At 72.1% G+C, this 57,671-nt stretch carries 46 protein-coding genes, 2 tRNA genes and 1 pseudogene (2 of these 49 running past the window's edge); 22 read left to right on the forward strand and 27 right to left on the reverse strand.

Annotation, left to right across the window (positions count from 1 at the left end; translation table 11 throughout):
• The 3 genes from sigR to AB0N16_RS29195 all read right to left on the reverse strand — a co-directional run.
• A protein-coding gene (gene sigR, locus AB0N16_RS29185) for an RNA polymerase sigma factor SigR (protein WP_362313136.1) crosses the window boundary here: on the reverse strand, positions 1-491 show its 5' portion. 193 nt of this gene lie to the left of the window's left edge; only the first 491 of its 684 coding nucleotides appear in the window; the start codon lies at positions 489-491; its stop codon lies off the left edge, out of view.
• Between the two features lie 256 nt (positions 492-747).
• Complete coding sequence (locus AB0N16_RS29190) at positions 748-1,380, reverse strand: alpha/beta family hydrolase (RefSeq protein ID WP_365801753.1); 633 nt, start codon at positions 1,378-1,380, stop codon at positions 748-750.
• A gap of 9 nt (positions 1,381-1,389) precedes the next feature.
• Positions 1,390-2,205: an SOS response-associated peptidase gene (locus AB0N16_RS29195; RefSeq protein WP_365801755.1), complete on the reverse strand. Its 816-nt coding sequence runs from the start codon at positions 2,203-2,205 to the stop codon at positions 1,390-1,392.
• A gap of 355 nt (positions 2,206-2,560) precedes the next feature.
• Here AB0N16_RS29195 and AB0N16_RS29200 point away from each other — a divergent pair, with 355 nt between their 5' ends.
• The 9 genes from AB0N16_RS29200 to AB0N16_RS29240 all read left to right on the forward strand — a co-directional run bounded on the left by AB0N16_RS29200 (position 2,561) and on the right by AB0N16_RS29240 (position 16,118).
• Entirely contained in the window at positions 2,561-3,118 is a 558-nt protein-coding gene (locus tag AB0N16_RS29200) for a hypothetical protein (protein WP_365801757.1), read from the forward strand.
• 101 nt (positions 3,119-3,219) lie between these two features.
• Positions 3,220-4,719, forward strand: a complete 1,500-nt coding sequence (locus AB0N16_RS29205) for an AarF/UbiB family protein (protein ID WP_365801759.1) — start codon at positions 3,220-3,222, stop codon at positions 4,717-4,719.
• An 80-nt stretch (positions 4,720-4,799) separates the two neighbouring features.
• Positions 4,800-5,558, forward strand: coding sequence for an alpha/beta fold hydrolase (locus AB0N16_RS29210; protein WP_365801761.1), 759 nt, complete (start codon positions 4,800-4,802; stop codon positions 5,556-5,558).
• Positions 5,552-6,322 (forward strand): class I SAM-dependent methyltransferase, encoded by a 771-nt coding sequence (locus tag AB0N16_RS29215; protein WP_365801763.1) that lies wholly within the window; start codon positions 5,552-5,554, stop codon positions 6,320-6,322. Before AB0N16_RS29210 ends, AB0N16_RS29215 begins: the two co-directional genes overlap by 7 nt.
• Positions 6,319-12,288 (forward strand): amino acid adenylation domain-containing protein, encoded by a 5,970-nt coding sequence (locus AB0N16_RS29220; protein ID WP_365801765.1) that lies wholly within the window; start codon positions 6,319-6,321, stop codon positions 12,286-12,288. Before AB0N16_RS29215 ends, AB0N16_RS29220 begins: the two co-directional genes overlap by 4 nt.
• Positions 12,289-12,489: 201 nt before the next feature.
• The gene (locus tag AB0N16_RS29225; RefSeq protein WP_365801767.1) at positions 12,490-13,203 is read left to right on the forward strand and encodes a M50 family metallopeptidase; all 714 of its coding nucleotides are present in this window, start codon (positions 12,490-12,492) and stop codon (positions 13,201-13,203) included.
• A 128-nt stretch (positions 13,204-13,331) separates the two neighbouring features.
• Positions 13,332-14,660, forward strand: coding sequence for a 3-phosphoshikimate 1-carboxyvinyltransferase (gene aroA, locus AB0N16_RS29230; RefSeq protein WP_365801769.1), 1,329 nt, complete (start codon positions 13,332-13,334; stop codon positions 14,658-14,660).
• A gap of 12 nt (positions 14,661-14,672) precedes the next feature.
• Positions 14,673-15,719: a ribosome small subunit-dependent GTPase A gene (gene rsgA, locus AB0N16_RS29235; protein WP_365801771.1), complete on the forward strand. Its 1,047-nt coding sequence runs from the start codon at positions 14,673-14,675 to the stop codon at positions 15,717-15,719.
• 75 nt (positions 15,720-15,794) lie between these two features.
• On the forward strand, positions 15,795-16,118 hold the full coding sequence (locus AB0N16_RS29240; RefSeq protein WP_360476918.1) for a multidrug efflux SMR transporter: 324 nt from the start codon (positions 15,795-15,797) through the stop codon (positions 16,116-16,118).
• 150 nt (positions 16,119-16,268) lie between these two features.
• Here the strand turns inward: AB0N16_RS29240 and AB0N16_RS29245 are convergent, their stop codons facing one another.
• The gene (locus tag AB0N16_RS29245) at positions 16,269-16,871 is read right to left on the reverse strand and encodes a helix-turn-helix domain-containing protein (protein ID WP_365801774.1); all 603 of its coding nucleotides are present in this window, start codon (positions 16,869-16,871) and stop codon (positions 16,269-16,271) included.
• 256 nt (positions 16,872-17,127) lie between these two features.
• Between AB0N16_RS29245 and hisN the strand changes: the two genes are divergently transcribed.
• The 6 genes and pseudogenes from hisN (at position 17,128) to AB0N16_RS29275 (ending at position 22,101) form a co-directional block, all read left to right on the forward strand.
• Positions 17,128-17,928, forward strand: a complete 801-nt coding sequence (gene hisN, locus AB0N16_RS29250) for a histidinol-phosphatase (RefSeq protein WP_365801776.1) — start codon at positions 17,128-17,130, stop codon at positions 17,926-17,928.
• Positions 17,929-18,110: 182 nt separating this feature from the next.
• Complete coding sequence (locus tag AB0N16_RS29255) at positions 18,111-18,503, forward strand: CBS domain-containing protein (RefSeq protein WP_365801778.1); 393 nt, start codon at positions 18,111-18,113, stop codon at positions 18,501-18,503.
• Between the two features lie 257 nt (positions 18,504-18,760).
• Positions 18,761-19,180 carry a Fur family transcriptional regulator gene (locus AB0N16_RS29260; protein ID WP_351745423.1) on the forward strand — a complete coding sequence of 140 codons (420 nt, stop codon included), beginning with the start codon at positions 18,761-18,763 and terminating at the stop codon, positions 19,178-19,180.
• 113 nt (positions 19,181-19,293) lie between these two features.
• Positions 19,294-20,114: pseudogene (locus tag AB0N16_RS29265) on the forward strand (ABC transporter ATP-binding protein).
• Positions 20,111-20,974 carry an ABC transporter permease gene (locus tag AB0N16_RS29270; protein ID WP_365801780.1) on the forward strand — a complete coding sequence of 288 codons (864 nt, stop codon included), beginning with the start codon at positions 20,111-20,113 and terminating at the stop codon, positions 20,972-20,974. Before AB0N16_RS29265 ends, AB0N16_RS29270 begins: the two are co-directional and overlap by 4 nt.
• Positions 20,971-22,101, forward strand: a complete 1,131-nt coding sequence (locus tag AB0N16_RS29275; protein ID WP_365801782.1) for an ABC transporter substrate-binding protein — start codon at positions 20,971-20,973, stop codon at positions 22,099-22,101. Before AB0N16_RS29270 ends, AB0N16_RS29275 begins: the two co-directional genes overlap by 4 nt.
• A gap of 98 nt (positions 22,102-22,199) precedes the next feature.
• Here AB0N16_RS29275 and AB0N16_RS29280 read toward each other — a convergent pair.
• The 4 genes from AB0N16_RS29280 to AB0N16_RS29295 form a co-directional block, all read right to left on the reverse strand.
• Positions 22,200-22,273: transfer RNA gene (locus AB0N16_RS29280), tRNA-Met, on the reverse strand.
• Between the two features lie 85 nt (positions 22,274-22,358).
• Positions 22,359-24,200: a tetratricopeptide repeat protein gene (locus AB0N16_RS29285; RefSeq protein ID WP_365801784.1), complete on the reverse strand. Its 1,842-nt coding sequence runs from the start codon at positions 24,198-24,200 to the stop codon at positions 22,359-22,361.
• A gap of 258 nt (positions 24,201-24,458) precedes the next feature.
• Positions 24,459-24,532, reverse strand: a tRNA-Met gene (locus AB0N16_RS29290).
• A gap of 41 nt (positions 24,533-24,573) precedes the next feature.
• Positions 24,574-27,570, reverse strand: a complete 2,997-nt coding sequence (locus AB0N16_RS29295) for a UPF0182 family protein (RefSeq protein WP_365802002.1) — start codon at positions 27,568-27,570, stop codon at positions 24,574-24,576.
• A gap of 188 nt (positions 27,571-27,758) precedes the next feature.
• Between AB0N16_RS29295 and AB0N16_RS29300 the strand changes: the two genes are divergently transcribed.
• Positions 27,759-28,301, forward strand: a complete 543-nt coding sequence (locus AB0N16_RS29300) for a PPA1309 family protein (RefSeq protein ID WP_365801786.1) — start codon at positions 27,759-27,761, stop codon at positions 28,299-28,301.
• A 108-nt stretch (positions 28,302-28,409) separates the two neighbouring features.
• Here the strand turns inward: AB0N16_RS29300 and AB0N16_RS29305 are convergent, their stop codons facing one another.
• The 4 genes from AB0N16_RS29305 to AB0N16_RS29320 all read right to left on the reverse strand — a co-directional run bounded on the left by AB0N16_RS29305 (position 28,410) and on the right by AB0N16_RS29320 (position 31,676).
• On the reverse strand, positions 28,410-29,507 hold the full coding sequence (locus tag AB0N16_RS29305) for a PDZ domain-containing protein (RefSeq protein WP_365801788.1): 1,098 nt from the start codon (positions 29,505-29,507) through the stop codon (positions 28,410-28,412).
• Positions 29,508-29,567: 60 nt separating this feature from the next.
• Positions 29,568-29,732 (reverse strand): hypothetical protein, encoded by a 165-nt coding sequence (locus AB0N16_RS29310; protein ID WP_351745444.1) that lies wholly within the window; start codon positions 29,730-29,732, stop codon positions 29,568-29,570.
• 117 nt (positions 29,733-29,849) lie between these two features.
• Positions 29,850-30,311 (reverse strand): molybdenum cofactor biosynthesis protein MoaE, encoded by a 462-nt coding sequence (locus AB0N16_RS29315; RefSeq protein WP_365801790.1) that lies wholly within the window; start codon positions 30,309-30,311, stop codon positions 29,850-29,852.
• Between the two features lie 252 nt (positions 30,312-30,563).
• Entirely contained in the window at positions 30,564-31,676 is a 1,113-nt protein-coding gene (locus tag AB0N16_RS29320; RefSeq protein WP_365801792.1) for an SDR family oxidoreductase, read from the reverse strand.
• Positions 31,677-31,868: 192 nt separating this feature from the next.
• Between AB0N16_RS29320 and AB0N16_RS29325 the strand changes: the two genes are divergently transcribed.
• Both AB0N16_RS29325 and AB0N16_RS29330 read left to right on the forward strand, forming a co-directional pair.
• Positions 31,869-33,314, forward strand: coding sequence for a zinc-dependent metalloprotease (locus tag AB0N16_RS29325; RefSeq protein WP_365801794.1), 1,446 nt, complete (start codon positions 31,869-31,871; stop codon positions 33,312-33,314).
• Positions 33,311-33,832 carry an NUDIX hydrolase gene (locus AB0N16_RS29330; protein WP_365801796.1) on the forward strand — a complete coding sequence of 174 codons (522 nt, stop codon included), beginning with the start codon at positions 33,311-33,313 and terminating at the stop codon, positions 33,830-33,832. The genes AB0N16_RS29325 and AB0N16_RS29330 overlap by 4 nt, the downstream gene beginning before the upstream one ends.
• Positions 33,833-33,910: 78 nt before the next feature.
• On the opposite strand, the gene AB0N16_RS29335 is transcribed toward AB0N16_RS29330, so the two are convergent.
• The 4 genes from AB0N16_RS29335 to AB0N16_RS29350 all read right to left on the reverse strand — a co-directional run bounded on the left by AB0N16_RS29335 (position 33,911) and on the right by AB0N16_RS29350 (position 37,792).
• Positions 33,911-34,666 (reverse strand): AIM24 family protein, encoded by a 756-nt coding sequence (locus AB0N16_RS29335; protein ID WP_365801798.1) that lies wholly within the window; start codon positions 34,664-34,666, stop codon positions 33,911-33,913.
• Between the two features lie 17 nt (positions 34,667-34,683).
• Entirely contained in the window at positions 34,684-35,364 is a 681-nt protein-coding gene (locus AB0N16_RS29340; RefSeq protein WP_351704845.1) for an AIM24 family protein, read from the reverse strand.
• A gap of 11 nt (positions 35,365-35,375) precedes the next feature.
• Positions 35,376-37,058: a TerD family protein gene (locus AB0N16_RS29345; RefSeq protein WP_365801801.1), complete on the reverse strand. Its 1,683-nt coding sequence runs from the start codon at positions 37,056-37,058 to the stop codon at positions 35,376-35,378.
• A 137-nt stretch (positions 37,059-37,195) separates the two neighbouring features.
• Complete coding sequence (locus tag AB0N16_RS29350; RefSeq protein ID WP_365801803.1) at positions 37,196-37,792, reverse strand: M48 family metallopeptidase; 597 nt, start codon at positions 37,790-37,792, stop codon at positions 37,196-37,198.
• 226 nt (positions 37,793-38,018) lie between these two features.
• Between AB0N16_RS29350 and AB0N16_RS29355 the strand changes: the two genes are divergently transcribed.
• Entirely contained in the window at positions 38,019-39,224 is a 1,206-nt protein-coding gene (locus AB0N16_RS29355) for a TOMM precursor leader peptide-binding protein (protein ID WP_365801805.1), read from the forward strand.
• A complete protein-coding gene (locus AB0N16_RS29360) occupies positions 39,217-40,632 on the forward strand; it encodes an AarF/ABC1/UbiB kinase family protein (protein ID WP_365801806.1) in 1,416 nt (471 codons plus the stop codon). The genes AB0N16_RS29355 and AB0N16_RS29360 overlap by 8 nt, the downstream gene beginning before the upstream one ends.
• A 20-nt stretch (positions 40,633-40,652) precedes the next feature.
• On the opposite strand, the gene AB0N16_RS29365 is transcribed toward AB0N16_RS29360, so the two are convergent.
• The 5 genes from AB0N16_RS29365 to AB0N16_RS29385 all read right to left on the reverse strand — a co-directional run bounded on the left by AB0N16_RS29365 (position 40,653) and on the right by AB0N16_RS29385 (position 44,544).
• Entirely contained in the window at positions 40,653-40,865 is a 213-nt protein-coding gene (locus AB0N16_RS29365; protein ID WP_365801808.1) for a hypothetical protein, read from the reverse strand.
• Between the two features lie 136 nt (positions 40,866-41,001).
• The gene (locus AB0N16_RS29370) at positions 41,002-41,328 is read right to left on the reverse strand and encodes a hypothetical protein (RefSeq protein ID WP_365801810.1); all 327 of its coding nucleotides are present in this window, start codon (positions 41,326-41,328) and stop codon (positions 41,002-41,004) included.
• A complete protein-coding gene (locus AB0N16_RS29375; RefSeq protein ID WP_365801812.1) occupies positions 41,325-41,693 on the reverse strand; it encodes a WhiB family transcriptional regulator in 369 nt (122 codons plus the stop codon). Before AB0N16_RS29375 ends, AB0N16_RS29370 begins: the two co-directional genes overlap by 4 nt.
• Positions 41,694-41,867: 174 nt before the next feature.
• The gene (locus AB0N16_RS29380) at positions 41,868-42,185 is read right to left on the reverse strand and encodes a hypothetical protein (protein ID WP_365801815.1); all 318 of its coding nucleotides are present in this window, start codon (positions 42,183-42,185) and stop codon (positions 41,868-41,870) included.
• Positions 42,186-42,348: 163 nt separating this feature from the next.
• Entirely contained in the window at positions 42,349-44,544 is a 2,196-nt protein-coding gene (locus AB0N16_RS29385; protein WP_365801817.1) for an ATP-dependent DNA helicase UvrD2, read from the reverse strand.
• A 179-nt stretch (positions 44,545-44,723) separates the two neighbouring features.
• Here AB0N16_RS29385 and AB0N16_RS29390 point away from each other — a divergent pair, with 179 nt between their 5' ends.
• A complete protein-coding gene (locus tag AB0N16_RS29390; protein WP_351704819.1) occupies positions 44,724-44,966 on the forward strand; it encodes a mycoredoxin in 243 nt (80 codons plus the stop codon).
• A 78-nt stretch (positions 44,967-45,044) separates the two neighbouring features.
• Here the strand turns inward: AB0N16_RS29390 and AB0N16_RS29395 are convergent, their stop codons facing one another.
• The 6 genes from AB0N16_RS29395 to AB0N16_RS29420 form a co-directional block, all read right to left on the reverse strand.
• Positions 45,045-45,674: a class I SAM-dependent methyltransferase gene (locus AB0N16_RS29395; protein WP_365801819.1), complete on the reverse strand. Its 630-nt coding sequence runs from the start codon at positions 45,672-45,674 to the stop codon at positions 45,045-45,047.
• A 16-nt stretch (positions 45,675-45,690) separates the two neighbouring features.
• The gene (gene nudC / locus AB0N16_RS29400; RefSeq protein ID WP_365801821.1) at positions 45,691-46,635 is read right to left on the reverse strand and encodes an NAD(+) diphosphatase; all 945 of its coding nucleotides are present in this window, start codon (positions 46,633-46,635) and stop codon (positions 45,691-45,693) included.
• 155 nt (positions 46,636-46,790) lie between these two features.
• Positions 46,791-48,194: a dipeptidase gene (locus AB0N16_RS29405; RefSeq protein ID WP_365801823.1), complete on the reverse strand. Its 1,404-nt coding sequence runs from the start codon at positions 48,192-48,194 to the stop codon at positions 46,791-46,793.
• A gap of 10 nt (positions 48,195-48,204) precedes the next feature.
• A complete protein-coding gene (locus AB0N16_RS29410) occupies positions 48,205-51,894 on the reverse strand; it encodes a UvrD-helicase domain-containing protein (RefSeq protein WP_365801825.1) in 3,690 nt (1,229 codons plus the stop codon).
• A gap of 51 nt (positions 51,895-51,945) precedes the next feature.
• Positions 51,946-55,260: an ATP-dependent DNA helicase gene (locus tag AB0N16_RS29415; protein ID WP_365801827.1), complete on the reverse strand. Its 3,315-nt coding sequence runs from the start codon at positions 55,258-55,260 to the stop codon at positions 51,946-51,948.
• Between the two features lie 266 nt (positions 55,261-55,526).
• Positions 55,527-55,913, reverse strand: coding sequence for an MGMT family protein (locus AB0N16_RS29420; RefSeq protein ID WP_365801829.1), 387 nt, complete (start codon positions 55,911-55,913; stop codon positions 55,527-55,529).
• A gap of 161 nt (positions 55,914-56,074) precedes the next feature.
• On the opposite strand from AB0N16_RS29420, the gene AB0N16_RS29425 reads away from it, so the two are divergent.
• A protein-coding gene (locus AB0N16_RS29425; RefSeq protein ID WP_365801831.1) for a lysylphosphatidylglycerol synthase domain-containing protein crosses the window boundary here: on the forward strand, positions 56,075-57,671 show its 5' portion. Its footprint extends 1,187 nt past the window's final position; only the first 1,597 of its 2,784 coding nucleotides appear in the window; its start codon is at positions 56,075-56,077; its stop codon lies beyond the right edge, outside the window.

Genomic DNA, 57,671 nt, shown 5'->3' on the forward strand with positions numbered 1-57,671 from the left:
TAGACGGCGATGCGGAATTCCTCGGGGATCGCCTGCAGCGCTTCCTTCACATCCGAGTCGGGCAGGTGGTCGAGCGCCTGCGACTCCGCGGAGCGCAGACCCGTCGACATGTGCGACTCGGCGCGGGCGAGCTGCCAGTCCTCGATCTCCTCGGCCGCGGAGCGCTGGGGTTCGCGCTGCTTCTTGCGGTACGAGTTGATGAAGGTGTTGGTGAGAATGCGGTAGAGCCAGGCCTTGAGGTTGGTGCCCTCGCGGAACTGGTGGAAGGACGCGTACGCCTTGGCGTACGTCTCCTGCACCAGGTCCTCGGCGTCGGCCGGGTTGCGCGTCATGCGCAGCGCGGCCGAGTACATCTGGTCGAGGAATTCCAGCGCGTCCCGCTCGAAGCGCGCGGTGCGCTCCGAGGTCGACTCCGCGCTCGCGCCCTGGCCCTCGGGCAGCTCCGCCTGGCCGTTGTCGGTCCCTGCGTCGGTCCCAGTGACCGGACCCACCTCCTCAAGATCCAGGGTGGGACCGAAACCGATCCCACTCGACTCGGAGGATAGAACACGACCCGTGCCTGCCGCCGCTCGAATAGGAGCGGTCTTGGCCGCGTGCAGCACTGTCCAGTCCAGGTCAGCGCTGCTGGTACGGCTCGGGCAGATGGTCGAACCCATGCGGCGGACTTCCTCTCCTTCGGCGTCGGCACTGGTGCCCCAGCGCTTCTGTCCGCTTAAACATGGGTCCACCGCGCAACATTCCCGGGCGTCATCCGAGGTGCGCGAGCCACGCGGTGACGGCGTCCGTGATGATGGTCACTGCCCGTTCCGGCTCGATGCCTGCCCTTTTGGGCACCGCGAACCCGTGATCGCCGTACGGCACCTCGACCAGTCGGTAGTCGCCCGCCGGGAACTCGGCCGGTTTTCCGAACGGGTCGTTCCCGCCCTGGACGACGAGGGTGGGCACTCCGGCCCCGAGCAGCTCCTCGGCCCGCGACTTCTCCGGGCGCCCCGGCGGGTGCAGCGGGAAGCCGAGCGCGAGGACGGCGGCGGCGCCCAGCTCCGTGGCCGTACGGCAGGCGACCCGGGCTCCGGCGCTGCGGCCGCCGGACACCACCGGCAGCCCCGGTGCGGCGAGCGCGGGCCACACGCCCCGCCAGCCCACGTCGAGCGTCCTGGGCGCCGGGGCGAGCTTCTTGCCGGCGACCCGCCAGGGCTGCTCCACGAGTGCGACGGTCACGCCGTGGTCCGGCAGCACCGCGGCGAGAGCCTGGAGGTCCCGGGCCTCGATGCCGCCGCCCGCCCCATGGCTCACGCCGAGCACCAGCCGCGCCTTCTCCGCCTCGTACCAGGTGATGCGGGCGTCCCCCGCCTCCGTACCGACGATCTTCGAAGTGGTCACGCCAGAAGGCTAGAAGAGGGTGCTCTCTTCCGGCGCCTCCAGCTCCGTCAGCAGCTCCGGGCCGTTGTTGCGGACGTTGCTGACGGCCGTGGAGACGGGATAGGCCCGCATCAGGCCCTCCGGCGGCGGGGCGAGCAGCGAGCGCAGGTCCTCGACGTCCGTGCGGGCCGGGTCGAGCCAGGCGTCCCAGCGGTCCGGGGTCAGCATCAGCGGCATCCGGGGGTGGATGTCGGACAGCGACCGCGGGCCTTCGGCGGGGGCCACGGCCAGCGGCGAGGTTTCCGCCTCCGTGGTGATCACCGAGCAGGTCACCCACCAGGCCAGCGGATGCTCGTCGGGCAGCGTGCCGTCCCGCCAGAACTCGTACAGCCCGGCCATGGCGAACACCGAGCCGTCGGCGGGCAGCACGAAGTACGGCTGCTTCCGCGGCCGCTTCTTCCTGCCCTCGACCTCCAGCTCCCGCTCCTCCGCGGCGGTGACCCACTCGTAGTAGCCGTCGGCGGGCAGGATGCAGCGGCGGGCGGCGAAGGCCCGGCGGTACGACGGCTTCTCGTGCACGGTCTCGGCGCGCGCGTTGATCATCCGGGCGCCGCCCTCGGGCGACTTGGCCCAGGAGGGCACCAGGCCCCACTTGAGCCTGCGCAGCTGACGGACCGGCCGCTTGTCGTCCGCGTCCTTCAGGGGCCGGTCGAGAACCGCGTAGACCTCCTTGGTGGGGGCCACGTTGTAGTCGGGCGCCAGAGTCTCCTCGGGCTCCCACTTCTCGACCTCGAAGATTCCGGCCAGGTCCTCGGGTTTACGACTCGACGCGTACCGTCCGCACATCTTCACAACCCTACATTTCACTCCCAGGGCTGAAGCCGGGACGGCGGAATCGGCACCGGGCCGCACGGGGCAGGGCACGCACCCCTGGCATATGTGCTGGTCAATAGCTCAAGCCGATAGGCAGATCAGGCAAACATCCGCAAGTAGTGCAAACTTCTATTACTTCCCTCATTCCACGCATCTTGCTAAGTTTTTCAATGCTTCGGATGCCTTGTCCGGACATTCAGCGGTGATACCTCTCCCGCACCCCCCTCCTCCCCACCCCGCGGCCGGCGCGGCAGGCCGTGGGCTGCCGCGGCACGGCTCACAGCGCTCAGCACTCAGCACTCAGCACTCAGCACCAGGAAGGACTCCTGTGGGAACCATCGACACCCTCAAGGACTTCTACGGCGATGTCGCCGACGACTGGAAGAAGGCCTGGGACGACCTGCTCGACCGGGACGACGATGACGATCTGCCCTTCGGACTGCCCGCGCACGCCTTAGCGGCCATGCCCGGGGACACGCTGCGCACACTCACGGCCATGTCCCTGCTCCAGGACGACGACGACAAGAAGAAGAGCAGGAACAAGAACCGCAATCTCGCGGCCCTCGCCCTGCTGTCCGGCGGAGCGGGCGGGATCGGTGGGTTGGGTGGGTTGGCCGGGCCGGGCGGGGTCGGCGGTGCCGCCGCTGCCGTCCAGCAGCCCGTCGCCGCCCTCACCGGGGCCGTCGGAGCCCCGCTGGCGGCGGCCGGGGAGCTGACCCAGCAGCTGGGCGCACTCCCCCAGCAACTCGCGGCACTGCCCCAGCAGCTCCAGCAACTGACCGATGTGATCGGTCTGTTGATGGACGCGCTGAAGACGGTGGAGCCGCTGCTCGGCGCGGCCGGTGCCATCGGGGCGGTCACCAGGAGCGCGCCCAAGAAGGCGTAGAGCCGCCCCGGCTCACGCCCCTCGCACGCCCCGCCCGCCGGCGTGCCGCGACGGACCCGCACTCCGTCGCGGTACGCGCGCCACCGGAAGGAACCCCGTTCATGGCCCCGCGCACCGGCAGCCGGATGCGGACGGTAGCCGCCGTACTGAGACAGGTCGTCGGCGAGACCAGAGCGGCCGCGCCCTCCGACGCCCCGGACGAGCGGGAGCGGCGGCGGGCCCGGGCCGTGCGCGGCGCCCTGGAGAGCCTGGGGCCCTTCTACGTGAAGATCGGTCAGATGCTGTCCACCCGGCCCGACATGGTCTCCCCGATCATGATCGAGGAGCTGCAGAACCTGCACGACGAGGTGGACGTCCAGCCGTTCTCCGAACTCGAACCCGTGCTGGAGCAGAACCTCGGGCCGGACTGGAAGCGGTACTTCGACGACATCGATGTCGAGCGCCCGCTCGGCGCCGCCTCCCTGGCCCAGGTGCACCGGGTCACCCTGGCCGACGGCCGGCCGGGGGTGATCAAGGTGCAGCGGCCCGGCATCCGGGAGACCGTGCTGACGGACATGGCGCTGCTGCGCCAGGCGGCCCGGCTGACCGCCCGGGTGGCCCCGCGGTTCAGCACGGTCGTGGATGTCGAGTCCATGCTCGGCGGGGTCTTCGACGCCATGGAGCCGGAACTCGACTTCACCAAGGAGGCGGCGAACATGGACCGGGCGCGGGAGGCACTGCGCGGCTTCCCGCGGCTGTCCGTGCCCGGCGTCCTGGCCGCCACCCCGGGGGTCCTGGTGCAGTCCATGGCCCCGGGGGCCTCCGTGCGGAAGGCGGACCCGGCCTCGCTGCGCGACCGCGACCGGCTCGCCGTCAGCCGCGAACTGATCGCGTTCATGTACCGCAGCTACTTCATCGAGCGCATCTACCACGCCGATCCGCACGCCGGGAACGTCTTCGTGACCGACGACGGGGAGGCGACGCTGATCGACTGGGGCATGATCGGCCGGATCGACCAGCGCACCAGCATGCGGCTGCTGCTGGTGCTCATGGCCGTCGCCCAGAACGACGGGCACGGCCTGGCCAAGGCCTGGGTGGAGATGGGCCGCACCACACCGTGGTCGGACATCCCCGGGTTCTCCCAGGACATGGCGGCGCTGGTACCGAAGATCGCGACGGCCTCCCTGGACGAGCTGAACTTCGGCATCACGCTCACCAGCGTCCTCGAGAAGTCGACCCGCCGGGGCATCGCGTCCTGCCCGGCGGTCTCGCTGCTCGGCAAGTCCTTCGCCAACCTGGAGGGCTCGGTGCGCTGTCTGGCACCCGAGCTGGCGCTGGTCGACGTCTTCCAGCGCGAGGTCCCCCGCATCGTCCTGCACATGGTGCGCGAGACCGCCTCCCCGCAGCAGTCGGCACGGCGTCTCCTGGAGGCCACCCTCACCCAGGCCGGGGCCGCCGAACAGCTCCGCGCGCTGAACGACGACATCGCCGACCGCAGCCTGAGGGTGCAGTTCAGCGAGGTCGTGCCGACCCGGTCCCAGGGCGGCAGATCCGGCCCGAACGTGGCGCTCGCCCTCGGTGCCCTCGCCCTCTACCTGGACCACCGGCGGCGCCGGGCGTGAGTGCCCCGCGCCGTCTCTCCCACCCGTCCGCTTCGGGTGGCGTGACCCGTCACCCGTGAACCGAAGGTCTCTGTCTGCCCGTGTGTGTCACAACAGCAGCCTCATGGTTCCCGCACGCCCTGCCGGGCGCGTCCCGGCCGTCCCCTGCCCGCATCCGGTTCTTCTGCATCCCCCACGGCGGCGCCGGCGGCTCGGTGTTCCGCCCCTGGCAGCACCTGCTCGGCCCCGGTACCGAGGTCGTCCCCGTCCAGTTGCCGGGGCGTGAGATCCGTATGACGGAACCCGCCGAGACATCGGTCGTGCGGCTCGCGGAGAAGCTCGCGGTCCCGCTCGCCCGCCGGGCCGAAGGTCTGCCGTACGTCCTGTTCGGCCACAGCATGGGCGCCCTGCTCGCCTATGAACTCGCCCTCACCCTCCAGGACTCCGGCCGTCCGCCGGCCGCGCTGGTCGTCTCCGGCAGCGTGCCACCCCATCTCCCGCGCTCCACCCCCGCCATGCACCCGCTCCCGGACCCCGAGTTCGTGGCCGGGCTGCGGCGACTCGGCGGCATCCCACCGGAGTTGCTGGCCGACGAGGAGTGGCTCGCGCTCGTCCTGCCCCAGCTGCGTGCGGATTTCCAGGCCGCCGAGACCTACCGGGCGCACGGAGTGCTGCGGCCCGGGATCCCGCTGATCGCCCTCGGCGGGTCCGACGACCCCGCCGCCGCACCCGCCGAGGTCGAGCGCTGGCGCGACCTCGGCACCGACGTCAGGGTCCAGGTCTTCGCCGGCGACCACTTCTTCGTCTTCGCCGCCGCCCCGCAGGTCCTGGCCTTCGTGGCCGGGGAGCTGGCGTGGTAGGCGCGGCCGGCAAGGGCCGGTACGGCGTCGACGCGCCCGGCTGGCTGGTCGCACTGGGCGGCTCGGTCGTGCTGCCGCTGGTGGCGGTCGCCGCGGGGGCGCCCCGCTGGCTGCTGCGGATCCCGGCGGTGACGGCCGCGCCGGCCGGGCTGTTCCTGCACGCCAGCGTGCGCGGCAAGTTCCTGGTGTGGGAGGAGCTCCTCGACGGGCTCCGGCTGCGCGGCGACGAACAGGTCCTGGACCTGGGCTGCGGGCGCGGCGCGGTGCTGACCGCGGTGGCCCGCCGGGTGCCGCGGGGCCGCGTCACCGGCGTCGACCTGTGGCGCTCCGTCGACCAGTCCGGCAACCGCGCGGGGACCACGCTGGAGAACGCCGACCGGGAGCGGGTCGCCGACCGGATCGACCTGGTCACCGCCGACATGCGGCAACTCCCCTTCGAGGAGGGCCGGTTCGACCTCGTGGTGTCCAGCATGGCCCTGCACAACATCACCGACGCGCGGGGCCGCGGGGAGGCGGTGCGTGAGGCGTACCGGGTGCTGCGGCCGGGCGGACGGCTGCTCGTCGTCGACATCCTCCACACCGGCCAGTACCGCGACCTGCTGCTCGCCGCCGGCGCCCGGGACGTCACCTGCGCCGACGTCGGCCACCGGATGTGGTGGAGCGGACCGTGGGTGCCCACCCGGTGGGTCCGGGCGGAGAAGCCCGGGCACCCCGATCCCTCGGAGCGTCCCGAACCCTCAACGGAAACCGGAGGACCAGCATGAACGCCCCCCTCACGACCGTCCCGCGCAGTCTCGTCGCCCTGTTGCGGACCCGCGCCGCGGAGCAGCCCGGCCGGCCGGCGTACACCTTCCTCGACAGCCACGGCACGGAGGAATCCACCCTCAGCTACGCCGAGTTGGACCGCCGGGCCCGGCAGGTGGCGGCGGCCTTACAGGCGAGCTGCTCCCCCGGTGACCGGGTGCTGATCCTGCATCCGCCGGGCACCGCCTACCTGACCGCGTTCTTCGGCAGCCTCTACGCCGGGCTGGTCGCCGTACCGTCGTATCCGCCGCATGCCCGCAACGCGGCGCGGCTGCGGGCGATCGCCGCGGACGCGGCACCCGCCGCCGTGCTCGCCGGTGACCGGGGCACGGCCACCGCACGGCAGCACCTGAGCGAACCGGGTCCCGTCGTCTGGCTGTCCGGCGCCGCCCCGAGCGCCGACCCCGACGCCTGGACGGACCCGGGCGCCGGCCGGGAGGATCTCGCCTTCCTGCAGTACACCTCGGGCAGCACGGCCGTGCCGAAGGGCGTGATGGTCTCGCACGGCAATCTGCTGCACAACTCCGCCCAGATCCAGTGGCGGCTGCGGACCACGGAGGACTCCTGCCTGGTCAGCTGGCTGCCGCCGTTCCACGACATGGGGCTCATCGGTGGCATCCTCCAGCCGCTGTTCGGCGGCTTCCCCGGGGTGCTGATGGCCCCGGGCACCTTCGTCCTGGACCCCGTGCAGTGGCTGCGCGCGATCTCCGTGTACGGCGGCACGGCGTCCGCCGTGCCGCCGTTCGCCCTGGACCTGTGTGTCGAGCGCGTCGACCCCGCCGCCGGGGCGCCGCTCGACCTGGCCGGTCTGGAGACCGTGGTGGTCGGCGCGGAGCCGGTGCCGGCCGCGACCCTCGACCGGTTCGCCGCGCACTTCGCCCCCTGGGGGATGCGCAGGGAGGCGCTGCGGCCCAGTTTCGGGCTGGCGGAGGCCACGCTGATGGTGTCCTGCGGGGAGCGCCTCACCGACGCGGCCGCCGTCACCCTGGACGCCACCGCGCTGGAGGCGCACCGGGTGGTGCCCGGCAGCGCGGGGCAGCGCCGGACCGTCGTGGGGTGCGGCGGTGCCGTCGACGGACAGCGGCTGCTCGTCGTCGATCCGGCCGAGGGCGCGCCGTGCCGGCCCGGGCAGGTCGGGGAGATCTGGGTCGGCGGTCCGAACGTGGCACAGGGGTACTGGAACCGGCCGGAGGAGAGCGCGGCCGTCTTCGGCGCCCGTACGGCGAGCGGCGAGGGCCCCTTCCTGCGCACCGGCGACCTCGGTTTCCTGCGGGACGGTGAGCTGTTCGTGACCGGGCGCAGCAAGGACCTGATCATCGTGCGCGGCCGCAATCTCTATCCGCAGGACCTCGAGCGCTGCGCGGAGGGCGCCCATCCGGCGCTGCGGCCCCACGCCACGGCCGCCGTCGGCATCGACGACGGCGACGGTGTGGAGCGGCTGGTCGTGGTCGCGGAGGTGCGGCGGGGAGTGGCCGCGCCGCCCGTGGCGGAGGTGGCGGACGCGGTCGGGCGGGCGATCACCGCGGAGTTCGACGTACGGCTGCACCGGCTCGTCCTGGTCCGCGCCGGGACCGTGCCCAAGACGTCCAGTGGGAAGATCCAGCGCCGGGCCACTCGGGCGGCGCTCGTCGCCGGGTCGCTCAGTGTGGTGGGCGAGTGGGCCGACGGTGAGTCCGCGGAGGAGTGCGACGGGGCGTCCGTGGAGGAGTGCGACGGGGCGTCCACGGAGGAGTGCGACGGGGCGTCCACGGAGGAGTGCGACGGGGCGTCCACGGAGGGGGACTGCGACGGGGCGTCCGTGGAGGACTGCGACGGGGCGTCCGTGGAGGACTACCTGTCCGACCTCGTCGCCTCGCTCGCCCCCGCCTCCGGGCGGCGGCCCGGGCCCGCGGACTCGCTGCCGGGGCTGGGCCTGGACTCACTGGCCATGGTGCGGCTCGCGGGACGGATCGAGCAGGACCTCGGGATCTCCCTCTCCGAGGACGCGCTCTACGACGCCCCGACGATCGCCGCACTCGCGGCGGCCGTCGGGGAAGGGCCGAGGGCCGCCTCCGGCTCCGCGCCGGACCCGGCTCCGGTCCCGCCGGACGACCCGCACGCCCCCTTCCCGCAGACCGACACCCAGCAGGCCTACTGCCTGGGCCGCACCGGCACCTTCGAGCTGGGCAACGTCTCCACCCACGTGTACGTGGAGTTCGACGCCCCCGATCTCGACCTGCCCCGTTTCGAGCATGCCTGGCGGCGGGTGATCGACCGGCACGAGATGCTGCGCGCGGTCATGCTGCCCGACCGCAACGAGCAGCGGATCCTGCCCGAGGTGCCGCCGTACGAGATCCGGGTGACCGATCTGCGCGGGCAGGAGAAGGACGCGGCCGAGGCCGCACTGGCGGCCGTGCGGGAGCGGCTGTCGCACGAGGTGCGGCCCGCCGACCGGTGGCCGCTGTTCGAGGTGGCCGCCACCCGGCTGGACGACGGCCTGCGGATCCATCTCAGCGTGGACTCGTTGATCGCCGACTTCTCCTCCGGCCGGCTGCTCTTCGACGACCTGTCCCGCTTCTACTGCGAGCCCGACGCACAACCGCCCGCCCCCGCCCGCTCGTTCTGCGACCACGTACACGCCGAGGCCCGGCGCAGGGACACCCCCGAGTACCGGCGCGCCTACGACTACTGGTGGCGCCGACTGCCGGAGCTGCCCCCGGCGCCACAACTGCCGGCCCGGGCCGCGGCCGTGGACGTACCGCACTTCGCGCGCCGGGACACCGTGCTGTCCGCCGGGACCTGGCAGGGCCTCAAGGAGCGCGCGGGACGGGCCGGTCTGACCCCGAGCGCCCTGCTGCTCGCGGTGTACGCGGAGGTGCTGGCCGTCTGGAGCAACAGCCGCCACTTCACAGTCAACGTGCCGCGCCTGACCCGCCCGGTGCGCGACACGTCGTACGACGAGGTGCTCGGCCAGTTCGCCTCCTTCACGCTCCTCGAGATCGACCACCGGGGTGCCGAGACCTTCCTGGAACGGGCCCGGCAGGTGCAGCGGCGGCTCCGGGACGACCTGCGGCACGCGGCCGTCAGCGGCGTGGAGGTGTTGCGCGAGTTGATGCGCCTGCAGGGCGGCTACGACCGGGCATTGATGCCGGTGGTGATGACGAGCAACCTCGCCTTCGCCGCCGCGGAACGCACCCCGCTGGAACGGCTGCTGACCCCGGTGTTCACCATCTCGCAGACCCCGCAGGTCACCCTGGACTGCCAGGCCCATGAGCAGGAGGGTGCGCTGCTGCTGAACTGGGACTCGGTCGACGCGCTCTTCCCGGACGGGCTGGTCGACGCCATGTTCGACGCCCAGACGGCCCTGCTGCACCGGCTCGCCACCGACGAGGACGCCTGGACACGGCCGGCGCCGCTCGCCCTGCCGGAACACACCCACGCCGGCCCCGAACGCCCCGTCCCCGACCTCCAGGTGCAGCAGCTGTTCGAACGGCAGGCCGCGCTCCGCCCCGACGCCCCCGCCGTGATCGCCCCGGACCGGACCCTGTCGTACGCCCAACTCGCCGACGCGTCCCGGCAGGTGGCCCGCTGGCTGCACGCGCACGGCGCCCGGCCCGGACAGCTCGTCGCCATCGTCATGGAGAAGGGCTGGGAACAGGTCGTCGCGGCCTACGGGGTGCTGTTCTCGGGGGCCGCCTATCTGCCCGTCGACCCGGACCAGCCCGCCCTGCGCGTGCGGCAGCTGCTCGACCGGGGCGAGGTGGCGCTCGTCCTCACCCAGTCGCACCTCGACGTGGACCTGGAAGGGCGCCCGCGGCTCTGCGTCGACCAGCCGCTGCCCTCCGTCGCGGACACCCCGCTGCCGGCGCCCGGCAGCCCGGACGACCTCGTCTACACGATGTTCACCTCGGGATCGACGGGCGAGCCGAAGGGCGTGATGGTCCCGCACCGGGCGCTGGTCAACTGCCTGGTGCAGACGATCGAGACCTACCGGGTCACCGAGGCCGACCGCTGCCTCGCCGTGACGGCGCTCCACCACGACCTGTCGGCCTTCGACCTCTTCGGGTTGCTGGGCGCCGGCGGCAGCGTGGTCGTCCCGGCCGCCGCCGACCGCCGCGACCCGGCGCACTGGGCGGAGCTGATCGCCCGTCACCGGGTCACGGTGTGGAACTCGGTCCCGGCGATGATGGAGATGCTCCTGGAGAGCGGGGCCCGCCCGGCCTCGCTGCGGCTGGTGATTCTCGGCGGCGACTGGATCCCGCTCCCCGTACCGGGCCGGCTGCGCGAGCTGGTGCCGGGGGTCGAGGTCGTCTCCATCGGGGGTCCGACCGAGACCACGGTGTGGAGCATCTGGTTCCCGGTCGGCGAGACCGACCCCGAGTGGCGGAGCATCCCGTACGGCACCGCGATCGCCAACGTCCGCTACCGCGTGCTCGACGAGCGGCTGCGGGACTGCCCGGACTGGGTGACCGGCGAGATGTACGTCTCCGGGGTGTGCCTCGCCGACGGCTACTGGCGCGACCCGGAGCGCACCGACGCGGCCTTCGTGGCGCACCCGGGGACCGGGGAGCGGATGTACCGCACCGGTGACCTGGGCCGGTGGCGTCCGGACGGCACCATCGAGTTCATGGGCCGGGCCGACTTCCAGGTCCAGATCCGCGGCCAGCGCATCGAACCCGGCGAGATCGAGTCGGCGCTGCTCGCCCATCCCGAGGTCGGCTCGGTGGTCGTCGCCGCCACGTCCGGCGCGGACCGGCCCGGCCATGACGGTCTGGTCGCCTATGTCGTCCCCGGCCGGCCGGACGGTACTGCGGACTTCGAGGCCGGGCGGCGGGCCGGCATCACGCTGCTCGACCCGCTGGCCCGGGCGGAGTTCAAGCTGGCCCGGCACGGACTGCGCCGGGAGCCCGGCCGGCACCGGGTCCCGCTGCCCAGGGTCCCCGCCGAGCCGTCACGGCGGCGCAGCGACCGGGCGTTCCTCGGCGCACCCGTCGCCCTCGCCGAACTGGCCGCCGGCCTGGGCCTGCTGGGGCAGGACGAGGTGGACGGGCTGGCCAAGTGCCGCTATCCGTCGGCCGGGGGCCTGTATCCCGTCCAGACGTATCTGCACGTGAAGGCCGGTGCGGTGGCGGGCCTGGCGCCCGGCGCGTACTACGTGGACCCGCGGCAGAACGCCGTGGTGCTGCTCGGCGAGGACGCGGCGGTCGGCGCCGAGGTGCACGCCGGGCACAACCGCGCCCTCGTCGACGCGGCCGGGTTCACCCTGTTCCTGGTCGCGGACCTGGCGGCGATCGAGCCGCTGTACGGTTCGCTCGCCCGCGACCTGTGCCTGCTGGAGGCCGGTTACATGGGGCAGTTGCTCATGGACTGGGCGGCGGGCACCGACGTCGGGCTGTGCCCCATCGGCGAACTCGACTTCGAGCCGCTCAAGCCGCTGTTCGCCCTGGGCGACCGCCATCTGCTGGTGCACGCCCTGGTCGGCGGCCGGGTGGACCGTACGGCCGCTCCCGTGCCGCCGTGGGAGGCGCCCCTCCCGGACCGGCTGCGTGACTGGCTCCGCGAGCGGCTGCCCGCCCACATGGTCCCGGAGCACGTGCTGACCCTGGACAGCCTGCCGCTCACCGGCAACGGCAAGGTGGACCGACGCCGGCTGCCGGCCCCGCGGCAGGCCGCCGGTACGGCCAGGGGCTATGTCGCCCCGCGCACCCCCACCGAGCACCAGCTGGCCACCCTGTGGAGCGAGCTGCTGAACGTGCCCAGGGTGGGCGTTCAGGACAACTTCTTCGACCTCGGCGGGCACTCGCTGGCCGCGACCCGGCTGATCGCCAGGATCCGCGACCGCTTCCAGATCTCGATCAGCCTGCGCGAGGTCTTCACCAGCCGGACGGTCGCCGACCTGGCGACGGCGGTGGACCGGCGCCGCGGGGAGGTGAGCGGCGCGGTCTGATCCGGGACCGCGGGCAGTGCTCCGGGACCGCGGACGATGCTCCCGGCCCAGGGACAGTGCTCCCGGCCCGGGGACAGTGCTCCCGGCCCGGGGACGGTGATCCGGGGACGTTCCCTCTCTCCTGGCCGATGACACGCCGACCACACATACATACGTGTCAGACTGCCCACTCCGTACGACGAGAGGGAACGACCGGAGACCATGGACACCAGCACAGCGACCTCTCTCTGGGACGAGCTGACCGGCACCCAGCCCGACCCGGACCTGTGGGTGGTGATCGCGACACTCGCCGCCGCGGCCGCCGTGGTCGTCCCGCACACCGTGTGGCGGATATCCCGCAACGCCATCACGATCGCCCACGAGGGCGGCCACGGCCTGGTCGCCCTGCTCACCGGCCGCCAGCTCACCGGCATCCGCCTGCACTCCGACACCAGCGGCCTCACGGTCAGCCGGGGCAAGCCGCACGGCCTGGGCATGATCCTCACGGCGGCGGCCGGCTACACCGCGCCCCCGCTGCTCGGCCTGGGCGGCGCGGCCCTGCTCGGCGCCGGCCGCATCACCCTGCTGCTCTGGGTCGCGACGGCCCTGCTCATCGCCATGCTGGTGATGATCCGCAACGCGTACGGCGTCCTGACCGTGTTCCTGACGGGCGGCGCGTTCCTGCTGGTGTCCTGGCTGGCCGGGCCCCAGGTGCAGGCGGCGTTCGCGTACGCGGTGGTGTGGTTCCTGCTGCTGGGCGGCGTACGCCCGGCGTTCGAACTCCAGGCGAAGCGCTCACGGGGCGGCGCCGGCGACTCGGACGCGGACCAGCTGTCCCGCCTGACCCACGTACCGGCAGGCATGTGGCTGTTCCTGTTCCACGCGGTGTCGCTCTGTTCACTGATCGGTGGGGGCAGATGGCTGCTGGATGCCTGACGCGCCCCGTAGGGGGCAGGCGTCAGGGGCGGGGCCGTATCTCGGTGGCTCCGCCGCGCGGGCGCGACCGGCGCCCCGCTCAGCCTCACACGAAGCCGCCACACGCGGCCTCCCACTAAAGTGGCCCCATGGCCGCAAACCCCACCGCACCAACCGCCCTCTGGCCCGCCCCCCATGCAAGCGGAGCCGTCGACGCGACGGTCCACGTGCCGGGGTCCAAGTCGGTCACCAACCGCGCCCTCGTCCTCGCCGCCCTCGCCTCCGAGCCCGGCTGGCTGCGCCGCCCCCTCCGGTCCCGAGACACCCTGCTGATGGCCGGCGCCCTGCGCGCGATGGGCGTCGGCATCGAGGAGGGCGTGGGTCCCGACGGCTCCGGCGAGGCCTGGCGGGTGATCCCCGCAGGGCTCCGCGGCCCCGTCACGGTCGACGTCGGCAACGCCGGCACCGTGATGCGTTTCCTCCCGCCCGTCGCCACCCTCGCCGCCGGCGACATCCGCTTCGACGGCGATCCCCGTTCCTACGAGCGTCCCCTGCACGGCGTGATCGACGCCCTGCGCGCCCTCGGTGCCCGGATCGACGACGACGGCCGGGGCGCGCTCCCGCTGACCGTGCACGGCGGCGGCGCCCTGGAGGGCGGCCCGGTGTCGATCGACGCCTCGTCCTCGTCCCAGTTCGTGTCGGCCCTGCTGCTCTCCGGTCCGCGATTCAACCAGGGCGTGGAGGTCCGCCACGTCGGCGCGACGCTCCCCTCCCTCCCGCACATCCGGATGACGGTCGACATGCTGCGCGCGGTCGGCGCCCAGGTGGACACCCCGGAGTCGGGCGGCGAGCCGAACGTCTGGCGGGTCACCCCGGGCGCCCTGCTCGGCCGGGACCTGACCGTCGAGCCGGACCTCTCGAACGCCCAGCCGTTCCTCGCCGCCGCGCTGGTGACGGGCGGCAAGGTGCTGGTCCCGGACTGGCCTTCGCGCACCACCCAGCCGGGCGACCGGCTGCGCGAGATCTTCACCGAGATGGGCGGTTCCTGCGAACTGACCGAGTACGGCCTGGAGTTCACCGGTTCCGGCCGGATCCACGGCATCGACGTCGACCTGGGTGACGTGGGCGAGCTGACCCCCGGCATCGCGGCGGTCGCCGCCCTCGCCGACTCCCCCTCCACCCTCCGGGGCGTGTCCCATCTGCGTCTCCACGAGACGGACCGGCTGGCCGCGCTCACCAAGGAGATCAACGAGCTGGGCGGTGACGTCACCGAGACCGCCGACGGCCTGCACATCCGCCCGCGCAGGCTGCACGGCGGGGTCTTCCACACCTACGAGGACCACCGCATGGCCACGGCCGGTGCGATCATCGGCCTGGCCGTGGACGGCGTTCAGATCGAGAACGTGGCGACGACGGCGAAGACCCTGCCGGACTTCCCCGACCTGTGGACCGGGATGCTCGGGAGCGACGGGGCCTAGGGGCGTACGACCATGCGCCGCTACGGCAAGCACACCGACGAGGACGACATCCGTCAGCGCCCCAACCGCAAGGGCACCCGGCCCCGTACGCACATCCGCCCCGCGCACCAGGACGCGGCCGAGGGCATGGTCCTCACCGTCGACCGGGGCCGGCTGACCTGCCTGGTCGGGGACCGTACGGTCCTGGCGATGAAGGCGCGTGAGCTGGGCCGCAAGGCGGCGGTGGTCGGTGACCGGGTGGCCCTGGTGGGCGATCTGTCCGGCAAGAAGGACTCCCTGGCCCGGATCGTGCGCATCGAGGACCGCACGTCCGTGCTCCGCCGCACCGCCGACGACGACGATCCGTTCGAGCGGGTGGTCGTCGCCAACGCCGACCAGCTGGCGATCGTCACGGCCCTGGCCGACCCGGAACCCCGCCCGCGGCTCATCGACCGCTGTCTGGTCGCGGCCTTCGACGCCGGCCTCACCCCGCTCCTGGTCATGACCAAGTCGGACCTGGCCCCGCCGGACAAGCTCCTGGAGCTGTACGGGCACCTGGAGATCCCCTACGTGGTCACGAGCCGCGAGGAACTGAAGACGGGGGATGCGGCCCGCGTGGTCCAGGACCATCTGGACGGCAAGATCACGGCGTTCGTCGGCCACTCGGGCGTCGGCAAGACAACGCTGGTGAACGCCCTGGTCCCCGAGGACCTCCGGCGGACGACCGGCCACGTGAACGCGGTGACCGGCCGGGGCCGCCACACCACGACCTCCGCCCTGGCCCTTCCTCTCACCGGCGGTGGGGGCACCTCCCGCTCGAGCGAAGCCGAGAGCGGGGGAGGCTGGGTCATCGACACCCCGGGCGTCCGCTCCTTCGGGCTCGCCCATATCGATCCGTCCCGGGTGATCCTCGCCTTCCCCGACCTGGAGCCCGGCACGGTGAACTGCCCGCGCGCGTGCAGCCACGACGAGCCGGACTGCGCGCTGGACGAGTGGGTCGCCGAGGGCCACGCGGACCCGGCCCGTCTCTACTCGCTGCGCCGTCTCCTGTCGACACGCGAGCGCAAGGAAGGGGACTGACCACCGCGTGTTTGTCCTGACCCGGGTTCGGTAAGTGCATAATCGCACCGAGCTGGCTTTACGGGAGGACGGCACATGGCGTGGCTGCTGGTGATCGTGGCCGGAATTCTGGAGACCGGCTTCGCCGTGTGCCTCAAGCTCTCCCACGGTTTCACCCGTCTCTGGCCGACGATCGCGTTCGCGTCCTTCGCCCTGGGCAGCTTCGGCCTCCTGACGCTCTCCCTCAAGAAGCTGGACGTGGGCCCGGCGTACGCGGTGTGGACGGGCATCGGGGCGGCGGGCACGGCGATCTACGGCATGATCTTCCTGGGCGACCTGGTATCCACCCTGAAGATCATCTCCATCAGCCTGGTGATCGCGGGCGTGATCGGCCTGCAGCTCTCGGGCTCCACCCACTGAAACACACCCCGAAGGGGCACGGGGCTGTTCGACATACGGCCACCGCAGCCACCCCCAGGGGCGCGAGGCCGTATCGATGTGCGGCTACCGCCGCGCGGGCGCGACAAGCCCCCACGCACCCGCGGCTACCCACAGCCCGCGCCCCCTCATTCACACCGGCTGCCGCGACAGCACCCCCCGCACCAGCTCCGCCACCCCGCCCTCCCCCGGCGGCGCGGCCACACACGACAACGCGAGCCGCACCACAAGCTCGCACGACCGGGCCAGCTCACGGTTCCCCCTCACGGCTTCCGGTCCGGACAGCACCGCCACCGCCCGGTCCCGCACGATCTGCACGAAGTCCCCGGGAGAGGGCAACGGCCCGTCCGCCCTGCGCTGCGCCGGCACCGCCGAGGAGGACGGCATCGCGGTCAGCGTCGGCGACGGCAACCGCTCGCTCCAGCACCCCGTGAGCATCGCCCGGACCAGCACGTTCTCCCGGCCCGCCGCGGCCATCCACTCGGCCGTCGCCGTCAGGCGTTCCCGCACCTCGGTATGGCTGACCAGTGCCCGCTCCACGCCCGCGAGATACCCGTCGGCCTCCCGGCGGACCAGCGCCCTCGCCAGGCCTTCCTTGCTGCCGAACTCGTTGTACAGCGTCTGCCGGGACACCCCGGCCGCCGCGGCCACGTCGACCATGCGCACGGCGGCCCACGGGCGGCGGGCGAGCGCCGTGTACGCGGCGTCCAGCAGGGACTCCCGGGCTGCAGGCATCAGCGCCTCCTGGGGCGGGCGGCTCTGCGCCCAGATTTGACGCGCACGATCGCACTGTCAAGGGTTCGCGAAGGCACCGGGGGGCGCCCTTCGGCCAACACACGCGGGCGCGCCGAGGTCGCCGTTCGCCGCCCCATCGCCGGACGATCACCCCCGCCCCGTACCACCCGTCCGTACCGCCCGTCCCCGGCACATCCCCGTATCCGCCCCGTGCCTGTGTAGCCCCGCGCCCACCCCGGCAGATAGCGTTCATGGCATGCCGGACTACCACGATGACCTGCGGCTCGCCCACGTGCTCGCGGACGCGGCCGACGCCGCCACCATGGCCCGCTTCAAGGCCCTCGACCTCAAGGTCGAGACCAAGCCGGACATGACCCCGGTGAGTGAGGCCGACAAAGCCGCCGAGGAGCTGATCCGCGGCCAGCTGCAGCGTGCCCGCCCACGGGACGCGGTCCTCGGCGAGGAGTACGGCATCGAGGGCACCGGCCCGCGCCGCTGGGTGATCGACCCGATCGACGGCACCAAGAACTACGTACGCGGGGTCCCCGTCTGGGCGACCCTGATCTCCCTGATGGAGGCGGCCGAGGGCGGCTACCGGCCGGTCGTCGGCGTGGTCTCCGCACCGGCGCTGGGCCGCCGCTGGTGGGCGGCGCAGGGGCACGGCGCCTACACCGGCCGCAGCCTCTCCTCGGCGACCCGCCTGCATGTCTCCAAGGTCTCGAAGCTGTCCGACGCCTCGTTCGCGTACTCCTCGCTGAGCGGCTGGGACGAGCGGGGGCAGCTGAACGGCTTCCTGGACCTGAGCCGCGAAGTGTGGCGCACGCGCGCGTACGGCGACTTCTGGCCGTACATGATGGTCGCCGAGGGGTCGGTGGACATCTGCGCCGAGCCGGAGCTGTCGCTGTGGGACATGGCGGCCCCCGCGATCGTCGTGACCGAGGCCGGCGGCACCTTCACGGGCCTGGACGGCCGCCCCGGCCCGCACAGCGGCAACGCGGCCGCGTCCAACGGCCTGCTCCACGACGAGCTGCTGTCGTACCTCACCCGGCGTTACTGAAACAGCCTTCTGAGGCAGAACGGGGCAGTCTCCCCAGCACATATGAGCGCGTGCGCCCTCAATTGGCTACGCGCACCCTCTTGTTGACCCTGGCTTTACCTGCCACTCTATGAGAACCCTCACTTTGTGCATTTGTGAATCGCTGAACTATCTCCGCGGTTCCCTAGGAGGTGGCACCTTCCATGCTCGTCCGTGACGCCATGAGCACGGTGGTCCTCACCGTCGGCCCAGCCCACACACTCCGCCAGGCAGCCGCCCTGATGTCCGCGCGCCGCGTGGGCGCGGCGATCGTCCACGACCCGGACGCCGGCGGCATCGGCATCCTCACCGAACGCGACATCCTGAACTCCGTCGGCCTGGGCCAGAACCCGGACACGGAGCCCATCCACGCCCACACCACCAACGACGTCGTGTTCGCCGCCCCGACCTGGACCCTGGAGGAGGCGGCCCGGGCGATGGCCCACGGCGGCTTCCGTCATCTGGTCGTCCTCGACGGCGGCGAGCCGGCCGGCATCGTCTCGGTCCGCGACATCATCCGCTGCTGGGTCGGGGCCCGCGCGCCGCAACCCGTCTAGGCCCGGTCCGCACCGGCACGCCGAACGGGCCGGACCCCGACCTCCGGGAGATCCGGCCCGCCCGCCCACGACAAGCGGTCCACCGGCGGATGCCAGCCCCGCAGGGCCTGGACCGCGGCCTCCGGCCGCTCCTTTCGCACCATTCCTGTCGCTTTGCCGACCCGAACCCTTCCGTATTGGACTTAGTCCAATTCAAGCTCAGCTCCAAAGTCACACTTGTTCGGAAAATGGTCGGCCCTGCTGTTAGGCTGGAAAGCATGAGTGACCTTTTGGAACGGCTGCGTGGACGCGGATGGCGGATGACCGCGCAGCGACGCGTCGTGGCCGAGGTCCTCGACGGCGAACACGTCCACCTGACGGCCGACGAGGTCCACGCCAGAGCCGTCACCAAGCTGCCGGAGATCTCCCGGGCGACCGTCTACAACACCCTCGGCGAGCTGGTCTCGCTCGGCGAAGTCCTCGAGGTCTCGACGGACAAGCGCGCCAAGCGGTACGACCCCAACGCACACCGGCCGCACCACCACCTGGTCTGCGCCCACTGCGGCTCGATCCGCGACGTCCACCCGACCGGGAACCCGCTGGCCGACCTCCCCGCCTCGGAGCGGTTCGGCTTCACGGTCTCCGACGTCGAGGTGACGTACCGCGGCCTGTGCCCGGACTGCGCGGCGGCCGCCTGACGAACGTTCGCGAAACGCCCCGGCACTCACGGCTTAGGTTCCGGTGAGTGCCGGGGCCTTCGTGCCGTATCTCCTCGCCGTACACGGGGTTCCCGAATCTGACGGCCCGTCATATGGTCTTCGGGTCCGCACTCTTGCGAGGAGATCCCGTGGGAGAGCCGTATCAGCCGCCTCCGGCGTGTCCGAAGCTCCACGCCCATGCCCTGACCCGTACCTTCGGCCGGTCCCCCCACGCGGTCGACGCCCTCGGTCCGCTCGACCTGGCCGTCGCGCCAGGTGAGTTCGTCTGCCTGGTCGGGCCCTCGGGCTGCGGCAAGACGACCCTGCTGCGGATCGCGGCCGGCCTGCTCCGCCCGAGCGCCGGCCGGCTGGAGATCCGTACCGACAGCCCCGCCCGGCCGCGATGATCTTCCAGGACTACGGCATCTACGACTGGAAGACGGTCCTGGCCAACGTCCGTTTCGGCCTCGACGTACAGCGCGTCCCGCGCCGCGCGGCGAACGCCCGGGCCGGGGACTGGCTGGCCCGGCTGGGGCTCGCGGACTTCGCCGACGCCTACCCCTCGACCCTCTCCGGCGGGATGCGCCAGCGGGTGGCGATCGCCCGTGCCCTGGCCGTCGAGCCCGAACTCCTCCTCATGGACGAGCCGTTCGCCGCCCTGGACGCACAGCTCCGGGTGATCCTCCAGGACGAACTCCTGGACCTCACCCAGGCCCTGCACACCACCACCCTCTTCATCACGCACAGTCTGGAGGAGGCGCTGGTCCTCGGCGACCGGGTGCTGGTGATGTCCGCCCGTCCGGGCCGGATCATCGCCGAGCACCGCCCGCCGTTCCCGCGCCCACGCACCGGTGGGATCCGCGACACCCCCGAGTTCACGGCACTGAAGAGCGAACTGTGGGAGTTGCTGCGCAAGGAGGCGGTACCGGCATGACGACCCTCACCCCGGGCCGCGAGACCCGTGTCCTGGTCCGCGCCCCCGGTCCCGCCGAACTCCGTCCCGCCCGCACCCACCGGCGACGGCGCGCCCTGGAGCTGACCCTGGCGACCGCCGTGCCCGTGCTGCTGGTCCTCCTGTGGCAGCTGGCCGCGACCCGGGCCTGGATCGACGACCGCGTCTACCCGGCGCCGTCCACGATCCTCTCCGACGGCTGGGACCGGGCGACGGCGGGCGACCTGTGGCCGGACGTCCGGGCCACCACCCGCCGGGTGCTCGCGGGCTACGCGGCGGGCACGGCGGGCGGCTATCTGCTGGGCCTGCTGATGGGCTCCCTCCCCCTGGTCAAGGCGGCCCTGGAGCCGCTCCTGGACGCCCTGTACGTGGTACCGAAGCTGGCCCTGCTCCCGGTCTTCCTGAACATGTTCGGCCTGGGCGAGGGCCCGCAGGTGGCCCTGGTGGCGGTCACGGTCTTCTTCTTCGTGTGGATCTCCACGATGTCGGCGGTGATCGCCGTCCCGTCCGGCCACCGTGACGCGGGCCGGGTCTTCGGCGCCTCGCCCTGGCAGATGTTCCGCCATGTCCTGCTGCCGGCCTCGCTCCCGGCGGTCCTGGTCGGCGCGCGGATCGCCGCGGGAGTGGCCGTCCTGGTGATCGTCGCCTCCGAGCAGATCGCGGCCACGGACGGCCTCGGCCACCTCATCTTCGACTCGCGCGCACTGTTCCAGAACGACGTGATGTTCGTGGGGATCGTCTGCGTCGCCGTCCTGGGCGTGGTCTTCTCCGAGCTGATCCGGCTCGCCGGCCGCCTGCTCACCCCGTGGGCGCCCCGGGACCGGGGGCGGGGGCAGTCATGAGAGCGCGTCGGTACGCGGTCGCGGCGGCGGCGCTGGCGCTGCTGGCGACGGCCTGTTCGGCGAAGCACTCCGAGGACACGGGGGCGGCCACGGCGCCTCGCACGGTGCGCCCGGTGGCGGGCTGCGGCCGGGGGTCCTGGACCGACCCGGCCGACCTCTCGCCGACGAGGACCCCGGCCCGGTGCTCCCCCGGCAAGCCCGCGGCCCGCCCCCTGGCGAAACCCCGCAAAATCACCATCGCGACCGGCACCCTGAGCGCGGAGTACGTGGCCCCTCTCGAAGTGGCCCTGGACAAGGGCGAGTTCAAGGCGGAGGGCCTCGCCGTCACGCTGAAGGTGCTGCCCACGCCGGACGCGCTGCCCCTGCTGGCCAAGGGGGACATCGACGCGATGTGGTCGGCGCCCGAGGCGGCCGTGATGAACGGCGTCCGCGGCGGCTTCGACATCAAGTGGGTCGCGGGCAACTTCTCGCCCGACCCGGAGTCGAAGAGCGGCCTGTGGGTGCGCCTGAAGAACGGCGAGAGCGCGTCCGGCGTGGCGATGGCGGGGCGCACCCTGGGCACGATGATCGGCAAGGGCTCGGTGATCGCGTACCCCATGCAGAAGGCGCTGGCGAGCCATGGCGGGAGCCTGGACCGGATCCGTTACCAGCAGCTGGGCTCGGCCGACGTCCTCACGGCCCTGCAGAACGGCGGCGTCGACTCGGCCTGGCTCCTGGACCCGGTGTGGCGCCAGGTCACCGGGAAGACCGACTATGCGTTCCTGGGCGGCCAGCCGCAGGGCGAGCCGCTGGGCGGGATGCTGTTCGGCCGTACGCTCCTGAACGACGACGTGGACGCGGGAGTGGCGCTGCTCAGGGCCTACATCCGCACGGTCGACACGTACTTCGCCGGCGACTACAAGTCGGACGCGGACTTCGTCACGTACCTTGCGAAGCTGCTGAAGACCGACCCCGCGATCCTGCGCTCGACCCCGCCGCTGCGCATGGACTGGGAGATCCGCGCGGGCACGACGACGCGTCTGCAGTCGGCGTACCGGGCCCAGGGCGTCGAGTCGGGCGCCCCGCTCCCCGAGTCCCGGACGGTGGACCGGGCGCTGTACGAGGAGGCGGTGGGCCACGCCCCGTAGCCATAGCCATAGCCATAGCCGTACCTGTCGCCGTCGCCGCTGCCGTGCAAAGGCCGAGGGCCGGAATCCGTTTCTGGATTCCGGCCCTCGGCTTTCAGTAGCGGGGACAGGATTTGAACCTGCGACCTCTGGGTTATGAGCCCAGCGAGCTACCGAGCTGCTCCACCCCGCGTCGATGAACAGAACACTACGTGAGGGACACGAGCAGAAGCAAATCCATTCCTGTCAGCCCGCCTGAGCTGCGGAAAGGCGCGGACTCAGGCCGACAGCTCCTCGCGCAGCGCGTCCCGCAGCCGCCCCGCCCGCTCGGTCACCTCGGCCGGTCCCAGCGCCACCGCCCGGTCGGCCCACCGCTGCCCCTCGGCCAGCTCGCCACGACGCGCGTAGACCAGGGCCAGCCGCAACGCCGCCCGCCCGTGCCCCGCGTCCGCGGCCCGCTGCCACCACACGGCGGCCTCGGGCTCGCTCCCCTCCCGGGCCAGCAGCAGCCCCAGGTTGAACGCGCCATTCCGCGACCCGGCCTCGGCCGCGGTGCGGTACCACCGCGCCGCCTCCACCACGTCCCCGCGCGCCGCGGCGAGCATCCCGACCCGCACCTGGGCGCGCCGGTGCCCCTGCGAGGCGGCCCGCTCGTACCACTCCTCGCACTCGGTCTTGGTGTGCAGCGAGGACTCGCCGAGCTCGTGCTCGGAGACCTTCGGCCGACGCGCGTCGAGCACGGCGGCGAGCCGGTACGCGGCCTCGGCGCTCCCGCCGCCCGCGGCGCACCGCAGGTGCCGCTCGGCGGCGGCGTCGTCGCCCTCCCGCAGCCGGGCGATGCCGACCTGGAGCGCCGCCTCCGTGTGCCCGGCGGCGGCCGCGCGCTCGTAGCAGCGCAGCGCGACATGGTCCTCGCCGCGCCCGGCGTAGAGGATCCCGAGGTTGAAGGCGGCGTCCACGCTGCCGGCCTCGGCGGCCTTGGAGAACCACGGTTCGGCGCCGGCCGCGTCGCCGCCCTGGAGCAGCAGGATGGCGAGCGCGTTCGCCGCCTCCCGGTGCCCCGCGTAGGCCGCCCGCCGGTACCACTGCTCGGCCTGTGCGGTCCGCCCCTGCTCGGCGCAGAGCAACCCGAGGTTGTACGCCCCGTTGTCGTCGCCCGCGTCCATCGCCGCCCGGTACCAGCGCTCGGCGGTCTGGGTCTCGCCGCGCTCGGCATGCAGCGCGCCGAGCGCGTTGGCAGCGTTGCCGTCGCCGTCCTGGGCGGCCCGCAGCCACCACACGGCGGCGCTCTCGGTGTCTCCGGCGTCGCGCAGCAGGAAGCCGAGCGCGCAGGCGGCCCGGGCCTCGCCGTCCTTGGCGGAGGTCAGATACCAGCGCCCGGCCTCCTTGAGTTCGCCGCGTCTCTCCAGGATCGCCCCGAGGTGCAGCGCAGCCCGCCGGTGGCCGCGGGCGGCGGCCTGCCGGTACCACTGCTCGGCCTCTGCCGTCTCCGCGGCCCCGGCGGCGGTCTCCGTGCCGACACCGTCGTCGGCCGCGGTCTCGCCCTCCGCCGCGCCCGCTCTGCGGTCGAGCGCGCGCGCCAGCCGGTACGCCGCCTCCCGGTGCCCTCGTTCGGCGGCGGCCCGCATCCACTGGCCGGCGGCCGCGTCGCCCCGGTGCTCCAGGAGGTCGGCCAGCGCGTAAGCGCCGAGCGCATGGCCCTGCTCGGCGGACTGACGCAGCCAGTACTCGGCGGCGGGTTCGTCGCCGCGCTCACGGTGGTGCCGGCCCAGGGCGTGGGCGGCGGCCGCGGAGCCGGCCACGGCGGCGATCCGCCACCATCCGGCGGCCTCGTCGGGGTAGCCGCGCTGGTGCAGCAGGACGCCCAGGTTGTTGGCGGCGGCGCGGTCACCGGCGGCGGTGGCGGCGCGCAATTGGGGTTCGGCCCCGTCGAGGTCGCCACGGCGCAGCAGCATGGCGCCGAGCACACTCATCGACTCGACGTCACCGGCCTCGGCATGGAGCCGGTGACGTGCCTCTTCAGCGGCCTCGGCGGCCTCGTCGCGGGTCGGCTCCTCGCCCGAAGGCTGCACAAATCGCCCTGTCTCGAACAGAGTTGCCTTGTCCCCCATAACGTCCATCGTCGCACCACCTGCAACCTGGGTACATCCGGTATACCGCAACCCGTGAGGTCACTTCAGCGTTTTGTCGACATGCCCACAGAACGACAAGTCAAACACATCTCCCCCAACTCCCCACAGCGGCACGGCGACCTCGCGCACCGGTACATGCGTTCGCCGCCCGTCCGGACACCACGAGCCGTTCGCCCGGGCACCGTTGGCCGTCCGTCCGGACATCACGAAGGCCCGGATCCAAAAGGATCCGGGCCTTCGATTCAGTAGCGGGGACAGGATTTGAACCTGCGACCTCTGGGTTATGAGCCCAGCGAGCTACCGAGCTGCTCCACCCCGCGCCGTTGTGTTCAAACCGTACCACGGCGCGGGGCGGGCGCGATCATCCGCTCGGACTGGGGCTGCTGCTCGCGTCCGGGCTCGCGCTGGTGCCGGGGCTCGCACTGGCGCTGGGCTTCGCGCTGGTGCCGGGCTTCGGAGTGCTGCCGGACGATGTGCCACTGCCGGTCTTGTCGGCCTTGGACTGCGCCGCCTCGGCCCGGCTGAGCGCGTCCCGCAACTCGTCCTGGGCCTTGCCGTACGCCGTCCAGTCGCCCTTCTTGAGGGCCTCCTGGCCCGCCTCGAAGGCCTTCTGGGCGTCGTTCAGCGCCTGTTGGACCGTCGGGTTGCCGGATGCCGGCGGCGTGGTCGTCCCGTTGTCGGAGGATCCCGTGTCCGAGGACCCGGTGTCCGAACCGTTCGAGCCGAACACCTTGTTGAGCGCCTCGTCGAGGGTGTTCTCGAACTCGGTCCTGCCCTGATAGGTGACCAACACCTTGCGCAACAGTGGGTACTTGACCCCGGCGCCGCGCACGTAGACGGGCTCCGCGTACAGCAGGCCCCCGTCCAGCGGCACGGTCAGCAGATTGCCGTACTCGACCTCGGAGTCGCCGCCCTTGAGGAGTTTGATGGCGGCGGCGATCTCCTGTTCGGAGTTGAACTTGCTCTGGACCTGTTTGGGTCCGTCGACGGTCGTGCTGGTCGGCAGTTTCAGGATTCTGATCTTGCCGTAGTCCTTGGAACCGGCTTCGGAGTCGACCGACATGAACGCGCTGAGGTTGTCCCGGCCGTTGGGCGTGAACGTCGTGGACAGCGAGAACGTCTGCGCGCTCTGGTCCGGCATCTTCATGCTCAGGTAGTACGGCGGCACCGCGTCTCCCGACTTGTTGCTCGGGTCGTCGGGCACCTGCCACACCTCGCTGCCGGTCAGGAACGTCTGGGCGTCCGTCACGTGGTAGCGGGTGAGCAGTTCGCGCTGCACCTTGAACAGGTCCTGCGGGTACCGGAGATGGTTCATCAGGTCCTGCGAGATGGCGCTCTCGGGCTGCACCGTGCCCGGGAATGCCTTCATCCAGGTCTTCAGCACCGGGTCCTCGGTGTCCCACTGGTAGAGCTTGACGTCGCCGGTGTACGCGTCGACGGTCGCCTTCACCGAGTTGCGGATGTAGTTGACCTGGTTCTGCTGGGCCACTACCGCGCGGGAGTTGTTGGTCGCGGTCAGCGAGTCGGCGGTGGTGTCACCGAGGGTCGTACGGGAGGCGTAGGGATAGCCGTTCGACGTGGTGTAGGCGTCGACGATCCACTGGATACGGCCGTCCACGATCGCCGGGTACGCGTCGCCGTCGATGGTCAGCCAGGGGGCGACCGCCTCGACCCGCTCCTTGGGCGTGCGGTTGTAAAGGATCCGCGAGCCCTTGCCGATCGCGCCCGAGTACAGGATCTGCGGCTCGTTGAACGCCACGGCGTACGCGGCGCGGTTGATCGGGCTGGAGAGACTGACCCCGCTCTTTCCCTGGTAGCTGGTGAGCTTCTCACCATTGTCGTCGGAGTAGTCGATCTCCTTCTGGGGACCGCCGACGATCGAGTAGGTGTTGGTCTTCTCGCCGTAGTAGACCCGCTGCTGGTACGTCCCCAGGTCGCCCTGGGACGGCAGGTCGGACTCGGTGAAGACCGGCTGGCCCTGACTGTCGGCCTCGGTGCCCTTGGCGGCGACCACGCCGTAACCATGGGTGTAGCGGAAGTGGTCGTTGATCCAGTTGTTCTTCGGGATGCCGGCCAGGTTCAGCTCGCGCAGGCCGATGACGGTGTCCTGGACCTTGCCGTCCTTGGTGTAGCGGTCCACGTCCAGATTGGTCGGGAACGCGTAGTAGTTCCGCATCTGCTGGAGCTGCTGGAACGTCGGCGAGACGATGTTCGGGTCCATGATCCGGATACTCGCCGTGGCGTCGACGTCGTCCCGGAGCTTGGTCTCGTCCGTGGTCGTGCTCTTGCCCGTGTACTCGGTGACCTGGGTGTCGTCGATGCCGTACGCCTCGCGGGTCGCCTTGAGGTTCTTCTGGACGTACGGGGCTTCCTTGGCCTGCTCGTTGGGCTGGACCTGGAACTTCTGGACGATCGCCGGGTAGAGGCCGCCGATGAGGATCGCGGAGAGGACCATCAGGCCGAACCCGATGACGGGCAGCTGCCAGGTGCGCCGCCACAGGGTCGCGAAGAACAGCAGCGCGCAGATGACGGCGATGCAGAACAGGATCGTCTTGGCCGGCAGATACGCGTTCGCGTCGACGTACCTGAGGCCCGTCCAGTTGCCGGTGGCCTTGAAGTCGCTGGACTTGACGGCCAGTCCGTAGCGGTCGAGCCAGTAGGCGACCGCCTTGAGGGCGACGAAGAAGCCGAGCAGCACCGACAGGTGGCCGGTCGCGGCACCGGTGGCACGCGCGCCGGGGCTGGTGACGCGCAGCCCGCCGTACAGGTAGTGGGTGAGCGCGGCCGCGATCAGGGAGAGGATCGCGGTGGCGAAGCCGAAGCCCAGCAGGAACCGGTACCAGGGCAGGTCGAAGGCGTAGAAGGAGACGTCGAGGTGGAACTGCGGGTCCTTCTGGTGGAAGGGCACGCCGTTGACCCACATCAGCCAGGTGCGCCACTGGCCGGCCGCGGAGGCGCCGGCGATCAGACCGACCAGCGCGGTGACCGCGAGCAGCAGCCACTTCTTGTACGGCGCGATGCCCATCCGGTAGCGGTCCAGGCTCTGCTGTTCCATGGACATGGCGCTCAGCGGCGGCCGCAACCGGTGCGCCAGCCAGATGTTGAAGCCCACCGCGGCCGCCATCAGCAGCCCGAAGACGAAGAACAGCCCGATCTTCGTCCACAGGGTGGTGGTGAACACCGAGGAGTAGTGCACCGACCGGTACCAGAGCCAGTCCGTCCAGAAACCCGCGAACATGGTGAACGCCATGCCGAGTACGGCAAGGACGCCCAGTGTCATGAGCAGGGTCCGGACACGCCGGGACGGGCGGCCCGCTCTGATCCGCGGCCCCGTCGGGCCTCCGCCGCGGTCCGGCATCTGGAAAGCCAAGGTGCGCACCTCGAAGTTCGCTGTTTGATTTCGCTGGTGATCCGCTTTTGTCGCGTCAGGCCCCCTTGTTCGCGGGCCGGACGTGGCCCCCCGTGATCGTGGGGCCACACCTATGCAACTTACTCACGACTTACTCGGTTCCCGATTCCGGCCATGAACGAGGCAGGATTGTGACCATGTCCAACACTCCCATGGCAGCGAACCCGCTCACCCGGGCCGTCCTCGAGATCGACGAGTACGCCTCCGGCCTCGGCTGGGACCAGCCCGCTCGCCTCTTCGCCCTCGTCGACACCGCACGGCTGCGCACCCAGGAACCGGCTCTCGCCGCCCAGCTCGGTCTGGAGGACGAGTCCGTGACCACCGCTCTCACCCCGATCGAGCAGGACGAAGTGCCAACGGACAAGGCGCTGGACGAGTTCCTGGGCACCATCGCCTGGCCGGACGCGGTGGTCGGCTGCGCGCTCACGGTGGAGCGGCTGATGCTGCCGCCGTCCGCCGAGTCCCAGGTCCCGGAGGGGCTGAGCGACGCCAAGCTGGCCAAGTGGGTGGCGCAGCACCCGGACCGCCAGGAGGTCCGGATGACGGTCGGCGTGCTGCGGGACGGCAGCCGCGACTCGGCGGTGCGGCTGCGCGAGAAGGACTCGCCGACGGAGGTCCTCACCGGCCCCGAGCTGGTCCCGGGTCTGGCGGAGGCCCTGCGGGCGACGTTCGCGGACTGAGTCTCCCGCACACACGGTCGTGCGCGGTCGTGGACGGCCGGCACATGGCACCGGGGGCGCCCTCGTCAGGGAGGGCGCCCCCGGGCCTTTCTGATCGTCTGCCGGTCCTCAGCTCTTGGTGCCGCACTTCGGCAGGGCGCCGGTGTCCCCGGCGCGGATGTCCTTGAGGGCGCCGAGGGCGTCGTCGATCGTCTTGACCTTGACCAGGGTGAGACCGCTCGGGGTGTCCTTGGCGGCCTCGGCGCAGTTGTCCGCCGGGGTCAGGAAGTACTGGGCGCCCTTGTCGCGCGCGCCGATGGTCTTCAGCGAGATGCCGCCGATCGGGCCGACCGTGCCGTCGTCGGTGATCGTGCCGGTGCCCGCGACGAACTTGCCGCCGGTGAGGTTGCCCGGGGTGAGCTTGTCGTAGATGCCGAGCGCGAACATGAGGCCCGCGCTCGGTCCGCCGACGTCGGCGAGCTTGATGTCGATGGAGAACGGGAACGTGTGGTCGGTCCCGGCGGAGATCCCGACGATGGCGCGCTTCTCGCCGCTGTCGGTGGAGGCGGTCGTGGTCAGGGTGACCTTCTCGGTCTTGGTGGCCGTCTTGTTCGCCTTCACGGCGGCGGCCTGCTCCTTGGCCGGTACGACCGTGAAGACGACGGCCTCGCCGGGCTTGTGCTTGGTCACCAGCGTGGCGACGTCGGTCGGCTGCTTGACCGCCGTACCGTCGACGGCCTTGATCACGTCACCGGCGTGCAGCTTGCCCTCGGACGGCGAGCCCTTGAGGACCGTCGAGACGATGACCCAGGACTTCACCGGGACGCCCAGCTCCTTCAGGGCGGCGACCTTCGCGCTCTCCTGGGACTCGCTGAACTCCTCGGCGTTCTCCTGGGTGGACTGCTGCTCGGTCTTCCCGTCCGGGTAGAGCGTGTCGTGCGGCACGACCTTGTTGTCGTGCGAGAGCCATCCGTAGACGGCCTCCGCGAGGTTCATCTTGTAGTCGGCGCTGGTGACCCGGACGGTCGTCATGTTCAGGTGCCCGGAGGTCGCGTACGTCTTGTGACTGGAGATCTGCAGCACCGGCTCGCCGCCGTGGTCCCCGAGCGTGTTCACGGTCGGACCGGGGGACATCTCCGAGTACGGCACGGTGATGAGCACTCCGGCGCACAGGAGCGCGATCAGCATCAGGGTGGAGGCGAGCATCGTCGCGGTGCGGCGTGGCATGCAAAGACAGTACGGGACGTGTCTGTCAGCGCACCGTCAGGGCCACCCGTCAGACAAGTCTCAGCTGCCGGAGTGGGACCTCTCCATGGCCTCGCGGAACCGCGCGTATCCGTCGAGTTCGGGCCCGTCGCTCCGGGCTCTCCTGGTCCGATTGGCCCAGCTGCCCCACAGACCGGCGGCGACCGCGGCCACAAGCGGAATCAGCAACCAGACGAGCGCCCCCATGCCGACCTCCCAACCCCATGACCGACCGCGACTGACTGATCAGCAGATTAACCATCCGCACTGACAACGCTCACGCGGGGGGTACGGTTACGCAACCGGAAGCCGGACAGGCGTTCTTCAGCAGGCTCCGACCCATTCCTCCGTCCCATCCGAGAACTTCTGGTGCTTCCAGATGGGCACCTCGTGCTTGATGTCGTCGATCAGCTTCCGACAGGCTTCAAAGGCGTCCCCGCGATGCGCACACGACACGCCGACCACCACGGCGAGATCACCCACCCGCAGGTCCCCCACCCGGTGCACCGCGGCCAGCGCCCGCACCGGATACTCGGCGACGACCTTCTCCGCGATCCGCCGCATCTCGTTCTCGGCGCTGGGATGACACGAATAGCCGAGCGCGTCCACGTCGGCGCCGCCGTCATGATTCCGCACGGTCCCCACGAACAGCGCGATCCCCCCGGCCGCGTCGTCCCCCACGGCCGCGAAGACCTCGTCCACGGAGAGCGCGCTCTCCCGGATCCCGATCAGCCTGACGGGATCTTCGGCACCCAGCTCACCGGGATGATCGTTCACAGCAGCCATACCCCCCATCGTGCCGCAAGCCCGGGACCACATGGAATACGTCCAACACCAGGCACACGCGCGTGCGGCTTTGGAGACTCCTACAGCGCGAGCACTCGTCCACCCCACTCCGCCCTCCAGCCCGTCCGGCACGGGAGGACGAGGCCGTCCGGGCCGAAGCATGGGTCCGGGGGCGGCAGCCCCCGGGGCAGGGGCCGAAGGGGGCCGGCCCCTGGAGGACGGGACGAGTAAGGGCGGCGGAGGCGACACCCCTCAGATCCGCCGCCGGGCCTTCCGCGCGCGCCGTACCACCGCCGCCGCGCCCAGCAGCGCGACCGTCGCGCCTGCCGCGCCCGCGGCCGTCGCGTCCTTACGGCCGAGCCGCCGGCCGACCACCGTGTGCCGCCCGGCCGCCTCCTCCAGCAGCTCGGCGAGCACCTCCTCGTTCGTCCACCCCGGCCGCCACCCGGCGTCGTGCAGTCGGCTGCCGCTCACCACCCACGGATACATCGTGTAGGCGAGATCACCCGCGGGCGACGGCGTCAGCCCGATCCGGTGCAGCCGGGCCGCGGCGCCGAGCGCCACCGCCGACGGCAACTCCATCCGCCGGATCCCGCTGAGCTCCTCGACCTCCTCCTGCTCCAGCCACCCGTCACAGCCGACGGCGAGTTCCCCTTCGACCAACTCCAGCACGGCGTACTCCAGCGCGCTGCACAGGTCCTCGACGTGACAGAACTGCCAGGCGGGCCTGGAGCCGGCGACGACAAGCAGGCGGGGTGACTCGAAATACCTGGTCAGCGCGGTGTCGGTGCCTCCGACGAGCACCGCGGGGCGCACCACGGTGACATTGAGCCCGGGGTGCGCGCGGGGCGCCCGGCGCCCGAGCCGCTCGATCTCCAGCAGGTCCCCCACGCCGGTGGCCTCCGCCGTGGCGCGCAACTCCGCGTCCTCGGACAACGGCAGCTCGTTGTCCGGGAGCGCGCCGTAGACCATCGCGGAGGTGCACAGCACCACGCGGTGCACCCCTGCCGCGGCCGCCGCGGTCAGCACGGTCTGCGTCCCGCGCACGTTGTAGGCCGTTCGGGCGGCCGGATCGGTCTCCAGGTCCAGGTCGAGTGCGAGATGGACCACCACGTCGGCCCCCCGGAGCTTGTCCGCGATGGCCGGATCCCGCACGTCGAGGATGTGCCACTGGGCGTCCGCGCACTCCCCGCGCCGCTCGTCGATGGCGATGACCTGCTTGATCCCCTCGGACGCGGCCAGCCGCTCGGTGAGCAGCGCGCCGACCCCGGTCGCGGCGCCGGTGACGGCGACGACGGGCCCGCGCACGGCGGCAGGGGTTGACGGGTTTCGCGCTGCGCGAACCTGCGGATCTGGGGAACTCACCGGGCGTCTCCAGCGGTTGTCTTCAGTACGAGCGTGAGTGACGCGTACGTACCAGGTGGCATCCATCCTGCCGCAGGCCGACTGTCGGCGAAGCACCGAGGCCCGATCGGGTCGGGGTGTCTACGCTGGGTGGTGTTGTCGGGCAGCCGCGCCGCCGGAGAGAACCGGTGGCCTTACCAGCCGAGGATTCCCGTGAGTGACACCCCATTCGGTTTCGGCCTTCCGCCGGAGGAGCCGGAAGACGGCGACGAGGGCAAGAAGAAGGACCAGCAGAGCGGCGGTGGGCAGGGACCGGCCGGCCCGTTCGGTTTCGGCACACCCGGGGCCGGCGGCTTCGGCACGCCCGGCGCCGACAATCCGTTCGCCGCCATGTTCGGTTCGCTGAACCCCACCGACCTGGGCGCGGCCTTCCAGCAGCTGGGCCAGATGCTCTCGTACGAGGGCGGCCCGGTGAACTGGGACATGGCCAAGCAGATCGCCCGCCAGACGGTCTCCCAGGGCACCTCGGACGGCGTCAAGGACGCCAGCGTCGGCCCCGCCGAGCGCACGGCGGTCGAGGAGGCCGTGCGGCTGGCCGACCTGTGGCTGGACGACGCGACGTCCCTGCCGTCCGGTTCCGGTTCGGCCGTGGCGTGGTCGCGCGCGGAGTGGGTCGAGGCGACGCTGCCCGCCTGGCAGGAGCTGGTCGACCCGGTCGCCGAGCGGGTCGGCGCCGCGATGGGCGACGTCCTGCCGGAGGAGATGCAGGCCATGGCGGGCCCGCTGATCGGCATGATGCGCTCGATGGGCGGCGCCATGTTCGGCACGCAGATCGGGCAGGCCGTCGGCGTGCTCGCGGGCGAGGTCGTCGGCTCGACCGACATCGGCCTGCCGCTGACCCCGGCCGGCAAGGCCGCGCTGCTGCCGGTGAACATCGAGGCGTTCGGCAAGGACCTGGGCGTGCCGAAGGAGGAGGTGCGGCTGTATCTCGCCCTGCGCGAGGCCGCCCACCAGCGGCTGTTCGCGCACGTGCCGTGGCTGCGCTCGCACCTGTTCGGCGCGGTCGACGGGTACGCGCGCGGGATCAAGGTCGACACGGCCAAGCTGGAGGACGTGGTCGGCCAGTTCGACCCGCAGAACCCCGAGCAGCTCCAGGACGCGCTTCAGCAGGGCATGTTCCAGCCCGAGGACACGCCCGAGCAGAAGGCGGCCCTGGCCCGTCTGGAGACCGCGCTGGCCCTCGTCGAGGGCTGGGTCGACGCGGTGGTCCACGCGGCCGCGAAGCCGCGTCTGTCGTCCGCCGACGCGCTGCGCGAGACCCTGCGCCGCCGCCGCGCCAGCGGCGGACCGGCGGAACAGACGTTCGCCACGCTGATCGGCCTGGAGCTGCGCCCGCGCCGGCTGCGCGACGCCTCCCGGCTGTGGGCCTCGCTCACCGACGCGCGCGGTGTCGACGGCCGGGACGCGCTGTGGGCGCACCCGGACATGCTGCCGACGGCGAGCGACCTGGACGACCCGGACGGCTTCGTGCACCGCGAGCAGCTGGACTTCTCCGAGCTGGACAAGATGCTCGGCGAGGCGGCCCAGAAGCCCGACCTGCGCAAGAAGGACGACCGGGAAAACCAGGAAGACCAGGAAAAGGGCGACGACACCGAGTGAGCCTGTACGACGACGCGGTCCTCGTCCTCAAGGGGCATGAGGGCCAAGAAGAACTGCGCCAGGCCTACCTGGACCATCTCGCGGCGCACCCCGACGGCATGTGGAAGGCGTGTCACGCGGGGCACGTCACGGCGAGCGCACTGGTCGTCGACCCCGAGCACGGCCGGGCGCTGCTGACCCTGCACCGGAAGCTGCGGATGTGGCTGCAGATGGGCGGCCACTGCGAGCCGGGGGACGTCACGCTGGCCGCGGCGGCCCTACGGGAGGCGACCGAGGAGTCCGGGATTCCGGGGCTGACGCTGCTGCCGGGCGGCCCGGTGCGCCTGGACCGGCACCCGATCCCGGCGCCGTGCCACTGGCACTTCGACGTCCAGTACGCGGCCGTGGCCCCGCGGGGCGCCGCCCACGCGATCAGCGACGAGTCCCTGGAGCTGCGCTGGTTCGCCTACGACGAGGTCGCGGAGGTCGCCGACGACTCGGTCGTACGACTGCTGGAACAGACCCGCGCGCGGCTCTGAACCGAGGACCTGCGTAAGGGGCGCCTGCTGTGGCGTGCGCCCCTTACCTCGTGGGTCTTCTCGGGACTCCGCGGGCCGTCAGCTCCAGACGTTCCCCTGGTTCATCCCGCGCGCGCCCTGCTGGCCCATCCCGAACTGGGCCGCGATGCCCTGGCCGATCTGGGCGCTCTGCGGCGGGAGCAGTTCACTCGGCTGGACCAACGCGAAGCCACTTCCCATGAAGCTGAGCTCCCAGCCCTCGCCGGTGTTGCCGCGACGCCGCCACACGCCCGAGGAATGCGTCTGGGCCTGCATCTGGACGCGCAGCCCGGTGGACCAGGCGACGATCGCGTCGGCGTCGCAGTTGACGTACTTGTCGGGCGTGACCTGCATCAGCAGCGGCGCGCCGGAGGTCATCAGGGCGACCTTGCCGCGGCCGGTGATGTTGAGCTGGTACTTCCCGGAGCCGGAGATGCCGTAGAGGCTGTCCACGGCGACCACCTCGTAGTGCAGCGAGGAGTCCATGGCGAGGACGTAGCCGCTGTCCACGGTCAGTCCGTCCTGCTCGACGTCCAGGACGTGGACGTGCTGGGCGAGGTTGGCGAAGTAGACCGTGCCCTGCCCGTGGCAGCGCATCAGGTCCAGGCCCTCGCCGGTGTACGCACGCGCGCGTGCCTGCTGGTTGTTCGTGTACTCGGCGTCGAACTCGACGAGCCCCTGGTAGGCGACCATCGTGCCCTTGCGGGCGAGGATGTCGTCGTGGCCCTCCAGGACGACCCGCAGCATCTGCTTGTTCTGCAGGCTGTAACGGTCCCGGACCTGGGAGTCGTTGTGCGCGAAAAGCGGGCTCTGCATGATTCTCTGACTCCCCCTCAGCCCCGGAAACGAAGGCGGTCGGTGCTGTCCTCGCTGGGCTGGACGACGACGATGCCCTGCCCGGAGAAGGCCATCTGGTAAGCCTCGCCGCTGCCCCGGCCGATCAGGGACTGCGCCTTGAAGCTGCGCTTGCCCTTCACCTTGAGGTTCGGCGACCAGGCGACCAACGCGTCCGGGTCGACGTACGTCTCGTCCTCGCCGCCGCCGCAGTCGACGACGATCGGCTTGCCCCGCGAGGTCAGCGCGACCCAGCCCTGCCCGGAGATCTTGGTGTTCCACAGGCCCTGACCGGCGAACTTCGCCAGCCCCTTGACCCGCTCCACACCCCAGGTGAGGTGCGCGTCGAAGGCGAGCAGGTTGGTGGCGTTGACGGAGATGCCGTCGCCGTTGAGGTTGATGACGACGACATCGGCGCCGTAGTCCGCGAGGTAGAGCAGTCCGTCGCCGGAGCACTTCATCAGGGGCGCGCCCTCGCCGGTCATCCAGTCACGGGCGATCTGGCGCACGGCCGGCGGGTTGGGCTCGTACTGGACGAAGCCCTCGTAGGCGACCATCGACCCCACGCGCGCGAGGAGGTCGTTCCCGGTCTGCATGGCGACCTTCAGCATGTTGTTGCCGTGGTTCTCCATGCGGGCGGTGACGGGTGCGGGGGCGTAGCCCGCGAGCGGCTGGTTCATGACGGGCTCCCTCAGACCTCGTACGGCTGGACCACGATGAAGTTGCCGGGGGCGCCCCGGAACTGCAGGTTGACGCTCTCGCCGGTGTCGCCCGGGTAGGCGTTGCGACGCATCCGGACCTGGCTGGAGACGATCACCTGGGAGGCCGCCGACCAGGCGACCACGGCGTTGCAGTCGGCGAACGTCGTCGGCGTCACGGGCAGCACGACGGGCGTGCCGTGCGTCTTCACGACGATCGTGCCGGTGCCCTGGAACTGCATCGTGAACAGCGCGCCGCCGGGGATGCCGTGGCCCTCGATCCGGCGGACCTCGTACTGGAGGCTCTCGTCGAAGGCGAGGACGCTCTCGGCGGAGACACAGATCGCGTCGCCCTGGAGCTCCACGGGGTGCAGATGCGCGGAGTTCTCGGCGAGGAACACCTGGCCTTGGCCGGTGCAGCGCATCAACTGCATCTCCTGGCCGGTGGCGTTGCCCACGATCCGGCCGGCGAATCCGGCGCCCTTGTAACCGAAGTCGACCTTGCCCTGGTAGAGCACCATGCTGCCCTGCCGGGCCAGCACCGGCTGGCCTCCCATGCCCAGGTCGACCCGGACGAGCTTCTTGTTCTGCTGCGTCCAGCGCTGCCCGGTGGGCGTCTCCTTGAACTGCTGGAGCGCCGCGCCGACTCCGGCCCCTTTCGCGGGAGCGCCCTGCGGGACTCCGTAGGCCTGCTGGCCGGGAACCTGTCCGAACGACGGCTGCTGGCCGTAGCCCGGGGGCGGGGTCGGGGCCTGGGGTGCCTGGGGGTAGCCGGGCGGCGAGGGCGAGGACTGCGGAGCCGCCGGGGGCTGGCCGTAGCCGGGCGGCATGGGCGCGCTCGGGGCGGGCGGCTGACCGTAGGGCGCGGGGGCCGGGGACGGGGGCGGCACGGTACCGGGAGCGGGCGGGGCCAGCGGGGCGATGACGGTGGGGGCGCCGTGCACGTTCGGCGCCGGCACGGGGCCGGGTGCCGGGGGCGGCGTGAAGCCCTGGCGGGCGGGGGCCGGGGCTGGCGCGGGGGCCGCCGGGGCGGGCGTCGGCGCGGGGCTCGAAGCGGGCGCGGACGGGGCGGCGAACGCGGGCGGCGCGAATCCGGGCGCGGGCCCGGCCTGCGACGGCTGCGGCGCGGGCGCGACGGGCGCCTCCTCCTCCATCACCTCGCCGCCGAAGTTCTTCAGCAGCGCGTCCAGACCGCCGTCGAAGCCCTGGCCGACGGCGGCGAAGCGCCACACGTCCTTCAGATAGAAGTCGCCCAGCATCACGGCGCGTTCGGTGGAGAACTCCGAACCGTTGAAGGAGTACCGGGCCACCTCCTCGCCGCCCGCGACGATCCGGATGTATCCGGGCGCGACCTGGGACATCTGCCCGGCGCCGTCAAGGGTCGCCGTGAACGCCAGCTTCTGGATCCGCGGCGGGATCCGGTCCAGCGTGACCCGGAAGGACTCCGTGTCGCCCGCCTGCGCACCCAGCAGTTGGATGGACTCCTCGGGTGACTTCGGCTGGTTGAAGAAGACGAAGTACCGGTCGTCCGACAGCCGCTCGTCGGCGTCCAGACCGAAGCAGCTGATGTCGAAGGTCAGTCCGGGCCCGGCGATCTGCACGCCTACGTACAGATCCGTGCCCGCCGTCAGGTCACTGATCCTGGCCTTGTGGCCGCGTTGGAATTCCCTGGCCATGCGCTACGACCGTCCCCCATCCCGAATGTGAGTGCGTCGCGCCAGGCTAACGGCTAACTCGGACATCGGAGGAAGTCGGTACAGACCCGGTACACAACCGGGCTCAGCGGCCCCGAAGGGCGCGTTTGCCGGGAGCGTCACTCATCGCGCGCGCCGGGCGCATGGGGCAGCCGGTCGGCGGCGACCACCCCTTCGAGGTAGCCCCGGGCCCGCTCGGTCCGCGGATACGCCTCCAGGAGCCGCCAGAAGTCGGGGCCGTGCCCGGGCACCAGCAGATGGGCCAGTTCATGGCAGAGGACATAGTCGACGACGTACTCGGGCATGCCCTGGAGCCGGTGCGACAGACGGATGCTGCCCTCGGCGGGGGTGCAGGAACCCCAGCGGGTGTTCTGGTTGGTGACCCAGCGCACCGAGGCGGCCCGGGCCCGGCCGTCGAAGTACTGGACCGACAGCCGCTCGGCGCGCTCGGCCAGTTCGGCGTCGCCCAGCACTCGCTTGCTCTCCTGGGCGGCGAGCTTGTTGAGCATGACGGTCACCCAGCGTTTCTCCTCCGCCTCGGACATCCGGGCGGGGATCAGCACGACGGTGCGATCGCCCTCGCGGTACGCGGAGACCGTCCGGCGGCGCCGGGCGCTTCTGCGCACCTCGATCGCGCTCACCCCCAGGCCGCTGGGCGGCTGGCTCGTCAAGCTGCGCTGTGGCTTTCCGGCGCGGTGCAGTGGGTCGGCGGGCACGCCCCGACGTTACCCGCTGCACACGGGGGAAGTCCCGGGTCCGGGACGGTTCGATGCCGATCCCCCACCATGCGTTTGATTTGTACGACGAATACCCACCGCCTGTGGACAACTTTCGACGTCGGCCGGGCGGGCCGGGCATGCTGGCAGTCGTCGGCGGAGCGCGACCGGCTCGACCGGCAGACGGGGATCTTCCTTGACCTTTCGAAAGCTACGGGGGACTGTCATGCATCCGTTGGTGAAGCCCGCGCTACGGCGCGGCTGGCGTGATCTCAACACCGTGCAGTTCGGGATGACGCCGGTGCACGCGATGACACTCGGGCCGATGGACACGGCGACCGGCAGCTTTCTGGACCTGCTCAACGGCACCCGGGGGCTCGCGCTGCTGCGTACGGAGGGGCGGCGCATGGACCTGCCGGACGGACATGTCGACGCGCTGGTCGAGCGGCTGTCCCGGGCCGGGCTCGTCGACGACGCGCGCGGCGGCGGGCCGGCCGCGGACGCGCTGCGCACGAAGCAGGAGGTCCTGGACCGGCTCGGTCCCGATCTCGCGTCGCTGTCCCTGATCACTCCGGAGCCGGGCGGCGCGATCGGCCGGCTGGCGGCCCGACGTGCCCTGCGGGTGCAGGTCCGGGGCGCGGGCCGGGTCGGTGTGACGCTGGCCGCGCTGCTGTCGGGCGCGGGTGTCGGCGAGGTCGACGTGCGGGACGTGGGTCGCGTCCAGCCGTGGGACGTGGCGCCGGGCGGGCTGCCCGCGGAGGCGGTCGGCGAGCGCCGGGACGAGGCCGCCCGCCGAGTCGTCCGCCGGGCCGCCCCGGACCGCCCGCCGCGCCGCCCGGACCTGCCCGCGGATGAACCCGGCCTCTCCCTGGTGATCATCGCCCCGCGTGACGACGTCCTGGTGCACGCCCCGGACGCGGGCGCCGCCGAGCCGCTCATGGCCTCCGGGACACCTCACCTCTACACGGGCGTCGTGGAGGGCACGGGCGTCGTCGGTCCGCTCGTCCTGCCCGGCGGGACCGGCTGTGCCCGCTGTCTGCACGAGCACCGCTCGGACCGGGATCCGGCCTGGCCGCGCTTGATCGCCCAGTGGCGGTCCGGCCAGGCCCGCCGGGTGGGGGCCTGCGATCTGACGCTGGCGACGGCCGTGGCCGGGCTGGCCGCCGCGCATGCCCTGGCCTTCCTCGACGGGGAGTCGCCGTCCGGCACGGGAGTGCGCTGGGAGGCGTCCGTGCCGGCTCTGCACTGGCATGCGCGGCCGGTCCGGCCGCACCCCGCATGCCCGTGCGGAGCTGCGGAGAAAGCCAAGGGGGGACACTCCTCAACCTACGGGGCCGCGCACGAGACAATGGTGGTGCAACGGCCGTCGGCGGACCGACGAGAGCGCACGGATGCCGCGCGGCCGAATGGGACTTGGAGGGCGCATGTCTGATCTTCCCCGGAAGGCGGTCACCCGGACCGCCAAGCTCGCCGCGCTCCCGCTCGGCTTCGCCGGCCGGGCGACCTGGGGTCTGGGCAAGCGCATCGTGGGTGAGTCCGCGGAGATCGTCAGCCGCGAGCTGCAACAGCGCACGGCGGAACAACTCTTCAAGGTTCTGGGAGAGTTGAAAGGGGGGGCCATGAAATTCGGACAGGCCATGTCCGTCTTCGAGTCCGCCCTCCCCGAGGAGATCGCCGGCCCCTATCGGGCGGCCCTCACCAGACTCCAGGACGCCGCACCGCCGATGCCGACCCGCACCATGCACGCGGTGCTCGCCGAGCGGCTCGGCGAGGACTGGCGGGAGCTGTTCCTGGAGTTCGAGGAGAAACCCGCGGCGGCGGCCTCGATCGGTCAGGTGCACCGGGCGGTGTGGCACGACGGCCGTGCGGTCGCGGTCAAGGTGCAGTATCCGGGAGCCGGTGAGGCCCTGCTGTCCGATCTCGGGCAACTGAGCCGTTTCGCCCGTCTGTTGGGTCCGCTGATCCCGGGTATGGACATCAAGCCCCTGATCGCGGAGTTGCGCGACCGGGTCTCCGAGGAGCTGGACTACGCCCTGGAGGCACAGGCCCAAGAGGCGCACGCGGAGGAGTTCGCGGACGACCCCGACGTGGTGGTCCCCGCGGTGGTGCACCAGTGCGAGCAGGTCCTGGTCACCGAGTGGATCGACGGAATACCGCTCTCCGAGATCATCTCGGAGGGTACCCAGGAGCAACGTGACCGGGCCGGTCAGCTCCTGGCCCGGTTCCTGTTCTCGGGCCCGGCCCGCACCGGCCTGCTGCATGCCGATCCGCACCCGGGCAACTTCCGTCTGCTGCCCGGTGGGCCGGAGGACGAGGAGGAGTGGCTCCTGGGCGTGCTGGACTTCGGCACGGTCGACCGCCTGGCGGGCGGCCTGCCCACCCCGATCGGCGACTCCCTGCGGATGACACTGGACGGAGACGCGGAGGCGGTCTACGAGCTGCTGCGTGCCGAGGGGTTCGTCAAGGACTCCATAGAGCTGGACCCCGACGCCGTCCTGGACTATCTGCTGCCGATCATCGAGCCGGCGGAGGTCGACGAGTTCACCTTCACCCGCAACTGGATGCGCAGCCAGGCGGCCCGTATCGCCGACCCCCGCAACCCCGCCCACCAGCTGGGCAAACAGCTCAACCTGCCACCGGCCTACCTGCTGATACACCGGGTGACCCTGAGCACCATCGGCGTGCTCTGCCAGCTGGGCGCGACGGTGCGGCTGCGGGAGGAACTGGAGGCGTGGCTGCCCGGGTTCGTACTCGAAGAGGCCGAAGAAACCGTGGAAGCCGTGGAAGCCGAGGGAGCCGAGGGAGCCGAGGAGGCGGAGGCGGTCGTGGAGGCGCCGTAGGGCCGCAGCGGGGGTGATGATCACCACCAGGACGAGTCGAGCCGGCCCTCGATCGCTCTGAGGTTCTCCCTGGAGCAGGTGTCGCAGAAGAACCGGCGGACGCCGTGCTCCACGGAGCAGGTCCAGGTGGTGGGCCGGGGGCCGTCGGCCGGGGTGCCGCAGCGGGCGCACACAGGAGGGCGGGGCTCCGGGGCGGCCCCACCGTGATCACTGCCTCCGGGAAGACTCGTCACCCGGCGACGATAACGCCGCGGTGCGCGGATCCGCGGGCACAACGCACCGCGGGGGCCGGTCCGTTCGGCCGGACCGGCCCCCGCGTGAGGCTTTCGCCTCCCTCAGCCGGGAGGCCACCGCTTCAGGTGTTCGGGATCACTGCATGACGGCCATGGCGAGCGCACGGCGGGCGCGCATCGAGGCGCGCTCGGCCCGGCGCTGCATCCGGCGAGCGGCCGCCAGGCGCGCGGCCTGCCGTCCCCGCTCGGCCTCTTGCAGTCGCTCGTGCATATGCGCACGAGCCAGGGCTTCTGGGATGAGTTGCATTTCGCGGGTCCTGTTCTGACGCGAGCCGGTGGTCGTACCGGCGGTGGTGAAGTCTCGGATCGCGGAGCCGGTGGGCTCGCTGGTGGACGGCTTCATCGGGGCCTGCTTCTTGGGGTCGTGCGTGAGGGGGCGGTCGATCGTTCCTTGGATGTTCATGCCGTGACCGGGTTCTTGCGCGGGCGGCCACGCGGCCGCTTCCGGGCGACGACGACACCCTGGACGAACAGCTCGCCACCCCAGACACCCCAGGGCTCACGCCGCTCCTTGGCACCGGCGAGGCAGGCCTCGATCAGCGGGCAGGTGCGGCAGAGGGACTTGGCGTACTCGACGTCCGCCGGCGACTCGGCGAAGAAGACCTCCGGGTCGTAGGAACGGCAGGGGACGGGCACGCCGAGGTTCTCGATGGCGTCGTCGAGCGCGGTGAGCGCGGTGAGCGGGAGCAAGGTGGAGTCCTCCGTGAGGCCGGGCGGGGGGATCGTTTCGGAAGGCGGTACGGACGGGGCGTGCGCTTCGAGTTGCACGGCTGTTCTTCCTCGTCTGGTCGTGCCGGTCGGGTTGGACCGGTTGGCGGCTGGTACCGGGTTCTGCTCTTGCCCCGAGGCCCCTTCGCCCGTCCGTCCCTGTGGTGGGGACAAACAGAAGGGCCGCGGATCCCGGATGGGGTTCCGCGGCCCTGAAGGCGCCGGCCTGATCGATCAGGCTGGATCACTCCAGGGTTCTGGCCCACGGAAGGCCCACATCAGGTGGTGCTGCGTCGTCTGCTTCCGGCTTCCGGCACCGGCTGCCGTAAAGGCATAGGCCTTTGCCTGTGCCGCTACTGCTTCCAGTGCCTCAGTCGGTCGCTCATTGCGCTCACGGACGGGGAGGCCCGCGAGAGAAACGGAGGACGCCGGACGCACGGCAGGAATGCCGGACACACCGGTGCCCAGGTTCGAGACGCCGAGCATGCACAGGGAGACGGCCGAGAGATCGGTCATTTTGGCCGCGCTGATGTTGGTCTTGATGCTGATCACTGGACTCGCCTCCTCTCGGCGTCTAGGGGACTGGGATGAGCCAGTCCACTCGGATATGCAAGTACAACACGGAACCGGGCCTTCGAGAAGGCCGCCGCTTCCGTGCCTAGAACCTATGGGGATTGCTGGGGCATGCGCAAACTATTTTTTCGACGAGTTGGCATCAGTCCCCCTCGGCCCCTCCCCCGGGCTGCTGGCCTGCGCAGATGGCCAGGACATCGGCTCCGTAACGGTTGAGCTTACGCATGCCCACGCCGGGGATGCGGGCCAACTCGCGGTCGTCGTCGGGCGCGCTCTCCGCGATGGCCATCAGCGTCCTGTCGGTGAAGACGCAGAAGGCGGGCTGGCCGCTGAGCCGTGCCTGGTCCGCGCGCCACTCCCGCAGCCGCTCGTAGAGCCCCTCGTCCATGTCGGAGGGGCAGTTGTCGCAGCGCATCAGTTTCATCTCGCCGGCGTCGGTGAGAGTGCGCCCGCAGACCCGGCAGCGGGCGGGGGTGCGCTGGGTGCGCCGGGGCGCGGCCACGGGGCCGCCGGTGAAGCCGCGTTCGACGCCTCCGGAGCCGGTGCCGGAGCCACGGCCGACGGTGCCGGTGGAGCCGGGGCGCAGGCCGTCCAGGAAGTGGCTGGGCCTGCGGTTCGGGCGGCCACCGGGGGTGCGGGAGAGGGACCAGGAGACATGGAGCCGCTCTCTGGCGCGGGTCACACCGACATAGAGGAGACGGCGTTCCTCCTCGATCTGCTCGTCGGTCTTCGCATAGGTGATCGGCATCATGCCCTCGGCGACACCGACCAGGAAGACGACGTCCCACTCCAGGCCCTTCGCCGAGTGCAGGGAGGCGAGGGTGACGCCCTGGACGGTCGGGGCGTGCTGGGCACTCGCACGCTCGTCGAGTTCCGCGACGAAGTCGGCGAGGGTGGCGGTGGACCGGCCGGCGGTGACGTCGTGCGCCAGGTTGACCAGAGCGGCCAGTGACTCCCAGCGCTCCCGGACCGCGCCGGAGCCGGCCGGGGGCTCGGTTGTCCAGCCCTCTCCGGAGAGGACCGCGCGCACCTGGGAGGGCAGGTCCACGGTGTCGTCGAGCAGCGCGTCATTGCCACCGAAGCGGGCCGCGGCGCGCAGGGCGACACCCGCCTTGCGCACCTCGGGCCGGTCGAAGAACCGCTCGGCACCGCGCAGCTGGTAGGGCACCCCGGCGTCGGCGAGGGCCTGCTCATAGGTCTCGGACTGGGAGTTGGTGCGGAACAGAATGGCGATCTCGGCGGCCGGGACCCCGGCGTCGACCAGTTCGCGGATACGGCGGGCGGCGCCCTCGGCCTCGGCGGGCTCGTCGGCGTACTCGGTGTAGACGGGCTCGGGTCCCGCGGGGCGCTGGGAGATCAGTTCCAGACGGTGGTCGGCGGCGCGGCCGTGGGCCTGGGCCAGCAGGCCGTTGGCGAGGTGGACGACCTGGGGTGTGGAGCGGTAGTCGCGGACCAGCTTGACGACGGTGGCCCCGGGGTGGCGGGTGCGGAAGTCGAGCAGATGGTCGGGGGTTGCTCCTGTGAACGAGTAGATGGTCTGGCTGGCGTCGCCCACCACGCACAGGCTGTCGCGGTCGCCGAGCCACAGCTCCAGCAGGCGTTGCTGGAGGGGGCTGACGTCCTGGTACTCGTCGACGACGAAGTGCTGGTACTGGGCGCGGACCTGCTCGGCGATGTCGTGCCGGTCCTGCAGGACCGCGACGGTGAGCAGCAGGACGTCCTCGAAGTCGATGACCGCGCGGTCCCGCTTGAGGTCCTCGTAGACGGAGTAGATCTGGGCGATCTCGGCAGGGTCGCGGGGGGCCTCGCGGCCGGCCTTCACGGCGGCGGGCGCATAGTCGGCGGGGACGGTCTGGGTGACCTTGGACCACTCGATCTCGGCGGTGACGTCCCGCAGCTCGCCCCGGTCGAGGCGGATACGGCAGGCGGCGGCGGCGTCGGCGACCAGCTGGACCTTGCGGTCGACGAGCCGGGGCAGCGAGCCGCCGATCGCTTTCGGCCAGAAGAACTGGAGCTGGCGCAGCGCGGCCGAGTGGAAGGTGCGGGCCTGCACCCCCTGGGCGCCGAGCTGGCGCAGCCGGCCGCGCATCTCCCCGGCGGCACGGTTGGTGAAGGTGACGGCGAGCACGCTGGACGGCTGGAGAATGCCGGCCCGCACCCCGTAGGCGATCCGGTGGGTGATCGCCCGGGTCTTGCCGGTACCGGCTCCGGCCAGCACGCACACCGGACCGTGCAGGGCGGTCGCCACCTCGCGCTGCTCGGGGTCGAGCCCTTCGAGGACCGCGTCGGCACAGTCCGGTACCTGCGGGAAGAGGGAGGAGTGCGTTGCTGCTGTCACACGGCCATGCTGCCAGGTCGCCCGAGACTGCTGTGCCGGTTGTCCACAGGCAGCCCCTTGCGGTCGTACTAATGCGGCAGGTGTCACCCGGGGGCCGCCGCTGTGGGGAATGGCGGGCGGGCCGCGTACGTTCCTCTCCTGGATGACCTTCCCCGACCTGCCGAAGGAGCGCGAGCGAGATGCAGGGCACTGTGACGATGTACAGCACCACGTGGTGCGGCTACTGCCGCCGGCTGAAGAGCCAGATGGACCGCGAGGGCATCGCGTACACCGAGATCAACATCGAGCAGGACCCGGAATCGGCCGCGTTCGTGGAGAAGGCGAACGGCGGGAACCAGACAGTTCCCACGGTCCTCTTCGGCGACGGCTCGACGCTGACGAACCCCTCGCTGGCCCAGGTCAAGCAGAAGATCAGCGCGTAGTTTTCCTTCGCGTTCTTCGCGTGCTTCGCGTTCTTCGCGTCCTCCGCGTTTTTCGCACAAGGCGGTTCCTGATGTGGTTCAGGGGCCGCCTTCGCGCGTGTCGCCCGGCTTGTCCCACACCAGGGTGTAACGCCACAGCAGCCGGCGCCGGTAACGGCGTCCGGGGAGCAGGTGTGCGGTGGCCCTCCGGACCTCTTTCCAGGTCATGATCGGGTCCTCGACGGGCATACCGGACGGACCCTGCGTGCCGCCGTTCCTGCGCGCGGTCAGCCGCGCCGTGAGGACCCCGCACCCGCTGATCATCCAGTCGACGGGAGTGCGGTCGTAGGCCATGCCGACGATGACCAGCCGGCCGCCGGGAGCGAGCAGCCCCACCAACCGTTCGATCGCGTCGTCGAAGGGCGTGTGGTGGAGGACGGCGACCGCGCTGACGAAGTCGTAGCTCCCCTCGTCGAGGAGCGCGCCGTCGAGATAATCACCCTCCAGGAAGGTGACGTTTCCCCCGTCCCGTTTGTGCGCCAGCCGGATCATCTCCGGTGACCGGTCCACGCCGGTCACCGACTCCGCCCTGGCCGCGAGCCTGGCGGCCAGCAGGCCGTCACCGCAGCCGACATCCAGTGCGGAACGGCAGCCGGGCGGCACGGCGTCCAGCACCACCGGGTGGTAGTGGACGTTGTGGTTCCAGTAGGTGGCGTGGGTGTCGGTCATCAGCCGAGTCGCCGTCTCAGACGAAGCTCCTGGTAGGCAGCGGCTTCCCGTACCACATCTCGATCAGCCGGGCCGCGATGGAGATCCCGTACGGCGGCAGGACGTCGCCGGAGTCGAAGGCGGCGCCCAGTTCGTCGCGGGAGAACCAGCGGGCCTCGTGGATCTCGTCGCCGTCGACGTTGATCTCGGTCGAGGTCGCGCGGGCCATGAAGCCGAGCATGAGGCTGGACGGGAACGGCCAGGGCTGGCTGGCGACGTACTCGACGGGGCCGACGGTGACCCCGGCCTCCTCGAAGACCTCCCGGCGCACCGCCTGCTCGATGGACTCGCCGGGTTCCACGAAGCCGGCGAGCGTCGAGAAGCGGCCCTCGGGCCAGTGGACCTGGCGGCCGAGCAGAATGCGGTCGTCCTCGTCGGTGACGGCCATGATCACGGCCGGGTCGGTGCGCGGGTAGTGCTCGGCGCCGCAGGCCGGGCAGCGGCGGATGTGGCCGGCGGCGGCGATCACCGTGCGCTCGCCGCAGCGGGAGCAGAAACGGTGGGTGCGCTGCCAGTTCTCCAGGCCGACCGCGTGCACCATCAGGCCCACGTCACGCGGCGACAGCAGCAGCCCCGCCTCGCGCAAGCCGGCCGGGCGCGCGGACTGGTCGATACGGCCGGGCAGGGCGTCCTTCTGGAGCGCGAAGTAGCTGACGCCGTCCTCGTCGGTGCCCAGGAAGTAGCGGTGCGCTTCGGTGAGGGGGGCCTCGAAGGACGGGGTCATGACGAGTTCGGTACGGCCTTCGGGCGTCTCGTCGATGAGGACCTGGCCGCCGGAGACCACGAAGCAGCGGGTGTCGGGGTGGCTCCACGCCGCCGCGAGCCAGGCCTCGTCGAGCCGGTGGTGGGCGGCGCGGTCGATGCCGCTCGGGGCGGTGAGCGAGATGGGTCGGTCGGCGGTGTGGTCGGTCCAGGTGGTCACGGGTGCTTCCAACTCCCCCAGTGCAACGGATGTTTCAGCGGGCGGTTCAGCGGGACGAAGGGTGGGAGGAGACCGGGTCGGGCGGGGACAAGGCGGGTGGGGCGGCCCTTCCAGTGTGCCCCGCGCGCGATGTCGCTCCGGACGGCGCGGACGGGTCACGGGGCATGGCGCCAGTTCTCGGCCAGGTCAGCCCACAGGTAGGCGCTGGTCTCGACGCCCTTGAGGAGAAGGTCCAGCTCGACCTTCTCGTTCGGGGCGTGCCAGCCGTCGGAGGGGACGGAGATGCCCAGGAAGAGGACGGGTGCGCCGAGGACGTCCTGGAGATCCGCGGCGGGCCCTGAGCCACCCGAACGGGTGAACCGGACCGGTCCCTCGAAGGCGCGGCCCATGGCGCGGGCCAGCGACTGCAGGCCCGGGTGGTCGAGCGGGGTCAGGCACGGGCGGGTGGCCGGCAGGAAGGTGATCTCGGCGCGGATGCCGGCGGGGATGCGCTCGGTGGCCCAGGCGCGGACGGCCTTCTCGATGTGGTCGGGCTCCTGACCGGCGACCAGCCGGAACGACAGCTTGACCATGGCCGAGGACGGGATGATCGTCTTGCTGCCGGGGCCCTGATAGCCGCCGCCGATGCCGTTGACCTCGGCGGTGGGGCGGGCCCAGATGCGCTCCAGGGTGGTGTGCCCGGCCTCGCCCTCGGTGGCGTACGAGTGCGCTTCGCGCAGCCAGCCCTCCTCGTCGAAGGGCAGCTCGGCCCACAGCTCCCGCTCACGGTCGCTGAGCTCGACGACGCCGTCGTAGAAGCCGGGAATCGCCACGCGCGCGTGCTCGTCGTGCAGCGCGGCGACCAGGCGGGCCACGACGGTGGCCGGATTGGGGACGGCGCCGCCGAAGGCTCCGGAGTGGATGTCCTGGTCGGGGCCGTGCAGGACGATCCCGCACTCGACGAGGCCGCGCATGCCGGTGCAGACCGTGGGGGTGTCCTCGGACCACATGCCGGTGTCGGAGACGATCACGGTGTCCGCGGCGAGCCGGTCCGCGCGTTCCTCGACGAGGGCCCGGAAGTGCGGGGAGCCGGACTCCTCCTCGCCCTCGATCAGCAGCTTCAGGTTGACGGCGGGTGCGGTGCGGCCGGTGGCGGCGAGGTGGGCGCGGACGCCGAGTGTGTGGAAGAACACCTGGCCCTTGTCGTCGGCCGCCCCGCGCGCGTGGAGGCGGTTCTCCCGGACGACGGGCTCGAAGGGGTCGCTGTCCCAGCCGTCCGCACGGGCGGCGGGCTGTACGTCGTGGTGGCCGTAGACGAGGACCGTGGGTGCCTCGGGGTCGCCCGCGGGCCATTCGGCGAAGACGGCCGGGGCGCCCGGTGTCTCCCAGACCTCGGCGGTCGGGAAACCGGTCTCCTTGAGTGCGGCGGCGAGCCAGTCGGCGCTGCGGCGGACATCGGCGGCGTGTTCGGGCTGGGCCGACACGGAGGGGATGCGCAGCCACTCGGCGAGGTCGTCGAGGAAGGCGGCACGGTGCCGCTCGATGTACGTACGGACAGCGCTGTCCGGGGTCTGGCTCATGGTCACGAGCCTATCGGCCCACGCCGACATCCTCGGCGGGCGGTTCGTCACACTCGGCTTGCCCGACGGCTTGCCCGACGGCTTGCCCGACGATCAGCCTTTCCAGGGCGGCCCGGTCGGGCAGCCCCTCCGGTCGCTCGACCTCACCGGTGCGGACGTGCACGAACGCGGCCGTGACCGACTCGGGGGGCACGCCCTGCTGCTCGGCCCAGCCGATCCGGTAGATCGCGAGCTGGAGCGGATCGGCGGCCCGGGTACGGCTGGTCTTCCAGTCGACGATCTCGTACGTCGCCTCGTCACCGTGCCCGGTCCGGTAGACGGCGTCGATGCGGCCCCGTACGACCCGGCCGGCGAGGGCGAGCTGGAAGGGTGCCTCCACGCGGTAGGGCGTGCGGTGGGCGTACTCGGTGCGTTCGAAGGCCTCCTTGAGGGCTTCGAGGTCACGTTCGTCGGCGATCTCGGCGTCGCTTCCGGGCAGCTCGTCGGGCTCCAGCATGGGCAGGGTGAGCTCTTCGAAGCGCGCCTCGACCCAGGCGTGGAATCGGGTGCCCCGGCGTGCGGCCGGTTGTGGTGGGCGCGGCATGGGGCGCGCGAGTTCCTGCGCGAGCCCGTCCGGGTCCTCGGCGAGCCGCATCAGCTGGGTGGCGGAGAGCGCGGCCGGCAGGGGGACGTCCGTGATGCTCCGGCGGGCGCGCAGCAGCTCGCCGGTGAGGGCGTCGAGGTCGCGGTCCCAGGAGGCGATGGCGCGGGCCTCCTCCGGGGTGAGGGGGGTGGGTTCCGGGGGGCGTGTGCGCTCGGGCTCCGGCACGCGCGCGTGGCCGGGGTCCGGGAGGCGTGCCTGATCGGACTCCGGCATGCGTACCTGCTCGAGGTCCGGGGTGCGGGTGTGGTCCGGTCCCGGGGTGCGGGTGTGGTCCGGTCCCGGGGTGCGGGTGTGGTCCGGTCCCGGGGTGCGGGTGCGGTTCGGTCCCGGGGCGCCTTCGTGCTCCGGCGTGCGCGGGGGCGTGCGCTCGGCGCGCGTGGCCTGGTGCGGGACCGTGGGGCGGTCGGCGCTCCAGGATTCCCAGTCGGCGGAGTGCTCCTCGGGGACGTCGTCCGCGTAGGGGTCGGGCTCCTCGTCGTCGGGCGGCGGGGGCCACTCCGGGTCCTCGTGGGCGCCGGGGGCGTGGCCGGCCGCGAGGTGGCCGTCGTCCCCTGTGGTGAGCGCGTCCAGGTGGGCGAGGACGGTCTCGGCGGCCGCGCGGCGACGGGCGAGGGCGGCCTCGTCCAGGGGCAGCGGCCACACCTGGTCGACGCTGGACGTGTGCAGGGCGGGGTTCTCCTCGTCGTCCTCCGGTCGGTCTGCCCAGGCCTCGATCTCGCCGTGTCCGGTGGCGCAGTGGTCGTACAGGGCCTGCAGGAAGTCGGAAGGGCCGCGCGGTTTCTTCTGGCTGGGGCCCCACCAGTGGCCGGACCCGAGGAGCAGGGAGCGGGGCCGGGTGAACGTGACGTAGCCGAGGCGGAGCTCTTCGGTGTGCTGGTGGTCCTTCATGGCCTCGTGGAAGGCCTTCATGCCCCGCGAGTCCCAGGCCTCGACGTCGGGCAGCGTGTCGGTGTCGCCGCGCAGGGCGTGCGGGAGCACCTTGGCCTGGGCGGTCCACTTCTCACGCCCCTGGCTGCTCGGGAAGGTGCCCTTGACCAGGCCGGGGACGACGACGACATCCCACTCCAGGCCCTTGGACCTGTGCGCGGTCAGCACCTTGACGGTGTTCTCACCGCCGGGCAGGGCGTTGTCGAGGCCCTTCTCGTACTGGGCGGCGGTGCGCAGGAAGCCGAGGAAGGCGAGCAGGGTCGCCTCCTGGTCGCCGGCCGCGAAAGAGGCGGCGACGTCGAGGAAGTTGGAGAGCGTCTCGCGGCGGCGGGCGGCCAGCGCGTGCGGGGACGCGGACAGTTCCACTTCCAGGCCGGTGACCGCGAGGACGCGGTGCAGGACGTCCATCAGCGGGTCGGACAGGGAGCGGCGCAGCTCGCGCAGTTCGGTGGCGAGGCGGGCGAAGCGCACGCGCGCGTCCGGCGAGAACGGCAGGCCGTCGTCCTGCTGGTCGCCGTCGAACGGCAGCTCCAGGAAGGTGTCCAGGGCGTCCGCGAGGGATATCACCTCGGCGGGGTCGACCCCTTCGACGGCCTCGGCGAGCCTGCGGTCCGGGTCGTCGGCGTCGCCCACGCGCGCGTGGGACACCAGCAGCCGGGCACGGCGGCCCAGGAGGGCGAGGTCGCGGGGGCCGATGCGCCAGCGCGGGCTGGTCAGCAGCCGGACCAGGGAGGCGTTGGCGCCCGGGTCCTGGAGAACCTCGCAGACGGCGACGAGATCGGCCACCTCTGGCAGGTGCAGCAGCCCGGAGAGGCCCACCACCTCGACGGGGACGTCCCGCGCGACCAGGGCGCCCTGGATCTCCGCGAAGTCGGTCGCCGTACGGCACAGGACCGCGATCTCGCCGGGCGCCGTGCCGGTGCGGACGAGGTGGGCCACGGAGTCGGCGATCCAGTCCATCTCCTCGGCGTGGGTGCGCAGCAGGGCGCAGCGGACCGTGCCGTCGAGTTCCGCGCCCGGGGCCGGGCGCAGGGCCGCCACGCCCGCGTGCATGGCGCGCAGCGGTTCGGCGAGGCCGTTGGCGAGGTCGAGGAGGCGGCCGCCGCTGCGGCGGTTCTCGCTGAGCGCCTGGCGGGTGGCGGGGCTTCCGTCGGCGCGCGCGAAGTGCGCGGGGAAGTCGTCCAGGTTGGCGACGGAGGCACCGCGCCAGCCGTAGATGGCCTGGCAGGGGTCGCCGACGGCGGTCACGGGGTGGCCGGTGCCGCCGCCGAACAGGCCCGCGAGGAGAACCCGCTGGGCCACCGAGGTGTCCTGGTACTCGTCGAGGAGTACGACACGGAACTCGTCGCGCAGCAGCCGGCCCACCTCGGGGATGCCGGCCAGCGCGGCGGACAGCGCGATCTGGTCGCCGAAGTCGAGCAGGTCCCGCTCGCGCTTGGCGGTCCGGTAACGGACGACGAGTTCGGCCAGTTCGCGGCGGGCAGCGGCGGTCTCGGGGACCTTGCGCAGGTCGGCGTTGCCGAGCTTGACGGCCGCGAGGGTGTTCAGCAGTCCGGCGTCCCAGGCCCTCAGGTCCTCGGGGCGTACGAGGTGCTCGGCGAGCTCGGAGTCGAGGGTGAGCAGGTCGCCGACCAGGTCGGCGAAGGAGCGGGTGAGGGCCGGATAGGGGCCGGGGGCCTCGCGCAGCACACGCGCGGCGAGCTGGAAGCGGGTGGCGTCGGCGAGCAGCCGGGAGGCCGGCTCCAGGCCGATGCGCAGGCCGTGGTCGGTCAGCAGCCGGCCCGCGAAGGCGTGGTACGTCGAGATGACCGGCTCGCCGGGCGGGTTGTCCGGGTCGATGGCATCGGGGTCGGTGACGCCCGCCCTGACGAGCGCCTTGCGGACGCGCTCGGCGAGCTCGCCGGCCGCCTTGTTGGTGAAGGTGAGGCCGAGGACCTGTTCCGGGGCCACCTGCCCGGTGCCGACCAGCCAGACCACGCGGGCGGCCATGACCGTCGTCTTGCCCGACCCGGCTCCGGCCACGATCACCTGCGGGGCGGGCGGCGCGGTGATGCAGGCCGTCTGCTCCGGGGTGAACGGGATGCCGAGGAGCTCTTTGAGCTGCTCGGGGTCAGTGATGCGGGCGGGCATGCCGTCGAGGCTAACGGTGACCACTGACATCGGTGGGACGGGCGTCGTACGTCACTCGACCACGTGACGCCCTTCGGGCCGCGCGCTGCACGACGCCCGGAAGGCGCAGTGCGTGCAGTGCTGGCCGGTGGTCGGTGTGAACCGTTCGTCGAGAACCTTGCCGGCGGCGGTGGCCAGCAGGTCGCCGACCCACTCCCCCTCCAGCGGCTCCTGGGCCTGCACCTTGGGCAGGGTCTCGCCGCCGTCACGCTGGGCGGCGCCCTGCCGGAGGTGGACCAGTTCGGCTCCGCCGGCCTCCGGGCGTATGCCGTCGAAGGCGTCGTCCACGGCGCCCTCGCGGACCGCGAGCTGGTAGACGGCGAGCTGTGGATGCCGGGCCACCTCGGCCGCGCTGGGCGCCTGTTTGCCGGTCTTGAAGTCGACGACGTAGGCGCGGCCCTCGCCGTCCGTCTCCACACGGTCCATCTGGCCGCGGATGCGCACCTCGTAGTCGCCCGCTGCGAGGCTGACGTCGAAGTCCTGCTCGCTGGCGACGGGGGTGCGTGCGGTGCGGTCCAGGACATGCCATTTCAGGAAGCGTTCGAGCGCCACGCGCGCGTTGTCCTTCTCCTGGGCCGACTTCCAGGGGGCGTCGAAGGCGAGCGCGTTCCACACCGACTCCAGGCGCTCCATGAGGACCGCGAGGTCGGCCGGGGTGCGTCCGGAGGCGACCTCGTCGGCCAGGACGTGCACGACGTTGCCGAAGCCCTGGGCGGTGGTGGCGGGCGCGTCCGCCTTGACCTCTCGGCCCAGGAACCACTGCAGGCTGCAGGTGTTGGCGAGCTGGTCGAGGGCGCTGCCGGAGAGCACGACGGGCTGGTCGCGGTCGCGCAGCGGCACCTTGCTCTCGGTCGGCTCGAACATGCCCCACCAGCGGTAGGGGTGGGCGGAAGGCACCAGGGGGCGGCCGTCGTCGTCGGCGAGCGCGGCCAGCCGGGCCAGCCGCCGGGCGGCGGCCTCCCGCAGCGTGTCGGACGCGCGCGGGTCGACCGTGGTCGCGCGCAGCTCGGCGACCAGGGCGGCCACGGAGAGCGGGCGGCGGGGCCGTCCGGTGACGTCCTGAGGCTCGGCGCCCAGTTCGGTGAGGAACCGGGAGGGCTGGTCGCCGTCGTCCGCGGGAGCCTTCACCGCGGTGACGACGAGGCGCTCACGCGCACGCGTGGCGGCGACGTAGAACAGGCGGCGCTCCTCCGCGAGGAGTGCGCCCGGGGTGAGCGGTTCGGCCAGGCCGTCGCGGCCGATCCGGTCGGCCTCCAGCAGCGAGCCGCGGCGGCGCAGGTCGGGCCACAGGCCCTCCTGGACGCCGGCGACGACGACCAGGCGCCACTCCAGGCCCTTGGAGCGGTGCGCGGTCAGCAGGCGGACGGCGTCGGGGCGTACCGCGCGCCCGGAGAGGGTGTCGGCGGCGATGTCCTCGGCCTCGATCTCCGCCAGGAAGTTCAGCGCGCCCCGGCCGCCGCTGCGCTCCTCCGCGCGGGCGGCGGTGGCGAACAGGGCGCACACGGCGTCCAGGTCCCGGTCGGCGTTGCGGCCGGCCGCGCCGCCGCGCCGGGCGGCGCGTTCCAGGCGTGAGGGCCAGGGCGTGCCGTTCCACAGGTCCCACAGCGCCTCCTCGGCCGTACCGCCGCCCGCCAGGCGCTCCCGGGCCTTCCTGAGCAGCCCGCCGAGCCGCTGCGCACCGCGCGCGTACCCGGGGTCGTGGACGGCCAGGCGCTCGGGTTCGGCGAGGGCCCGCGCGAGCAGGTCGTCCGAGGGCGGCGGCAGGGCGTTGCCGGCCGCCCGCTCCTCGTCGCGCAGGGCGCGGCCGAGGCGGCGCAGGTCGGCTGCGTCCATGCCGGCGAGGGGCGAGGTCAGCAGGGTGAGCGCGGTCTCGGTACCGAGCCAGCAGGGGGCTGCGGCGGTGTCCTCGTCGGTGCCCGCACCCGGGTGTGCCGCTTCCGCCTCGGCCACCGCCCGGAGCGCCGTCAGCAGGGGTGCCACCGCCGGTTCGTGGCGCAGCGGAACGTCGTCGCCGTCGATGTCCAGGGGCACGCCGGCCGCGGTGAGGGCGCGGCGGACCGTCGGGATGGTGCTGGACCCGGCGCGCACCAGGACGGCCATGTCGCTCCAGCGCACGCCGTCCTCGAGGTGCGCGCGTCGCAGGATGTCGGCGATGTTCTCCAGCTCGGTGCCGGGCGTCGGGTAGGTGTAGACCTCGACGCTGCCGCCGTCCCGCGCGGCGGCCAGTTCGCGGTGGGCGCGCACCTTGTCGGTGGGCAGCCGGGTCAGCGGCATCCGCTGGGTCAGCAGGCGGGTCGCGGCCAGCAGGCCGGCGCCGGAGCGACGGGAGGTACGCAGCACCTCGACGGGGGCGGGACGGCCGTCCGCGCGCGCGAAGGCGGACGGGAAGTCCAGGATGCCGTTCACGTCGGCGCCCCGGAAGGTGTAGATCGACTGGTCCGGGTCGCCGAAGGCGACCAGCGTGCGGCCACCGCCGGCCAGGGCGTGCAGCAACCGCACCTGGGCCGGGTCGGTGTCCTGGTACTCGTCGACGTACACGGCGTCGTAGCGGCCGACCAGGTCCAGGGCGACCTCGGGGCGCTGGGTGAGCAGTACCGCGCGGTGCACGAGTTCGGCGTAGTCGAGGACGCCCTGCAGGTCGAGGACGTCGAGGTACTCGGCGAGGAAGGCGGCCGCGGCCCGCCAGTCGGGGCGGCCGATACGGCGGGCGAAGGCGTCCAGAGCGGCCGGGTCCAGCCCCAGTTCGCGGCTGCGGGCGAGCACCGCGCGGACCTCGTCGGCGAACCCCCGGGTGGTCAGGCAGGCACGCAGTTCGTCGGGCCAGCGCACCGGGTCGAGCCCGAGCCGCTCCAGCTCGGCCTGGCCGGCCAGCAGCTCGCGGACGGTGACGTCCTGCTCCGGGCCGGACAGCAGCCGCAGCGGGTCGACGAAGAGATCGCTGTCCTGGTGGGCGCGGATCAGGGCGTAGCAGTACGAGTGGAAGGTGGTCGCCCGGGGCGCGCGGGCCGCGCCGACGCGCAGGGCCATGCGGTCGCGCAGCTCGACGGCGGCCTTGCGGCTGAACGTCAGCACCAGGATCCGCTCGGGGTCTTCGCCGCGGGCGATCCGCGCGGCCACCGACTCCACGAGGGTGGTGGTCTTCCCGGTGCCGGGACCTGCGAGGACGAGCAGCGGTCCGGCCTCGTGGTCAACCACGGCGCGCTGCGCGGCGTCCAGACGAGGGGGATCCGCATCGGCCGGCGGGGTACGCACCAGCCGGTAAGCGCCACGGGTCCCCTGTCGCACCTGGAGGTGCGACAGGCGCCGGGTGGAGGAAGAGGAGCTCACGTGGTTCGCCGGTCCTGGTGGGTGTGCTGGTTGGCTCGCGGTCGCGCGGGCAGTGCGGTGGCCGTGGGGTGAGCGGGACACGCGCAGCCGACGCTACGCCGACGAACCGGATGGAAGCAGAGCTTCCGCTTCTTCCCATCCGTCTCGGGCGGCACTCGCGGCACGCGCACCCCACATCCCACGAACGTACGTCATGCCACGGACGTCCCCGGTGTCCCTCGAACGGGCCACAGGTTCCCCGCGGGGGCCTCGGATGGCGGAAGCTGTCAGGTGTGAGCCCTCGCGTCCGTGCCGCCGTCCCACCGCGCCCGCTTCATGTCGAGCCGCGGCAGATGACCCTCCGCGGCCCTGCTCGCCTCCTTCAGCGGAGTGCCCTCGGCGCGATAACGGTCCAGGGCGTTCAGCTCGTGCCCCGGCAGCAGCACCCCGTCGGCGCGCACCACACGCCACCACGGGACGGAACCCCCGTACAGGGACATCACCCGCCCCACCTGGCGCGGCCCTCCGTCCTCCAGCCACTCCGCGACGTCGCCGTACGTCATCACGTGCCCGGGCGGGATCCGCTCGGCGACCTCCAGGACCCGCTCGGCGTACTCGGGCAGCTCGTCCGCGTACCCCTCTCGGGTGTCCTCGGGAAGGCTCTGCTCGCTCATTCGCCCCATCCTGCCGCACCCCACCGACAACCCGCGCGGTGCCCGTCAGGTCTTCGCCTCGCCCTCGGGCGGCGCTTGGGGCAGACTGTGCGCCCCCGCATTTGCACCCTCATGCCCTCGTGTGTCGGTGGGGCATGCCACCATCGTGCGGGCGGTGACTGGTGATACGAGATCAAGAAGAGACGACCGAGCAGCAGGGCGGGCCCCCCGACGGAGCGGCGGGCACCTCTGACGCCGCCGCACGCCCGGACGCGGCGGCATCCGGCACCGCATCTGCGGAACCCGCGCGCGCGGACGTCGTGGAGCCGGACGCCGGACACCCGACCCACGCTGCCGACCCCGACGCCTCCGAGGCGGAACACGTGCCGGACGAGACCCACACGGACGAGGTGGAGGGCGACGAACCGCTGCTCCCCGCGCGCGTGCACCGCCCCTCCGACCTCATGCGCCTCCTCGTCGGCGTGCTCGCCATCGCCCTGCTGCTCGGCATCGCCGCGTTCGCGCACGGCACCACCTCCGGTCTCGAACAGGACATCAACAAGGGCACCGGACAGGCCCCCGACCTGCTGATCAAGATCGCGGGGCTGGCCTCCAGCATCGCGATCCTGCTGGTGCCGGTCGCGTTCGCGATCGAGCGGCTCATCAAGCGGGACGGGCTGCGCATCGCCGACGGCGTGCTCGCGGCCGTCCTCGCCCACGGAGTGACCCTCGCCACCGACCTGTGGGTCGCCCGGGCCGCCCCGGGCTCCATCCAGGAGGCGCTCACCCAGCCCTCCCCCGGTGACATCCACGCCCTCACCGATCCGGTGCACGGCTACCTCGCGCCCGTCATCGCCTATATGACGGCCGTCGGCATGTCCCGGCGCCCGAGATGGCGTGCGGTCCTGTGGATCGTGCTGATGCTCGACGCGTTCTCCATGCTCGTCACCGGCTACACGACACCGTTCTCGATCATCCTCACGGTGCTGATCGGCTGGACCGTCGCCTACGGCACGCTCTACGCGGTCGGCTCCCCCAACGTCCGCCCCACCGGCCGGACCCTGCTGGCGGGCCTGCGGCACGTCGGCTTCCACCCGGTCGGCGCGGCCCGCGAGGAGGCCCTGGACACCGAGAATGGCGACCGGGGCCGGCGTTACTTCGTCACCCTGGAGGACGGCCCGCCGCTGGACGTCACGGTCGTCGACCGGGAACAGCAGGCCCAGGGCTTCTTCTACCGCGCGTGGCGCAACCTGACCCTGCGCGGCTTCGCCACCCGCTCCAGCCTCCAGTCGCTGCGCCAGGCCCTGGAGCAGGAGGCGCTGCTGGCGTACGCGGCGATCGCGGCCGGTGCCAACGCGCCCAAGCTGATCGCCACCTCCGAGCTGGGCCCGGACGCCGTGATGCTCGTCTACGAGCACACCGGCGGCCGCACCCTCGACTCGCTGGGCGACGAGGAGATCACCGACGAACTGCTGCGCAACACCTGGCACCAGGTGCAGGCGTTGCAGTCGCGCCGGATCGCGCACCGCAGGCTCGCGGGTGACGCCATCCTGGTGGATCGTTCCGGCACGGTGATCCTCACGGACCTGCGCGGCGGCGAGATCGCGGCCGGCGAGCTGCTGCTGCGCATGGACGTCGCCCAGCTGGTCACCACGCTCGGTCTGCGGGTCGGCGCCGAGCGGGCGGTGGCCTCGGCGGTCGGCGTCCTCGGGCCCGACGCCGTCGCCGACTGCCTGCCGATGCTCCAGCCGATCGCGCTCACCCGCACCACGCGCGCGA

The sequence above is a fragment of the Streptomyces sp. NPDC051105 genome, from assembly GCF_040682795.1.
GTDB lineage: Bacteria > Actinomycetota > Actinomycetes > Streptomycetales > Streptomycetaceae > Streptomyces.

Bases quoted from the DNA above. Each gene is read 5' to 3' on its own strand.
- AB0N16_RS29285 (WP_365801784.1), bottom strand. From the start codon at position 24,200: ATGGACGTTATGGGGGACAAGGCAACTCTGTTCGAGACAGGGCGATTT.
- AB0N16_RS29370 (WP_365801810.1), bottom strand. From the start codon at position 41,328: ATGAACATCCAAGGAACGATCGACCGCCCCCTCACGCACGACCCCAAG.
- AB0N16_RS29220 (WP_365801765.1), top strand. From the start codon at position 6,319: ATGAACGCCCCCCTCACGACCGTCCCGCGCAGTCTCGTCGCCCTGTTG.
- hisN (WP_365801776.1), top strand. From the start codon at position 17,128: ATGCCGGACTACCACGATGACCTGCGGCTCGCCCACGTGCTCGCGGAC.
- aroA (WP_365801769.1), top strand. From the start codon at position 13,332: ATGGCCGCAAACCCCACCGCACCAACCGCCCTCTGGCCCGCCCCCCAT.
- AB0N16_RS29300 (WP_365801786.1), top strand. From the start codon at position 27,759: ATGTCCAACACTCCCATGGCAGCGAACCCGCTCACCCGGGCCGTCCTC.
- AB0N16_RS29275 (WP_365801782.1), top strand. From the start codon at position 20,971: ATGAGAGCGCGTCGGTACGCGGTCGCGGCGGCGGCGCTGGCGCTGCTG.
- AB0N16_RS29260 (WP_351745423.1), top strand. From the start codon at position 18,761: ATGAGTGACCTTTTGGAACGGCTGCGTGGACGCGGATGGCGGATGACC.
- AB0N16_RS29195 (WP_365801755.1), bottom strand. From the start codon at position 2,205: ATGTGCGGACGGTACGCGTCGAGTCGTAAACCCGAGGACCTGGCCGGA.
- AB0N16_RS29360 (WP_365801806.1), top strand. From the start codon at position 39,217: ATGTCTGATCTTCCCCGGAAGGCGGTCACCCGGACCGCCAAGCTCGCC.
- AB0N16_RS29345 (WP_365801801.1), bottom strand. From the start codon at position 37,058: ATGGCCAGGGAATTCCAACGCGGCCACAAGGCCAGGATCAGTGACCTG.
- AB0N16_RS29255 (WP_365801778.1), top strand. From the start codon at position 18,111: ATGCTCGTCCGTGACGCCATGAGCACGGTGGTCCTCACCGTCGGCCCA.
- AB0N16_RS29205 (WP_365801759.1), top strand. From the start codon at position 3,220: ATGGCCCCGCGCACCGGCAGCCGGATGCGGACGGTAGCCGCCGTACTG.
- AB0N16_RS29295 (WP_365802002.1), bottom strand. From the start codon at position 27,570: ATGCCGGACCGCGGCGGAGGCCCGACGGGGCCGCGGATCAGAGCGGGC.
- AB0N16_RS29310 (WP_351745444.1), bottom strand. From the start codon at position 29,732: ATGGGGGCGCTCGTCTGGTTGCTGATTCCGCTTGTGGCCGCGGTCGCC.
- AB0N16_RS29340 (WP_351704845.1), bottom strand. From the start codon at position 35,364: ATGAACCAGCCGCTCGCGGGCTACGCCCCCGCACCCGTCACCGCCCGC.
- AB0N16_RS29390 (WP_351704819.1), top strand. From the start codon at position 44,724: ATGCAGGGCACTGTGACGATGTACAGCACCACGTGGTGCGGCTACTGC.
- AB0N16_RS29225 (WP_365801767.1), top strand. From the start codon at position 12,490: ATGGACACCAGCACAGCGACCTCTCTCTGGGACGAGCTGACCGGCACC.
- AB0N16_RS29355 (WP_365801805.1), top strand. From the start codon at position 38,019: ATGCATCCGTTGGTGAAGCCCGCGCTACGGCGCGGCTGGCGTGATCTC.
- AB0N16_RS29335 (WP_365801798.1), bottom strand. From the start codon at position 34,666: ATGCAGAGCCCGCTTTTCGCGCACAACGACTCCCAGGTCCGGGACCGT.
- AB0N16_RS29420 (WP_365801829.1), bottom strand. From the start codon at position 55,913: ATGAGCGAGCAGAGCCTTCCCGAGGACACCCGAGAGGGGTACGCGGAC.
- AB0N16_RS29410 (WP_365801825.1), bottom strand. From the start codon at position 51,894: ATGCCCGCCCGCATCACTGACCCCGAGCAGCTCAAAGAGCTCCTCGGC.
- AB0N16_RS29395 (WP_365801819.1), bottom strand. From the start codon at position 45,674: ATGACCGACACCCACGCCACCTACTGGAACCACAACGTCCACTACCAC.
- AB0N16_RS29240 (WP_360476918.1), top strand. From the start codon at position 15,795: ATGGCGTGGCTGCTGGTGATCGTGGCCGGAATTCTGGAGACCGGCTTC.
- AB0N16_RS29405 (WP_365801823.1), bottom strand. From the start codon at position 48,194: ATGAGCCAGACCCCGGACAGCGCTGTCCGTACGTACATCGAGCGGCAC.
- AB0N16_RS29305 (WP_365801788.1), bottom strand. From the start codon at position 29,507: ATGCCACGCCGCACCGCGACGATGCTCGCCTCCACCCTGATGCTGATC.
- AB0N16_RS29270 (WP_365801780.1), top strand. From the start codon at position 20,111: ATGACGACCCTCACCCCGGGCCGCGAGACCCGTGTCCTGGTCCGCGCC.
- AB0N16_RS29245 (WP_365801774.1), bottom strand. From the start codon at position 16,871: ATGCCTGCAGCCCGGGAGTCCCTGCTGGACGCCGCGTACACGGCGCTC.
- AB0N16_RS29315 (WP_365801790.1), bottom strand. From the start codon at position 30,311: ATGGCTGCTGTGAACGATCATCCCGGTGAGCTGGGTGCCGAAGATCCC.
- rsgA (WP_365801771.1), top strand. From the start codon at position 14,673: ATGCGCCGCTACGGCAAGCACACCGACGAGGACGACATCCGTCAGCGC.